Below are 44,449 nucleotides of genomic sequence, written 5' to 3' on the forward strand. Positions count from 1 at the left end.
TACCTTTATGATAAAGCACTAAGGCATCATCTCCATTAAATGCTAAATTCGCGACTTGATGAACTGCATCGCCTAATGCTGTTTTGAGATTATTATGCCCCACCAAATATTTTGCTTGAGTGGGTAACTGTCCTGATAGCTTGATCGTAAGATTAGGTGAAGTGCTTTTATTGGCAAACTGACGAATTTCATACTCTGCCAAATTTACCGTATTCGAATCTGGATTATAGATTTCTAAACCTTTTTTATTGTCATTACCATCAATATATTGGCTGAATAAAAGCGCTGCTTGTGAAGTCGTGAAGATCGTGCTTCCACCTATCAATGCGATGCAAAGACTGACGCTTTTGAGCTTTAAATAATTCGATGTTGAGTTAGATTTTTGAAGTTTATTTAATTTCATTTTTTAATTCTGAATATTCATTATTGAGCTTAAATTATCCATCCCACATGACAATTTCATGATCAAAATATGACTGATCGCATTAAATTACACATTAAAACAATTCTGATTTCTTCAATGCCAACAAATTAAAATTACCTTAAAACCATTTATTGGCATTCAAAACATAAAAATAAGATGAATTCGCTGAAAAAATTTGACTTGATATCCTGAGCACTTAAAATACCGCATTCATTTTTCTCTTTTGCCTAGGTTATGTCGAACGATCAATTAGACCCACAAGTTGTAGAATTGGACAACTTGAATGAGCATCGCGAAATTGTGACATTTATGCGTCGTTCTTCACCGCTAAATACGTCTCAACGTACTGCACTTGAACAATATGCTCACCTAATTCTGGAATACCCTGTTGGCGATTTACGTCAGCATTTTGAGCATCCTGAACGACCGCTCACAGTGGAAATTGGTTTCGGCATGGGTCGTTCACTGGTATTGATGGCGAAAGCAAACCCTGAACGTAACTTCGTAGGAATCGAAGTACACGTACCGGGTATCGCGCAGTGCGTCTATGAAGCAGGCATGGCAGGTTTAAGCAACTTACGTTTACTTGATGCAGATGCGATTCAAGTGCTACGTGAAATGCCTGATAACAGCATCAATGCGATTCAGCTGTATTTCCCTGATCCATGGCAGAAGAAGCGTCATTTTAAACGTCGTTTTGTTTCACATGATCGCATGCCATTGGTTGAGCAAAAACTAGAAATGGGTGGCACATTCCATTCGGCGACAGATTGGGAACCATATGCAGAGTGGATGTTAGATGTCTTAGATAATCGTCCAAATCTTGAAAACTTGGCCGGTAAAGGCAATAGCTACCCACGCCCTGACTGGCGTCCTCAGACTAAATTTGAACGTCGTGGTCTAGAAGAAGGTCACAAGATCAACGATTTTTATTTCAAGAAAATTAATTAATCACAACTGATTCATTGTCATATAAAAAAAGGGCTTCGATTGAAGCTCTTTTTTATGATGGTTGTCTTTTCAAAATCTGCTCACTCATCAACTGATAGATGTGCTGTAAATCCTCACGCCCTGTATCCACTAACATTTGTTGATGCTTATTCAAAATATTGTGATCACCCCGCATTGCAGGTCCCGTCTGTACAGCCCTTGGATCATGTTGGGTTGCTTTATTGGCTGTTTCTAAAATTAAAGGATAAAGCAAATTAAAATCCACCTGCTGAGCATCGACCACTTGCTTCGCCATGTCATAGCAATAATTACTAAAATTACAAGCAAACACCGCAGCCAAATGCAAACTGAGTCGTTGCTCAGAACTATACTGATAAACACGCTGACTGATTTGACTTGCCAAGGTATTTAATAATTCTGAGTCCGGTTTTAAGCTTGCCTCAACAAATAAAGGCGTTTCAGACCAATTTATTTCTTTCTCAAAACTAAAGGTTTGCAAGGGATAAAAAACACCTGATCGCGCATGATATTGAGTCATCAGCTTTAGATGCGTACTGCCCGAAGTCTGCACAATCAAAGTCTCTGGAAAATGTTCATTTAAAGCATGAATTACTTCCGCAATGGATTGGTCACTTACCGCAATAATGATCAGATCAACTGGCTCACTCAGTGTTTCGAAAGTTGAACAAGCTTGAGCATTGACCTGTTGTGCCAGTGCTTTTGCTTTGTCTAAATTCCGGCTAAAAATATTCACGATTTGATGTTGTCTCGACAATACCTTTGCCAAATGCGTTGCAACTCGCCCTGCCCCGATTAAACTAATGCGCATATGACCTTATCCCTTAGCTGAACTAAATCATGTAATGAAACTGATCTTAAACTGATTCCAAAACTATATTCAAAACTATATTCAAAACTTAAAGAAAAAGGACGGTAAACCGTCCTTTCACTGTACACATAATTTTAAATCATCATAGATCAATTAAAAACGTTATTTAAATAAACAATACGTTCATTGGTTCTTTGATTGAAACATTGGTCATATTGCATCTGTTGATTGGTTTCTCGCATCGCTTCATCCCAATATTGATGATGCTTTTGATATGTTTCCAAATCGCTCTCTTTCATGTCATAGACAGGTTTTTGTGCCAGAACTTTACAATCCACATCACGCTTTTCAAACCAATCTGCTTGATCTTGTTTTAATTGTGTTTTTTGCTCATCACTAAAACGATCCCAAGTCATATTTAAGCGTTCAACTACTTTTTGTTTGTCCTGTTCAATTTCTTTCTTTCGAATATCCATCGCTTTTTGTGCAAGTGCCATTTGTTCAGTACGTTGTTGATCATAACGCTCCGAAGACTGTGCTAATTCTGCATTCTCTTTAATATAAGCTTCATACTGCACAGCCAGTTGAGTAACACGAACCACTGCATTGATGACTTCATTTTGAGCATTAATACTGAGATTTATGCCTTCTTTATCGGTCTTAAGAACATCGTATTGAATATTACCTTTTAATGAATCACTTTGAAGTACGAGAGGAAATTCACCTGCTTCCAATTCATCTTTAAGTAGCTCGTAATCACACTCATCACAAGATTTACGTTGCTCAAGAAAAGCATTTTCAGCACGTACTTGTAGCCCTTTTGGAAATTTTACATTGAGTTGAGCTTCACACTCTAACGCAGAAGTATTGGATTTATCTTGTGTGATGGTTCTGATACTCTTAAGCTCAAACTTTAAGCCATCATTGATTGTTTTGAGTAAGCTCTGATCTGCTTCATAATGATGAGTACTTCTCAAGCGTTTTTCGATTTCCTTAAGATATTCTTGTTTTAAATGTTCTTGTAAACCTTGAATATGACTTTGTTCTGTACAACTAAATTCTGTACTTTGTGATTGAGCACTCTCTTGCTGCTTAGGTTTGAATTTATCACAGCCAACCAAAGCCATTGAGCCAATCAAAAGGCTAAGCATCATTTTTTTATTGATCATTATTGTATTCATTTTGAGACCTAATTCTCATTATTTTCCGCACATTAAATCAAATAATCAGTTCAATTACGATAAAAACCTCACGAATGAGGTTTTTATTTTTGTATTGAAAATCTTTCTTAATTTTTAACTTCTACACTTTCACCCGTGACTTCACGTTGTACACCTGTTTCAGTATTGGTTACTTCAAATTCGATACGGCGGTTTTTAAACTTACCTTCATCCGTCGCATTATCCGCAATCGGATTTTCTTGGCCGTATCCAATCGCATTCAATTTGCTCGGATCAACGCCTTTTGACACCAAATAATCAACGACAGATTGCGCACGTGCTTTAGACAATGCTTTATTCTGATTGGCATCACCTGTTGCGTCTGTAAAACCTTTAACGGTAAGTTCTACATTTGGAACACGATTGATTAAGGCAGCTGCTTGATCTAATACAGATTTATTGGCGTCAGGAATGTCATTAGAGCCCGTTGCAAAGTTAATAATTTGCAAATTCAATGCCGTTGCGATATCTAAGGGTTTAATTTGATCTGGGTTTAGACTTGCTAAAGCTTTTTCTGCATCACTGATACTGGTGTTGACCGCTTGACTGACATCAATCCCTTGCTGTGTTTTAACTGTTAAATTTGGTGTGATGGCTTTAATTTGATCTGCCAGACTTTGGATTGAACTTGGATCTGAGCCTTGGAGTGCAATCTCATTCCCTGTCCAAGTCAGCGTTGTATTTGGAGCACCTTTGAGTAGTTTAATCACACTCGATAATGCATTTTGATCAATCAATTCAGCATGATACTGCTGGCTCGAATCAATACCACAACCCATCGGATGATTAAACAGTTGCTTCACTTCTTTTTGAATATTTTCCACAAAAGTAGGATTACCAATTCTGGCTTGGCAAGTCACTAACTCACCCGCTGCATTTGTGTTTAATTGGAAAAATGCTGGCTGTGCATTTGAATTGATCATCGTAGATTGATCATTATCTGCTGCTGTTTGATCTTTATTATTGCAATAGCGTAAAAATAGACTAACCAGTAAACCTAAAATAATCAGAGCGATTAATGGTAATAGCCAACTTGATTTTTCTTTCTCTGGCGGGTGAGCAGATGTTGGCGTTGAATTAGACACATAATTGGGTGCCTCATGCGATGCAACATGCGGTGTGGCTGTTGTGTGAGGTGTAGAATGCGCCAAAGAACCAATCCCAAACCCTCCAAGTAGAGATGTTGCCCAGAGTGGTAAAGAAGATCTAATCGAATCTAAGTTTTGATCTAGATAGTGCAAAATCGCATTTTGATCTGAACTTCCTGCTAAATCAGACACTGCTCCCAATGTTGGCGCAATGGTTTGATTCAATAATGACTCTGTTTCAGCAGATGATGAGCTCTGATTAAATGCTTCTACAAAATGATTTTTAGTGAGTTGATCATGTCCAAAAATATCCGAAAGACGAGGATTCAAACTATTTTGAAGCGTATTAATCAATTCAGGTTTGGCTTTAAATATGGATAATAATATTGGAATAAATGTTGCGACAGCCGTGCTTTTTTCTTGATATAAACTAGGATCCTGTTGGTTATTATCTTGATTTAACACAATAGGGACAATTCGATCTTTGAGTAATTGAATTAAATCCATTTCTCGCTCCTTATTCATCTTATTTTAAAGTTATACTTCAGAATACTAATCTTTATTGTGCATAATATTTATTATAATTATGTATTTTATTTGATCACAACTTCATTTAACAAAATCATGATTGTTTTAAGCATGTCATAAAAAAGCCAGCCGAAGCTGACTTTAAATTATGCATATTTTGAAATTAAAATTTTCAAATCAACCTTTCAAAAATTTAGAAATTAAACAACAAAAACTTGTTCAGTTTTTCCAACCAGTGTCTGCCCCAATAATGGTGTGTTCTTCCCTTGAGACAAGATCGTGTCCTTTGTAACAACCCATTCAACTTTTGGATCAATCAGCACCCAACCAGATTCGGCTTTCCAACGCTCTAACATGTTGGCTACTCTTGCCGCCGCAACTGTTACTTTTTCAACCCATTCCAAAGGCTCAAACAAACCTTCGTTAATCAGTTGAATACCAAATGGCACATACGTATCAAATGCGGTCATCCCGGGTAAAGTTTCTGCAAATGGTGCTAATTTTGCTGAGCTACTTAAAGGTTCATGATGGGTACAAATCGTATCGATCACACCCTCTTTTAGACCTTGACGTAACAGTTGTTTATCACTTTCGGAACGCAACGGTGGACGAACATGAGCCAATGAATTAAAACCATCGATGAGTTGTTCAGTTAAATGCAATTGATGCATTGCTACGTCACAAGTCACATTCAAGCCTTTATCTTTGGCAATTTTGATCAGCTCAACCGATGCGCCACATGACAATAGTCCGAAATGTGCACGTACGCCTGTTGCTTCAATCATCAATAGATATTTAGCAATCGCAATGGTCTCAGCCAATGCTGGAATCATCGGTAGGCCTTGACGAGATGCAATAAAGCCTTGATGCACACAACCATCTTTTGCGACCTGCGGTTCTTCCGCGTAAAATACAACAGTCATACCCAAACCAGCAGCATATTCCATGGTACGCAGTACCACATCATCATCAGCAAAAGCTGCTGAAGCATTGGATACCGCAGTACAGCCACCTTTTTTGAGTGCAGCCATATTGGCAGGTTGATTCCCCTTTAAGCCCTGCGTTTGTGCACCAATGACTTCAAGGTAGATACCGCCATCCAACATCGCTTTTTCGACCAAGCCATGAATCAGCGCACCATTGTCTTGCACAATCGGCTGTGAATCAGGTGGTGTGAACACATGCAAAATTCCATTTTCACGTGCAGCACGACCTTCAGATTTCAGCGTACCATGTTGTTGTTGACCTGGTTCACGTAAACGTGCACATAGGTCAACCATGGTCGGCATTAGCCATTTACCTTGCCCATCGATCGTTTCAGTTACATTTTGCGACTCAGCAACCAATTTGCCATTTTCAATATAAACAGTTTCAACTTGATCTGTTTTTTTGATCGGGTCTAAGACACGGACATTTTCAATTTTTACAATAGTCATGACTGATTCCTTAAACCGTAATCGCTTCGATTAAACCGTTTTCTGATAAACCCTGTTCCTGTAACTGACCTTGCATCGACAATGCAAGTACCGCCATACGTACCGCGATCCCATTAGTCACTTGATTCAAAATCACCGCTTGCGGGCCATCAGCAATACTCGAGTCAATTTCAACACCGCGGTTCATTGGACCCGGATGCATCACGATGCAGTCTGGTTTTGCCATGGCTAAACGTTCTTTATTTAGGCCGTACATTTTGTAGAATTCAGCTTGAGAAGCTAAAGCAGGTGAATCAATACGTTCATTTTGAATACGTAAGGTAATGATCACATCACAGTCTTTAATCCCTGCTTCCATGTCATTAAATAGACGAACACCTTCTCCATATTCTTCAAAACCAAACGGCAATAGAGTATTCGGTGCAATCACGCGAATATCTTTACAGCCTAAAGTTTGAAGCGCTGCCACATCAGAACGAGCGACACGAGAGTGTTTAATATCGCCAATAATGGCAATGCTAATATCTTCGAAGTTCTTTTTGGTCTCACGGCGGATGGTCAGCATATCAAGCATCGCTTGCGTCGGATGTGCATGACGACCATCCCCTGCATTGATGATGGCAACGTTTGGGCAAACCGTTTGGGCAATAAAATGTGCCGCACCAGAAGATGAATGACGCACTACGAAAATATCCGCTGCCATCGCTTCAAGGTTCCACAGCGTATCTCTGAGCGTTTCACCTTTTGATGTGCTTGAACGTGCAATGTCAATATTTAAGACATTGGCAGATAGACGCTTTGCAGCAGCTTCAAAGGTGGTACGAGTACGTGTAGAATTTTCAAAGAAAAGATTCATCACAGTACGCCCTTCAAGCAACGGCGTGGTGATTAGTTGGTTTTGTTCATTAAAAAAAGAATTCGCTGTATCTAATATTTTTGTAAGCGTTTCTTTGGAGAGACCTTCGATGGTGAGGAAATGTTTTAAATGTCCATCTTGGTTCAGCTGAATCTGACTCGGGGTATGTAACGACGCCAAGTGCATGAGAGATTCCTTATACGTTAAGTCAACGTATTATACAGACATTGCTGTGAATTGGCAGTCTTCAACCTCATTGATTGATGCTATATCAATCACAGTAAAATCACTATTAATTATACTTTTTATTGATTTTCAATCATTTAAATTGAACAAATTTTAGTAATTGATTTGCAAACTATTGGCTATGATCAGAGCCAATAGACTATCGCCAAAGAACCTTCGCATCAGGATCTATCAGTACCCACTCGATTACGGTCTTTCTTTTACCATTTTTCCATGCTCGTGTTTGGATATTAATTTGAAATTTATCATCATCACGAACAATCCACTCCGTAGGCTTAGACTCAACACGATCATAATAATCAAGACTATGCCGTCCTAACTTACCCAGATTCATTCCTTCTACACCTTAGATTAAACAAACCTCACCATTTAGTCTCAACACAAAACTATTGATGTTTTTATTAAAGTTTAGGAAGCTATTTAATCGTAACTCAACAGCAATGATGCAAACCGATTAATCAAGCATATTAGCTAAACATAAAAATGTGACCAACTCATTTGTAATGCAATAAACATTAACAGCACGCCCATAGCCATGTTAAACAGTCTCATACGAGAACCTTGGTTTAAAAATACCGCAAGCTTTTGACCTGCATATCCCCAAATCAATAAAGATAAATAACAAACCACAAAGTAAATGAGAATAAACAAAACTAAATAAAATGCATTATGCGATGCAGAAAATAACGCTGTCCCTGAGACTGCTGCTATCCATGCTTTAGGGTTCAACCATTGCAACAACGCACCTTGCATAAATGTTGGGGCTTTGGGTAATGCAAGCTGATCCGTCTGAATTGATTCGCCTTGGGCTCTTGAGATATTCCATCCCATCCACACCAATAAAGCCGTACCAAGCACAGTAATGATATTGAGTAAGATTGGATAAATTGCAATGACTTGGTATAAACCAAAACAGACAGCTGCCAATAATGCAGTAAAGCCAATCGTCGCACCTGAAATAAATGCAAAAGTCTGCTTTAGACCATAATTCATACTACTGCTGAGAATCGTAATATTTACAGGTCCAGGCGATATCGACATGGATAAAGAAAAAGTAAACATTGAAAAAATTAAACTGAACATCATTATAGCCTTGAATATTGTTATATCTTTTAATCATCATTTTTCTTACATAATGACCTATTGTAGTTTTTTAAGGATATAACAATGTGAAAGCGATGTAACTCAGCATCATACATTGCTAAGGCAAAACTCATCACACCTCCAATATAGGTCATTATTCTCTGTTAAAAATAAATACCATCAATCACACGACTTAATCGCGCATATAAAACATATAAAAGTATGGCTGTATAAAATTTATCCTTTATTGTTGGATCGTCCTATTTCATCATATATTAATCTTATCCTATTGTTTTTATTAAATAAAAAAACCAATCTATTTCCAAAATATTCGTAACATTTAGCATCAAAAATTGAATGAAGAATAAATAATGATACTTAAAGGGTCGCTTTGTTCTAATTTCAAAAGCTTTGATCGTTAAAATACGTTAAAATACGCGATTGCTAAAATTGTCTTTGGAAAATGTTCATGAATTCGAAACCACGTCTTTCTACATATTGGGTCACCTGTGCAGATGGGCTAGAAACCTTACTTCAAGAAGAAATTGAGGGTTTAGGGGTTCAAAACATTGAACGACTTCCAGGACGTCTAGTCTTTAAAGGTACACTTGAAGATGCATACCGCGTATGTATGTGGTCGCGTTTAGCTTCACGTGTACTCACCCCAATTCATACACATGAAATTGAATTTAGCCATGATGCCCGCGATGTGGCAGAAGAGCTTTATGAAGGTGCAAACAGCTTCGATTGGTCGCTTATTTTTGCACCACAATCGACCTTTGCTGTCCGTCTCCATATCGAACGTGAAATCAAAGTTAACAGCCAGTTCGCAACGTTACGCGTGAAAGATGGTGTGGTCGACTCATTCATGGAAGCTGTGGGTAAGCGTCCAAGTATTGATATTAAGCAACCAGAAATCACACTTTATGTGCTTGCAGGTAAGACAGAACATACGTTCTGCCTAGATTTATCAGGTGACTCTCTACATAAACGTGGTTACCGCTTATACATGACAGATGCACCGATCAAAGAAAACTTGGCGGCAGCGATTCTACGTCGTGCAAAACTTCACGAACAAAACCCAGATATTTTCCTTGACCCAATGTGTGGTTCAGGGACATTTATTATTGAAGCACTCATGATGCTGACTGATCGTGCACCTGGCTTAGTTCGTCGTTTCGGCTTTAATGGTTGGAATGGTCATAACCATGAACTATGGATGTCGATTAAAGGTGAAGCCGCTGAACGTCATAAAATTGCTTTAGAAAAGCCACTACCAAAATTTTATGCTTTCGATGCAGATTGGGAAGCGGTTAAAGCAACCAAACAAAATATTCGTGCAGCTGGTTTTGAATCATTGCTGGACCAAATCCAAATTGAAGAACGTACTTTAGCTGATTGGCCCGATTTCCAAACGGAAGGCAAAACGTCATTTATCGTGACCAACCCTCCTTACGGTGAGCGTCTAGGTGATCGTGGTTCAAGCCGTTCATTCTACTTGGGCTTATCTGCACTTTTACAAAAGCATTTCCCAAATCAAATGACTGCAATTATTGCAGCTCAAATCGAACAAGCAGACGTATTGGCGATTCAAGAACCACAAACATTGCGTTTAATGAATGGTAAATTGCCGATTTATATCCGTTCAGGTTTAATTAAACCAGCAACTGTTTCAAAACCATTTTTAGAAACGTGGCAGCCTCAGCAATTCGAAAAAATCGAGGGTGCTGAAGATTTTACCAACCGTTTGCAAAAGAACATGCAAAACTTAAAGAAATGGGCAGTGAAAGAAAATATTTATTGCTTACGTATTTATGATGCCGATCTACCTGACTTTAACGTTGCAGTAGATTTATATGGTGATCGTTTGCACGTTCAAGAATATGCACCGCCAAAAATCATTGATCCTGAAAAAGCGAAAAAACGTTTTAACTTAGCACTGGCTTCAATTCGTGCAGTAACCGGTTTGGGTCGTGATGCGATCTTCATCAAAACACGTGCTCGTCAAGAAGGTAAAACACAGTACACCAAACAAAGTACGGCGTCTAAGCGTTTTATCGTGCAGGAAGGCAAAGCGAAAATCTTGGTGAACTTAACCGATTATCTTGATACTGGTTTGTTCTTAGATCACCGTCAAATGCGTCTGCGTATTGCTGCTGAAGCAAAAGGTAAACACTTCCTTAACCTTTATAGCTACACCTCTACTGCAAGCTTACATGCTGCTTTGAATGGTGCTGCGAGTACAACCAGTGTCGATCTTTCCAATACCTATTTAAATTGGTCTAAAGAAAACTTTGTATTGAACGGTCTAACGGTTGATCATGCAGATGAACAACACCAGTTCTTCGCGAGTGATTGTTTTGAGTGGTTGAAAGAAGGTCATGAACAATATGACTTAATCTTTATTGATCCACCAACCTTCTCAAATTCGAAGAAATTCCACGGAACTTTCGATATTCAACGTGACCACCTTTCACTCTTGAAACGTGCGATGAACCGCTTAACGACAGGTGGTACGCTTTACTTCTCAAATAACTATCGTGGTTTTGAGTTAGATGATGAAATTAAAGCGTTCTATGACATTGAAGAACTGACCAATGAAACCATTGGCCTCGACTTCAAACGAAATACGAGGATTCACCGTTCATGGAAAATTCAGCACTTACCTTCTTAATGTGCTTTAACAGTCGTTTAAATTTAATGTCATAAAAATAAAAAGAGTTTGAAGATTCTTCTTCAAACTCTTTTTATACACTCAAATTGTAAAAATTAATATTTATTCGATTTTACTGTGGCTGTCCCCGAACCTTTGACATTCCCATCACTATTGAATCTTAGACTACTCTCATAAACGATATTTTCCGTGTTTAATGAATCATATGGAATATAGACTTTTCGTTCATTGTTTAAAAGTTGACTATTATCCGTTTTTTTCTTTATTTCATAGTCAGATGCGGCTGTAGATTCAAGATTTTCCTTACTCATTTGATCTGCCTGCTCTTTGGCTAAATGTTGATGTTTATTTAATTGTTGCTCTAATGGAATATGTGCATCATGCTGAACCAAACTCATCATTTCAGGACTGACTTTATGATCCCCTGCACTTTGCTCGGAAAGGACATGATCATCAATAATTTGAGCATATGAAATTAGGGGGATTGTAGAAATTAGAGTCGTCAATAGAATTATTTTCTTCGAAAAGACACCATTATGCTGATCCATATTCAACATCCATTTTATTTTTATATTCTTTTTAATATAGTTTTTCTAATAAAAGTTGCAAGTGATTCTTTAATATTCCGATAAGCTACTTTTCCCTCTTTTTTTCTTCAACATCATTTATAGCGTATTAAAGACGCCCAACTTCAAAATAAGATATTTTAGAGCGGTCAAATTCACCCATCGGTGTATTTTTGAAACTATGTAAAGCATGAATCGCATGCATTTTATGAGAGCGTGTTTTTTGAGCAGCACTATAGCGGGGATCATCCTGACTCAGCGTTATACAAAAGGATGATTTCCCTTTTTTCTGGGTTTCACTATTCAATTGATACAGTTGATATGCGAACACGTCCAAACGCTTAGGATGACTTAATACGCTATGCGCCATTAAATAATCGAAACAATCCCCTACTTTAGGTAATTTCATCTGATGAGTCATCGATGCATAGACATTATAAAAAGGTCTTAAATAGTGAAGCGTTGTAGAATATTCAACGACCTTGGTTTGTTTGAGCTGTTTTTGATTCCAAAGTCCCATAATACCAACCACTTGCTGATTTAAATCAAAAACCAATTTAAAGTCTTTTAATCGCAAACCTTGCCAAAGTGGATGGTCTCCCCGATTTAAATCATTAAAATTATACACAGGTAAAAAGTTAAAAAACTCTCGCATATCAGCGACAAACTGGTTTGCGATATGAATCAAATCTTCCGTAAGTTCATGCATTGAAAATTGTTTAAATTGACTTAAACTCGGTACCTTAGAAATATTAAAAGTCGTCATTTGATCCAAAATATAAGGTTCTGGAAAATGAGGACGACTTCGGTGCAACATATGCTTTGCTTTGTGATTATCTTCTAACACAACACTTTGTAAAAAATCATCTACAGGAATTTGGCTATACAAATAATCCATGAGGACTTCAATCACTTTTCGACCTCGAAAAGCTGGATCAATGCGCAGATCAGACACATAACGAATTTTATTCGTCTGCGCATTGATATAGCAATTTTTAAAGCCAATATTCATCATGCCAATAATCACATCAGGTTGGTCTTTTTTAACCACAACTTTAATATCGGGCTGATGATACTGAACATATGCTGCTTTGAAATAATCATTTCCTCGCTCAAATGACAAAGTCATGCCATTACTCGGCATCGTTTCTGCAACCAGCTTTAACAACTGAGCGTTATCCTGGAAATTTGCATCACGGATCATGAGCTGATCATTTTTGTCCGACTGGAAATATTTATTTCCAATATCCATATTCATCCACCATGATTTTTATTCTCTTCAGCGGTTCAGGCTTGATATTTCCTTCAATCATTCCATTATGCATGGCTAAATTTTTATAATAATCCCAAGCATTTTCGACATGTATCACACCCGGTTCATCAAGCTGACCTAAATTCCTTGCCAACTCATAATGAAAATTCTTTTTTAATAATTGATCCAAAACGGATACATCTGCAATAGCTTCCGAACTCCCTTCACTTAACAACACATAATGTGGTTTTTTATGATTGGATTGCTCAATACCCAATAAACTCATCGGTAGATAATCTTTTTGCTTAAAATGAGCAATAATATTTAAAGCTGTCGATTGATCGATTTTTTCACCGACCAAATCCACGGTCATTTTGCGCCCTAGAAATTTAAAACAGGGGACATTTTGATAGAACTCAGTTACGACCAACTCATCATCAATAATATATCGTGTCAAACCTGAACTTGTGGTAATAATCGGACTCACCCGTTGTCCTATTTTCAACTGCCAAGCTGGGTAAACATTTTGATGGTCTAGATCTAAAAACTCATAAAAATGAGCTTGATACATGAGCGGATAATGACCATCGAGTGGTATTGTGACAACGCCTTCCGTTGCCCAAAGCCCTTTACCTTCAAATGACACGTCTGATACTTTTTCTCCTAAAATTTTAGCCCAATGTTCTGCACTGGCAGTATCCCAACTTGAAATCAAAGTCAGTTTTGACCAAAGAATTTTCCAAGATTGAGCATTTTCTAGGTTCAAATGACTTAACTTACAACTCTGATGCTTAGAATACGGTGCTTTTAAAAAGTTGAGGGATGCTCTTTGCCACTCACCTGTTTGCAACGTGGTGATAATTTCGTCTTGGTAAAGTTGAATAATCTCCAAGAGCTGCAATGCAAAGGTTGGACTCCAAACTGAAATCATGCCTAAATTTTTATCTGCGACTAAATAAGTCGCAGTCGCAAACATCGCATCCTCTGGACTTTCAGCCATCGCTATTTCAGTCGGTACAGACTGGGTCACCTTAGTCAGTATTCGCTTACTCAAACTTAATAAAGCACGATCATCATTTAAGTTTTGATTATAGGTCAGTTTTCGCTGACTCTCTGGCAACCATGAAACTGACCAATAATGTGTGGTATTTTTTAACTCAGGATAATGCTGGTACAGACTCCGAAGCCATAATCCAATCGCTTGATCCAACTCATCCAAAAATCCTTGTGTATAAGGAATAAATTTGAGCGCCTCACTTGAGCCGCTGGTTGGCTGAAATCGAATCAATTTTTGGTTGTTCAATAAGTTACTAGAAGTTTCTCTCGATTGTTCAATTTGAGATTTCCAGTCCGCATATCGTGTGATTGGATATTGGGCAATAAAATCTTGGTAGCTCAGATGAGGTTGCTCAACGATCTGCTTTAATTTTTGTCTTTGAACATGCTCTAACCGCGATGAATCTTGGTAAAACTTTGTAGATGCTTGTTGACATGCGAATGACAGGATTTGATGTGAACTATATAAAATGAATCCCACGATCAAGCCACCTTTGAAGATTCAGTAGCAGCGATTTCATTTTGATTTATTTTTGCTTGATGATGATCCTGCCCCTTACTCGCAGGCTTAGTTAAAAAACGCTGTACATAGCGATACAAATCTGACCAATGAATCTCACCAATGCAGGGCAATTCTGTACCCACACTCCATGTTGGATTTTTTTCTTCAAAAAAGGCTATTTTTTTACTTTTTTTCCGCATCTCATCTGTAATGGGAGCAATCTCAGGATCGAGTGCTTGGTATGCATCACCAAAATTCAATAATTTTTTATTTTTATCGTAATATTCTGCAAAATATTGGTTACAGTACGCTTCAACGAATTGTTCAAGTCGTTGATGTTTATGATCACAATGCGGGTAGTAGGTAAAATAGTTGTTGGCTAATAACAAATAGGTTTTAAAACCTTTACTGATCAACATCCAGTAAATTGGTTTGGTTGGGTATTTCAACTTAAAGAAAATAATATACCGATACATCGCTCGTTGAAGGGCGCGATTGCCCCAATAAGCTTGTTCTATAATCGTGTCACCACTAAAAAAGGCATGTCGTACAATGCCATTGACTTCAAAATCACGCTCTACCACCGTAGAAAAACCCACGATCAAATCGTTCTTTGGTTCACGAATAATGAAGATACCCGTTTTTTCCATCAAATCTTTTTTAAAAATCTGAAACGTCGTATTGAGATAATATTTTTCAAAAATACCATACATGCTTTTCATATCAAGCAAAGTGATTTTTTCAACAGGCTTGTATTCGCTATAAGGTTCATTTTTGAACTTACGTAATAATTTTAATTCCAACATATTGATCAATCCATTGAGCACGCATACCTCGCGACTTTTATTATTTTTGATTCATTCCTGAGTTTCAGTCTTGAATCTTCGCCTTTCCCTGACCCGCAAATATTAATCAGATCAACTTAACAATGGCAAACCTATATCTCAAATCATTACAAAAAAGTAGCTTAAATAACAAAAAAACCCAACCGAGGTTGGGTTTTCTGATGAGTGAACGTTTAAATCTTAAGCTGATCTTCAATGAAGACAAGACAATGGATTAGCTCAATTTGACTTTCTCAAAGATGAGTTTGCCATCTTCGCTTTTAATCACAATCGTATCCCCAGGTACAAAGTCACCTGACAGTATTTTCTGAGCCAAGCTATTTTCAACTTGTTGTTGAATCGCACGTTTGAGTGGACGAGCCCCGTACACTGGATCAAATCCAGCATCAATCAATTGATCAAAAGCAGTGTCGTCTACAGCCAAACTCAACTCACGATCCGCCAAACGATCACGTAATCGATTCAATTGAATATCTGCAATTCCACGAATTTGAGCTTTCTTCAAACTATGGAAAATCACCAACTCATCAATACGGTTAATGAACTCTGGACGGAAATGTTCAGACACAGCGCTCATCACCACTGAGCGTACATCCGCTTCTGATGCATTTTCACCTAATTCTCGTACATCATTTGAGCCTAAGTTTGACGTCATCACAATAACCGTGTTTTTGAAATCAATCACACGACCTTGTGAATCCGTTAAACGCCCATCATCGAGCACTTGAAGTAGGATATTAAAGACATCTGGATGTGCTTTTTCTACTTCATCAAATAACACAACGCTATAAGGTTTACGACGCACAGCTTCTGTTAAAACACCGCCTTCCTCATAGCCAACATATCCTGGAGGCGCACCAACCAAACGGCTGACAGAATGCTTCTCCATAAATTCAGACATATCAATACGAATGATGGCATCATCACTATCAAACAAGAAGTTACCCAGCGCTTTGGTTAACTCTGTCTTACCGACACCAGTTGGTCCAAGGAATAAGAATGAACCACTTGGGCGGTTTGGATCAGATAAGCCTGCACGTGAACGACGCACCGCATTCGATACCGCAACCACTGCTTCATGTTGACCCACGACACGGTTATGTAAGAAGTCTTCCATGTGCAATAGTTTTTCACGTTCACCTTGCAACATTTTCGACACTGGAATGCCTGTCGCAGCGCTCACCACTTCAGCAATTTCATTTTCAGTGACTTTGGTACGAATCAGTTTCGGCTCTTCATTGACTTCCAATACTTCTTCTTCATTCAAGCGCTTTTGCAACTCAGGAATGACGCCGTATTGCAAACGACTTGCTTCAGCTAAATCACCTTCACGTTGTGCTTTATCAAAAGCAGTACGCGCCTTATCTAACTCAACTTGCGCTTGATTTGTACCCTCAACCAAGGTTTTTTCAGCACGCCACACTTCTTCCAAATCGTTATATTCTTTCTGAACCTCAGCAATTTGTTTCTCCAGATGGCTAACTTCAGCTTTACTGACTGAATCTGCATCTTTTTTGACGGCTTCAAGTTGCATTTTCAATTGGATCAAACGACGATCTAAACGGTCTAATGGCTCAGGTTTTGAGTCAATTTCCATTTTGATACGGGATGCAGCCTCATCAATCAAGTCAATCGCTTTATCTGGCAACTGACGATCGGTGATGTAACGATGAGACATTTTTGCTGCCGCAATAATCGCTGAGTCCAAAATCTGCACACCATGGTGCGTTGCATATTTCTCTTTTAAACCACGGAGAATCGCAATCGTGTCTTCTACACTCGGTTCATCGACCAACACTTTTTGGAAACGGCGTTCAAGTGCTGCATCTTTTTCAATGAATTGACGATATTCATCTAAAGTTGTCGCGCCCACACAGCGTAATTCACCACGTGCCAAGGCAGGTTTAAGCATATTCCCTGCATCCATCGCCCCATCACCTTTACCTGCGCCAACAAGGGTATGTAACTCATCGATGAATAAAATGATTTCGCCATCATATTTCGCAAGGTCTTTGAGTACGGCTTTTAGTCGTTCCTCAAACTCACCACGATATTTCGCCCCTGCGAGCAAGGAACCTAAGTCTAATGATAAAACACGTTTACCTTTCAGGCTTTCAGGGACTTCACCATTGACAATGCGTTGTGCTAAGCCTTCCACAATCGCAGTTTTACCGACACCAGGCTCACCAATCAATACCGGGTTGTTTTTGGTACGACGTGACAAGACCTGAATAGTACGGCGAATCTCTTCATCACGACCAATAACAGGATCTAACTTACCCACCATTGCACGTTCGGTTAAATCAATGGTGTATTTATTCAGTGAATCACGTTGATCTTCATGATTATTTGCCATGACTTTATCGCCACCTCGAATATTTTCAATTGCTTTACGTAATTTGTCTGATGTCACACCAATATTGGTGAGTAAAGATTTTGTGGCACCTGTTTCAGCTAAAGCCAAAATCACCCAATCGGTTGATAGAAACTCATCACCCGCCTTTTGTGCATAGCTATCTGCCAAATTTAGTGCACGAACAGCCTCGGGGTTTAAATTAATATCACCTGTAGGATTAGAGAGCGTTGCAGCATCATTTAACGCTTGTTGAAGTTTGGTCTGTAAATCTCTGAGATTTGCACCAGCCTGTTGGAGCAAACTAACATTGGCAGGTTCTTCCAATAATGCAGATAAAATATGTATACCTTCAATCGCGGTATGATCTTTACCCATTGCCAATGACTGTGCATCAGATAACGCTTGCTGTAGGCGGTTTGTAAATTTTTCAAAACGCATTCTTATTTTCCTCACAACAAATTTTGTACTTGGAACATAAATGGGTGCGATAAAATCAATTTCAAGTATTTGTATTCAATTTATTCATTTTTAATTATTTATTTTTCAAAAGCTTACCAAAATACTCAGGTTAAATCCTAGTATTAATATTTGTGCCAATCTGATCATTTTCAAGCGTATTAACATAAAACATTTCAATCAATAGCGTCGTTTCCAATTGTTTTCTATAAGAATAAAACGACGCCGAAAAAGCCATTCTGAAGAAGAATTATATTTGGTTTTATGCGTACCTATGTTCATGGGATTATAAGCATGTTGTCGTGTTCAATATGCGATGGTTTATATTCTCAAGGGTATTCACATCCAAATCTTTGCTTTGGGATACTAATCGACCTGAGTTTTCATCACAGAACTCTGTGATACTGCACTAAAAGGCGCGACACTCTGGGTAATCCAAACATTCCCACCAATAATTGCCCCTTTACCAATCGTGATTCGACCCAATATGGTTGCTCCTGCGTAGATCACCACATTATCTTCAACAATTGGATGGCGCGCATATTCTTTTTGTAAGTTTCCTTCTTCATCTATCTCAAAACGTTTTGCACCAAGCGTTACGGCCTGATAAATTCGAACATTTTGACCAATCACACAAGTCTCACCAATAACAACCCCTGTTCCATGATCTATGAAACACCCTTGACCGATTTGTGCTCCTGGGTGGATATCAATTCCTGTTTTTGAATGAGAAATCTCAGCAATGATTCTCGCCAAAAGACACAATTCTCTTTTATAAAATTCATGTGCAATTCGGTGATAAGTCATCGCGACAATACCCGGATAGCACAGTAGCACCTCATCCACACTTCGAGCAGCAGGATCACCTTGATATGCAGCAATCACATCTGTATCTAGAATTCTACGAATAGATGACAATTGCTCTGCAAATTCATGAACTATTTTTTCAGCTCGAATCGTGATCTCGGCTTGATCGGCATACTCTTTTTTAGATTTTAAATCATAAGATAAGTTAAGTTTTACTTGCTCCAATAAAGCATACAACGTTTTCTCTAAAGTATAAGCGATATAGAAGTTTTCACTTTTCTGGCGCAGATCATGTGGTCCTAAACGCATCGGAAAAAGAATGCCACACAAATCATTCATTATTTTTTTGATTTCGGTACGTGATGGTAACTCACGTCCACCATCGTCTTTTAGACTATTTTGCTGAACTCTCCATTCGTGTCTTAAATTTTGAAGGTCATCAACAATTTTATGAATATTCCAACCCATTCACATCACCCTGTTTTTATCGTTATAAATAATTAAAATGTGTTTTATCTCTTATAATTTAAGCATTTTATATGGGCATCATTGTTTAGCATATGTATTAATCAGCACAACTATCTTTAACAAACTCAAACTTATTTTCATTTATGCCTCTAAAATTAATTTCTTAAATTAACCATCTCACTATTCAGATCATCAGTTCTCAAGTTAGACTCATATACGATCTAAATAATGACCCAAGCGCACCTTAAATTTTATGTGATTCAACTTAATCAGGATAAAAGAATTTTCTATATGGGTATTCATTTTTCAAATATTCCTCTATTTTCAAAATAAGAATATACAAGTGAATTTTTATTCGTTTTTAGAATAAATAAAATGGATATATTATTAATAATGAATCAGCATATTTTTTACACAAATGCTTCAATAAATACTTCAAATCAAATGTTCGCTCTGTGAATCATTAGAGTAATCAAACTTCTAATTGGGTTATCCCTATGAATATTGATTTAAATGGTGTGAAGGTAAAAATTACGCTCTCAAGTAAATATATAACTTTGAAGGTTTGACCATGAACATTGCAGTGAATCAAGCTCAAGTGACGACTGACCAATTAAACGAGATTTTAAGCCAAGCAAAAAAATTGGCTGAAGACCATTACTTAGAGTTTGCTGGCACAGTCACGCCTCACAATGCATGGCTGCTGTTTCAATCTAAGCAAGCAGTCATTGTTGATGTCAGAACTCTAGAAGAACGGAAATTCGTTGGTCATATTGAAAATACCATTCATATTCCATGGGCGACAGGCATTTCTTTAAATCGAAATCCACACTTTGCTGAAGAACTCGAAAACCAAGTCGGTAAGGCCAAAGTCATTCTTCTGTTATGCCGGAGTGGTAAGCGTTCAGCCGCTGCTGCAAATGTCGCTTTCAACGCGGGTTTTGAATCTGTATACAACATTGATCAAGGCTTTGAAGGTGATTTAGACCAATACAATCAACGAGGAAGATTTAATGGATGGCGTTTCCATCAACTGCCTTGGGCTCAAGAATAAAGAATCAACTCAATTTTGAAAACGTTTTGTGATTATTTCCTTTGTGAGGCTTTTATGCTTCACCATCAAACCCAATAGAATACTCATATCTTATTTGGTTTAAGTGTTCGGTTTAAAACATTAAAAGGAATGCAAAACTGCTATTTGTATGTATGTTTAGACTTTATGTTTTTTAAAAAATCAGATTAATAAGACTATACAAATATTTGTACGCCTTAAATTTTTTATTATAAAAAAGGCAACTTATGTTGCCTTTTAACTACACTATTCAACTAATTTTTATTGAGCTTCAATAATTTCAAAGTCATGGCTAATGATCACACCACCGTCTGAAAGCATTTTACTTGCTGAACAATATTTCTCGGCAGACAATTCAACTGCTTTTGCCACTTGTTTTTCTTTTACTGCTTTACCTGTGACAACAAAGTGCAAATGAATCTTGGTAAAAACAGCCGGAATTGTGTCAGCACGATCAGCTTTTAGTTCACATACAACACCCGTCACATCTTGGCGTGATTTCTTTAAAATAGTCACAATATCAAAGGAAGCACAACCACCAAGTCCCATTAATATCAACTCCATGGGACGTGGACCACGGTTTTCTCCACCGTATGCTTCCGCACCATCCATGACAATTTGGTGACCACTCTCAGATTTTGCTTCAAAAGCAACATTCTCTAACCAATGTACGCTAGTATGCATTGCAACTACCTAAAAAAAGCTATAAATTTACCTAGTACTGTACACTAGCATAATTTGGGTTGAGAAGGAATTTCACCTTATTGCTTAATGTGGAAAGTTCAGCTCAGATCTAGATCTAGTAATTATCAAATTCGGAATTTAAAAAGCATGACTTCTAATTTTTCACAACTTAGTACAGATGCTTTGTCACCAGGTCAGCTTCCTGAATCTGTCAAAGCTTTACTCAAGCGTGCGCATATCAATCGCTTTCCTAAGCGTACTGCAATTATTGATGCGGGCACTGAGTCAAAATCTCTGTATCTAATTTTAAAAGGGTCAGTTTCAATTATTTTACGTGAAGATGATGACCGTGAAATTGTTGTTGCATATTTGAACCCAGGGGACTTTTTCGGGGAAATGGGTTTATTTGAAACAAACCCTCAACGTACAGCGGAAGTTCGCACTCGTGATGTTTGCGAGATTGCAGAAATTTCTTATGCTAATTTCCATGAAGTAAGTAAACAATATCCAGACCTAAGCTATGCCGTATTTGCACAGCTTGTACGTCGCTTAAAGAATACTACGCGTAAAGTAACTGACCTTGCATTTATCGATGTTTCAGGTCGTATTGCACGCTGCCTAATCGACCTTTCAAGTCAACCAGAAGCAATGATCCTCCACAATGGTCGTCAGATCCGTATTACGCGTCAAGAAATTGGACGTATTGTGGGCTGTTCACGTGAAATGGTAGGGCGCGTTCTTAAAACGCTTGAAGAACAAGGCATGATCGAGACTGATGGTAAAGCCATTTTAATCTTTGATGCTTCTTTAGAGGCTGTAAATACCACTGAAGAAAACCTCGATGATGCTGATGTTGAATAATTGTTAAAATCTTTGTATCAAAGCAAATCTTCGGATTTGCTTTTTTATTTCCTAAAATAAACATTATTTTGCTTTTAATCTATGTTCATATTATTTTCATTAATGAGATTAGGGTAATTTGAGAATCTAGCTGAAATAGCCTTACCGATCATTACTCATATAATTTGGGCTCTTGTTTATAAATACCTTAGATATTTAGGATAATTAACCATGCAATTCAAGCCACTTGGACATACTGGAATTTTAGTCCCTGAAATTTGTTTAGGTACGATGACCTACGGTGAGCAAAATACCCAAGCTGAAGCATTTCAACAGTTAGATTATGCACTGGATCGTGGTTTAAACTTTTGGGATACAGCCGAAATGTACCCTGTCCCACCCAAACCTGAAACTCAAGGTGCGACAGAACAAATTATTGGCAATTGGATTGCTGAACGTGGTGGAAGAGACAAACTTATTCTTGCATCAAAAATTGCAGGCCCTTCTCAAGGCGGTAGTCACATCCGTGATGGAAATACACGATTCAACAAGTCAGATATTGAAACTGCTCTTGATGGCAACTTAAAACGCTTGCAAACTGATTATATTGATCTCTACCAATTACACTGGCCACAAAGACCAACCAATTTTTTTGGTAAACTTGGCTACGGCAATCAAGAATCAACCCTTACAAGCGATATCACGCCACTTGAAGAAACACTTTTAGCTTTAAAGGATGAAATTGATAAAGGTCGAATCCGTTATATTGGTTTATCGAATGAGACCCCATGGGGAACCATGAAGTTTCTACAGTTAGCTGAAAAGCTAGGTATGGAAAAGTTGGTGAGCGTTCAAAATCCCTATAATTTATTAAACCGAACTTATGAAATCGGTATGTCTGAAATTGCGCATTATGAAGGTGTGGGCTTACTTGCATACTCCCCACTGGCATTTGGCTATCTAACTGGTAAATTTAGAAATGGCGCTCGCCCAGCCAATGCCCGTATTACGCTTTACTCACGTTTTAGTCGTTATAGCAACCCAGAAAGCTTGTGGGCAACAGAACAGTACGCTCAGCTCGCAGAACAGCATGGTCTGACCTTGACTCAACTTGCACTGGCATTTATTAAACAACAGTTCTTTGTAACATCAACCATTATTGGCGCAACCAATCTAAATCAATTGAAAGAAAACATCGATGCTTTTGATATCACACTTTCAGATGAAGTTTTAAAAGGTATAGAAGATATCCATAAACAACAGCCGAATCCAGCGCCATAAATATATTTCATCCTCTTACATTGGAAGAGGATGAAAGGATGAACAATAAAAAAGGATGCCTTTGCATCCTTTTTTAATGATAGAAAATTAACGCTGTCTATATACGGCTTGAGCAGCAGGTAAGTTTTTACGCATAGCTTCAATACGTTGTGAATTGGATGGATGCGTTGATAAGAATGCCGACTTACCGCCTCCTGATTCAGCATTCATTTTTTGCCAAAGTGTAATAGCGGCTTGTGGATCATAGCCACCTTTCGCCATCAGCATCAAACCACCTTGGTCAGCTTTACTTTCTAGGCTACGTGAGTACGGTAAACCAATACCAATTTGGCTACCCAATTGAGCTGCTGCAGTACCTAACTGTCCTACGTTATTACCAGCAGCACTTAGACCAATATTTAGAGCTAAATTCGTTAACGCTTGCGCTCCAATTTTTTGCTTAGCATGCTCTTCCAATGCGTGTACCATTTCATGGCCCATAATCGCAGCAATTTCAGCATCTGTTAAGTTAAGCTTATTCACAATACCCGTATAGAACACAACCTTACCACCTGGAGCAACATAGGCATTGACTGTATCTGCTTTTAGTACCGCAAGTTGCCAGTCAAAACGCGTACCCGTTTGATTCATCTGATCAGCAAATGGCTTCAAACGGTTAAACACGGTATTGATGCGCTTATATGTCGTAGATGAGGTGTCTAATGTTCCTTTTGAACGTGCTTCAGCAACAGTTTTGTTAAAACCATCTGTTGCTACAACGTTAAGAGATGCCGTATCAGCCCCAGCCATATCAGCAACAGTGGCACAACCACTAAACGTCATTACACTCGCTGCACATAATGTGAGTAATGCCTTATTTTTCATTATTTTACTCCAACTCAAATTAGTCAAAATCTATTTTATTGGATTATATTGCATTGATTTATGACTTGAAATCTGTAAATCATTTTTTTCATATGAATTATGTAATTAGCTAAATTGAATAATCAACCAGTACACCAAACATAAAACATTCAATCCCAGATAAAAATGCGCCACAGGTTGAATCTTTTGTTCGATCTCTACACTCTTACGTTTAATAATCAAATACGTATTTTGAATCAATACTATAGGCACTAAAATACACGCGATAATAACCGATAGACCGATTAAGGCTTGAAATACAATTTCTGGATTTGTTGGCTGAGCATTGATAATCATCATCGCAATTGTCGGCGCCCCACCCATAGCAAATAATAGTGAATAAAATATGGTATTCGCGATATTTTTTTGCATTCAATGCTCTTTATATTTAGTCTTCATTTTTATTTTAACAAGCACTACACATTTGCACAGTGCTTATTCATGCAACTTTAGTATTTATAACGATTATTTAGGCTATTTCTTATAAAGAGCCATCGCTTCCGGCATTAGTTTTTGTAAGTTTACAATACGATCTTCATTGGATGGATGCGTTGACATAAACTTAGCTAAAGCATTATTGCCACTGCTGTTATTTTTATTCATTTTTTGCCATAGAGTCACAGCTGCATTGGGATCATAGCCAGCTTTAGCCATCAACATGATTCCACCTTTATCTGCACGGCTTTCTAAATTACGAGAAAATGGCAGTCCAACACCAAACTTACTCCCCATATCTAAAAGTAAACCACCATAGCCCCCTACAGATTGACCTACGTATTGAGATCCAATATTCACAGCCAAATCTGTTAAAACTTGAGCACCCATTTTATTCTTTGCATGTTCTTCCAACGCGTGCACCATTTCATGCCCCATGATGGCAGCGACTTCACTGTCTGTAAGCTTAAGCGTGTCCACAATTCCTGTATAAAAGACCACCTTCCCACCAGGCGCAACATAAGCATTCACTTCTTTAGACTTGATCACCGCAACTTGCCATTCAAACTTATGTCCCGTCTGATTCAGCTCATCCGCATAAGGCTTCATTTTGTGAAATACACGATTTACTTTTTTATAGGTCGCTGAAGTCGTGTCTAAAACCTTTTTGCTCTTTGCTTCATTCAACATTTGATTATAACTTTGCGTTGCATTCAAATTTAATGTCGCTGAATCTGCTCCGACGAAGTCTGCTACTGTTGTGCAACCAGTTAGACTGATTACAACAACACCCCCAATTAAATTTTTATATTTCATGACCTTCTCTCGTTGATTAAGGTCAGAATATATTAATTTGCAAAACTTTTAAGACAATAACATTATGTGACATTTCAATAAAAAACCCTGTGAAATCACAGGGTTTTTTTGAATCAATCAAAAATATTAAGCATCAAATGGATGACGTAATACGATTGTTTCATCACGATCTGGACCCGTTGATACGATATCAATTGGACATTCGATCAATTGTTCAATGCGCTTCACATAGTTAATTGCCGCTTGTGGCAATTGATCCATTGATTTCGCACCAAAAGTTGACTCAGACCAACCTGGCATTGTTTCGTAGATTGGTTTTAAAGTTTCAAATGCAAGCGCATCAGAAGAACCTACACAACCTGAATCAGCAGCTTCATAACCTACACAGATTTTCACTTCTTCTAAACCATCAAGAACATCAAGTTTAGTTAAGCAAATACCTGAAAGTGAGTTCACTTCTACAGAACGGCGTAGAATTTCAGCATCAAACCAACCACAACGGCGTTGACGGCCAGTCGACGCACCAAACTCATTACCGATTGTACCCAAGTGTTTACCAATCGCATCACCAACATCATTGGCAGCATCGTAAACAAGCTCAGTTGGGAATGGACCTGCACCGACACGTGTCGTGTACGCTTTAGTAATACCCAATACATAGTCAAGGTGCAATGGACCCAAACCTGAACCTGAGCTTACGCCACCAGCAGTCGTGTTTGAAGAAGTTACATACGGATATGTACCATGGTCAACGTCAAGGAGTGAGCCTTGCGCACCTTCAAACATGATTTTTTCGCCAGCTTTGCGATATTTATGCAATTCACCAGTCACATCAATAACCAGTGGTGCAACCACTTCACGCCATTGGTCACATAGTGCAAGTACATCTTCTAATTTAACTGCTTCTACGCCGTAGAATTGAGTCAATTGGAAGTTATGGTATTCAAGAAGTTCAGTTAACTGAGCTTTCAAATGTTCGCCACCACGTACCAAGTCAGCAACACGAATTGCGCGACGAGCAACTTTATCTTCATATGCTGGACCGATACCACGACCCGTTGTACCAATTTTCGCATTACCACGTTTGATTTCACGTGCTTGGTCAAGTGCGATGTGGTTCGGAAGAATCAGTGGACAGTTTGGCGAGATACGTAAACGCTCTTTAACAGGAACGCCTTCTTTTTCAAGAATATCCATCTCTTTGATGAGTGCTTCTGGTGAAAGAACCACACCGTTACCGATCAAGCACAATACGTTTTCACGTAAAATACCAGATGGAATGAGGTGTAATACAGTTTTCTTACCACCAACCACGAGTGTATGACCCGCGTTGTGTCCGCCTTGGTAACGAACGACCGCAGCCGCTTGATCTGTGAGCAGGTCGACGATTTTACCTTTACCTTCGTCGCCCCATTGGGTACCAAGTACCACAACATTCTTGCCCATAATAGCCTCATTGCATCATGCTGTTAAAATTAGAAAACTTTGCGGCAATAGTGTTAAAAACCCATTACCGAAAAGAGATTAAATTTGTTTCACTGTCCATTCACCTGATGCATTCACCAACTGGTGAGTCGCATTTGGAACAGAGTTAATCGTGTCATTGCCAAGAAGTTGAATCACACTGAAACCAAGTTCGCGTGTCTGTTCAATCGCTTGTAGTAAATCCCGTTGTGTACCCTTTGGTGCCACAACCACAGTCACTGCTTCAAAGCGACCTGAGCTTAATGCATACAAGTCACATGAGAAGCCGGTTGCTGGACGTGCACGCCCAAAGTGTTCACCAATACCGTCATAACGACCACCTTGAGCTAAAGGTGCTGCACGATTTGGCGCATAAACGGCGTACATTAAACCTGTATGGTAGTGATATGAACGCAATTCTACGATATCAATACCAATGTGCAGGTTTGGCCAACGTGCTTGAATTTCAATTTTTGTCGTTTTAACGGCATCAAGCGCTAATTTAAAAGCGTCATCCGCTAAAACATCTGCACTTAAATGATTTTGCAAAGCCTCTAAATCACTTGCAAAACGACCTAATGCATAAAAGTCTGAACCAAAATTTAAGTCTTGAGTGAAGACTGCAAGTTCTGGCAATGCTTTACGTTGGTACAGATCAGAAAGGTGACTCTCGATCGCCTTATTTAAACCTGCCAATTTAACCAAGCTACGGAACAAGCCCACATGACCTAAGTCTAGGTGGATACCCTCATCGTATTGGGTTGTTTTTAACAAGTTAAGCATGACATCGATCATTTCGACATCAGCATCGATACTGTCTGAACCAAATAGCTCTGCACCTAACTGAAGGGGTGCACGGGTGGTATTAAACCCTTGAGGTTTAGTATGTAAAACTGTTCCTGCATAGCAGTAACGAGCCACACCTTCTACTGGATATACATGCGCATCTATACGAGCCACTTGTGGTGTCATATCGGCACGCACACCAAGTAAACGACCTGATAATTGATCGATGACTTTAAAAGTGGCTAAGTCTAAATCTTGATTCGATTCTGAAAGAGAAGATAGAGATTCGATGTATTCAATAAATGGCGTATACACCAATTGATAACCTCGAGATGCAAGGAAATCTAAGGCTTCACGACGCATAGTTTCGATAACTTGCGCTTGCTCTGGTAATACATCAGCTACACCATCAGGTAATAACCATGTCTCTGAAATGGGCATGTTGTAAACCTAAATCCTGTCAGTGCGGAACGAATCCGCATAAAAAAATCGGGAACACACCCGATTTCTCCTAGTCTACCACGATAGTTTTAGCTGTGCATTAGACTTTTTTATAAAAAATTATCAAATTTTAGAGCAACTACAAAAAAGTTAATTTGTCTCATCATCTATGAGCTGAACAGAACTTTAACTTATACTTTAATGAGTCACTGTATCCGTCGATTTTATCTTTTGTTCAAAATATCAGAGCAAGTTATTCACTTTTGGATTCGTTTAAAGACCTTGCTCTATAAATGAAGCTCTTCAATCAAGCTCACAATCTGCTAGCAAGGGAGTCAATAAATTATTCGAAAAAATACTGTCAATACCAATAAATCAAACAACATCTAGATTCGATCTCTGGCAAGCAACATTAAGCCTTAAGATTTTGGATTTACAACTTGAGCCAGTATTGAGACCAATTCAACATTTTGAGTTTCAACTAGTTTTAATTTCTGTGCATTGATATCAAGTACTTCTTGCTGAACATTCATTTTCTTCGCCAAGTCTTGCATAATTTCTAAAGTTTTCTGCAAATTAAGCTCTAGAGATTGCACTTTATTTTCTAGTTGCTGAATTACCAAATCATCCACATTTTGATGTTGCTGTTTTTTCATCAACATCCAAAACATCACCGTGACCGCAACAACCAATACAATCATTACCAACCAAATCATAATCATCAAAATCCCCCACAACCCATATTTGAATAAGCATTGTAATTTGAGTTAAAAAACACATTAATCTCTAAATGTAAAAATAACGATCAATGCTTAAAATCTAAAATGCCTGACAATTTACTTTCAGAACTTGATAACCTGTATTAAACATAGCATTTACGCTTGAAAAGACTCACACAGATCCAGTAAGCGATTGGCATATCCCCACTCATTATCATACCAAGCAAATACTTTAGCTTGATGACCGACTACCATGGTCTGACTTAAATCGACAATTAAAGAATATGGAGAGTGGTTAAAATCACTAGATACCAAAGGCTCATTGGTCACATCCATGATGCATGCATAATCTGATCGTGCAGCGTTGCTGAGCACCTCATTCAAGCTATGCGATGTAATCAGTGATTGTGAAGTAAACGTGAGGTCAATTGCAGCCACATTAATGGTTGGAACACGAATAGAATACCCATCGATACGCCCTTCCATTTTCGGCATCACATTTTTAAGTGCGCCAAGTGCCGATGAAGTCGTTGGAATAATATTTTGACCTGATGCTCTGGCACGACGTAAATCACGATGTGCATGATCAAGTACAGACTGATCCGCAGTCACTGCATGGATTTCAGTCATCAGTGCTGTATCTATTCCGAAAGCATCGTCAATGATTTTAACCAAAGGTACGAGCGCCTGCGTGGTACATGAAACACTCGAGATAATTTGATCTGTTGCTTTCACATCAAGGTGATTAACGCCATAAACAATCGCAGCATCAACAGTATCAAAAGGCGCAGCACCGATGATCACCCGTTTAGCACCTGCTTGTAGATGCTTACCCGCTGCAACACGTGAGCGAAACAATCCCGTACATTCTAGCACCACATCGATTGCTAAATGCCGCCAAGGTAAACGTTCTGGATCAGCTTGGCTATGCACTTGGACTTTCAGTTCAGATTGACCACAGTTGATATTTAAGTAAGGTTGAACACCCTCATAGCTCAGTTCAACTTCGCCATGAAAACGACCATGCGTCGTATCATATTTAAATAAATGAATCAGGGTATCTACATCTGCGACATCATTAATTGCGACGATCTCAAAATTAAAATGTTTTGGATTTTCAAACCATGCACGCAATACATTACGCCCGATTCGACCAAATCCATTTATCGCCACTTGTTGCATCAGAAACCCTTATTCAATCAATTCAAAAGTACCACTGCTCTATATTAATAGATTTAAAGCAAATACAGATATAAATTCTCGCTTTATCTTTATTCAGTAAAAATGATGAATCATGCCCTCATTAAGGCGTTAAAGCATCCAGTCAATGAACCTTAAAAGGTATTAAAAATCAGAGATAAAGCACAGTCAATCCTATTGAGATGTTTTTAATTGATGCTTTTAAAAATATAACAATGGCTTAGATAAATTTTAAAACCTAGATCAATTCTCTACTTTAAATCAAGCTGAATGCAAATTGTCATCAAAAGACTTTAAAATCGTTGGTGCATCATACATTTTCCGTTATAATTTGGCGTTTTTTAAAAATAAGCCTGTGTTCCAGCAAAGAAGCTTAATTCTTGTCAGACTGTAACGCGTTTGCAAATCAGAAATTATGGAGTGACTTGGTTGTGAGTACTCGTTTTATGACATCAGCTGAAATTCGTGAAGCATTTTTGCGTTACTTTGAATCGCAAGGGCATACACGTGTCGCGTCGAGTTCACTCGTACCTGCCAACGACCCAACTTTACTGTTCACCAATGCGGGCATGAACCAGTTTAAAGATTGTTTCCTAGGTCTAGAAAAACGTGATTATGTACGCGCAGTATCATCGCAAAAATGCGTTCGTGCAGGCGGTAAACATAACGATTTAGATAATGTCGGTTATACAGCACGTCACCATACTTTCTTTGAAATGTTAGGTAACTTCTCGTTTGGTGATTATTTCAAACGTGATGCCATCAAATTCGCTTGGGATTTCTTAACCAATGAACAATGGTTAGGTCTTCCAAAAGACAAGCTCTATGCCACTGTTTATCACACTGATGATGAAGCTTTTGACATCTGGAACAAAGATATTGGTTTAGATGCAAGCCGAATCATTCGCATCGGTGACAACAAAGGCGGTCAATACGCATCAGATAACTTCTGGGCAATGGGTGACACAGGTCCTTGTGGTCCATGTTCTGAAATCTTCTTTGACCATGGCGATCACATTTGGGGTGGTTTACCAGGTAGCCCTGAAGAAGATGGTGACCGTTTCATCGAAATTTGGAACAACGTATTCATGCAGTTCAATCGTACTGCTGATGGCGTGCTCCACCCGCTTCCTGCGCCTTCTGTCGATACAGGTATGGGCTTGGAACGTATTTCTGCAGTTTTACAACATGTAAACTCAAACTATGAAATCGACTTATTCCAACACCTACTCAAAGGTGCTGCAGAAGTCATCGGTTTAGATACAGCCGAACTTGAAGCAAAAGCACAAGCTGAAGCTAAGCCAGTTAACTATCCTGCATCTTTAAAAGTTGTTGCTGACCATGCACGCTCATGTTCATTCTTGATTGCTGATGGCGTTAATCCTTCTAATGAAGGTCGTGGTTATGTCCTACGTCGTATCATCCGTCGTGCTGTACGTCATGGTAATAAATTGGGTGCAACAGGTTCATTCTTCCACAAAATGTTAAAGCCTTTAATCGAAGTGATGGGCGATGCATATCCTGAACTTGCTGCTCAACAAGCACGTATCGAAGCACAACTTTTAAAAGAAGAAGAGCAATTCGCTAAAACTTTAGAGCAAGGTTTGAAATTGCTTGAAGGCGAACTTGCAAATTTAAAAGGTTCTGTCATTCCTGGTGAAGTTGTTTTCAAACTGTATGACACGTATGGTTTCCCAACGGACTTAACCGCTGACATCGCACGTGAACGTGAGTTAACCATCGATGAAGCTGGTTTTGAAGTTGAAATGGCGGCTCAACGTCAACGTGCACGTGATGCGGGTAAATTTGCAATCGACTACAACAGCGTTGTTAAAGTTGAAGGCGAAACTCAATTTGATGGTTATGATACAACTGCTGGTCAAGGTCAAATTGTCGCTATCTATAAAGATGGCGAGCAAGTGGACGAAGTCGTTGAAGGTGATGAAGCTTTAATCGTATTGAATCAAACCCCTTTCTATGCTGAAAGCGGTGGTCAAATCGGTGATACAGGACTCTTCAAAAACGATACGGGTATTTTCGAAGTTCAAGATACTAAGAAATCTGGTGGAGCGTTTGTACACCAAGGTATCGTGACCATGGGGAGCCTAAAAGCAACTCAATCTGTTGAAACAACTGTAAAAGCAGACATTCGCGCGGCAACCGCACGTAACCACTCTGCGACTCACCTTCTACATGCTGCACTTCGCCAAATTTTAGGTGGTCACGTTCAGCAAAAAGGTTCATTGGTTGCATCAGATGTATTACGTTTCGACTTTGCCAATGATCAACCTGTAACATTTGAACAGCTACAAGAAATTGAACGCTTAGTCAATGCAGAAGTGATTGCCAACACTGCTGTTTCAACTGAACTTCTTGATATCGAATCTGCCAAAGCCAAAGGCGCGATGATGTTATTTGGTGAAAAATACGGTGATGAAGTTCGTGTGCTGTCTATGGGTTCAGTGATTGAAGATAAAAACTTCTCAATCGAACTGTGTGGTGGTATTCACGTCAAGCGTACAGGCGACATTGGTCTTTTTAAAATCACTTCTGAAGCTGGTGTAGCTGCTGGTGTTCGTCGTATCGAAGCAATAACAGGCACAAAAGCGATTGAAGTTGCTCAAAAAGCGGATCGTGATATTTACACCATCAATGGCTTACTTAAAGCTCAAAAAGATCAAACTTTAGAAAAAGTTGAAGCGATTGTAGATACAGCTTCAAGTTTGCAAAAGCAAATTGATCAACTGAATCAAAAATTGGCGAACTTCCAAGCATCTGAACTTTTAAGTCAAGTTCAACAGATTGCTGGTCGTACAACGCTAATCACGACTGTTCAAAATATGGATGCGAAATCATTACGCAACCTACACGACGGTGTGAAATCAAAATTAGAAAATGCAGTCATTGTTCTTGCAGGTGTTGAGGGTGACAAGGTTAGCTTGATCGCATCTGTAGCAAAAGACTTTACTGCTTCTATTAAAGCGGGTGACATCATCAAACACTTGGCAACTGAGCTGGGTGGTAAAGGTGGTGGTAAACCTGACTTGGCACAAGGTGGCGCGCCACTTAACGAGAAGTTTGCAACAGTGATGGCAGAATTAACTGCTTGGCTTGAAGCTAAATAATACTTCACCTTTTGTGTAACTGACCCTGATAGGTAGTTCAGGGTCATGGTTTATATGGAACAACTATGGCATTAATCGTTCAAAAATATGGCGGTACCTCTATGGGTACTCCCGAGCGCATTTTAAATGTTGCTCGTCGTGTAAAGCGTTGGCATGATCATGGTCACAAGGTGGTCGTGGTTGTATCTGCTATGAGTGGCGAAACCAATCGTCTACTTGCTTTAGCGAAAGCCATTACCGAAACCCCTGATCCTCGTGAATTAGACCAAATGGTGTCTACCGGTGAACAGGTTACGATTTCTATGTTAGCGATGGCGTTGAACTCTATTGGAGTAGAAGCAAAATCATTAACAGGTCGCCAAGTTGGCATGAAAACTGACAGCTCATTTAATAAAGCACGAATCGAATCAATCGACACTCAAGTGTTAAATGACAACCTAGACGCAGGTCGTGTTTTGGTTGTTGCTGGTTTCCAAGGTTTTGATGAGTTTGGCAATACAACCACGCTTGGTCGTGGTGGTTCTGATACTTCTGGTGTTGCGATTGCTGCAGCACTTAAAGCAGATGAATGCCAAATTTACACAGATGTTGATGGCGTATATACCACTGACCCACGTGTAGCACCTAAAGCGAAAAAAGTTGATCGTATTTCATTTGAAGAAATGCTTGAAATGGCATCACTTGGTTCTAAAGTCTTACAAATTCGTTCAGTTGAATTTGCAGGCAAATACCAAGTGCCTTTACGCGTATTATCAAGTTTTGATAATGACGATGATGGCGCATTCGACGAAGATTTTAAACAAAATGTCGGGACACTAATCACCACTGAAGCGGAAGACAACATGGAACAACCAATTATCTCAGGTATCGCGTTTAACCGTGACGAAGCAAAATTAACTATTCTTGGCGTTCCAGATGAGCCAGGTATTGCGTCTAAAATTTTGTGCCCGATCGGTGATGCAAACGTTGAAGTGGATATGATCATCCAAAACGTTGAAGAAGATGGTACGACTGATTTTACATTTACAGTGAACCGTGGTGAACTTTCAAAAGCAAAATCAATTCTTGAAACAACAGCTCAAGAAATTGGCGCTCGTGAAGTGTCTACTCGTGATGACATCGTAAAAGTGTCAATCGTTGGTGTGGGTATGCGTTCACATGCAGGTGTTGCAAGTAAAATGTTTACAGCATTGGCGAAAGAAGGCATCAATATTTTAATGATTTCAACATCTGAAATTAAAATTTCAGTGATTATTGATGAAAAATATTTAGAACTTGCTGTTCGTTCACTTCACACTGCTTTCGGTCTTGATCGTGAATCTGGTGAATCGAGTGTTCGCGCATAATAGTTTACTAATAACATTTGTTCACTTATAACAATTCTTGTTATTAAGTGAAATAAATAATCAGAGCCACTATAGTTTTTCCTATAGTGGCTCTGTTATATTAAGCCTGCCGGATCATCGGAATATTTTAATAGTGTGCTAGAAAACGCTTATTTCGTCACATTTTTCTGTTAAAATTTTCACATAATCCTGAGTTGTTGCTTTTCATTTTTTTTGAATATAACTATCGCAGGTTTAGCGTTTAAGCAAGGAGATAAACATGCTGATTCTTACCCGTCGTGTCGGGGAAACTTTAATGATTGGGGATCAAGTCAGTGTTACTGTACTTGGTGTCAAAGGTAACCAAGTACGCATTGGTGTTAATGCTCCGAAAGAAGTATCTGTACACCGTGAAGAAATCTATCAACGTATTCAACATGAACGTGCAATGCACGAGCATTTGCAACACATTGATCAAGATTATCAACAACCTACATTTGAACAGCCTTCATTTGAACAACCTTCATTTGAAGATGATAATTTTAAACAAAACGATTTTAATCGCTAAGACTAAAACGTTTTAAATTCATAAAGCGGCTAAATAGCCGCTTTAAATTTATCTGTACAATTTGATTCTATTCAACCTAATCAATCAGACCTAAAGCCTTCTTTACAGGTCCATAACTTCTACGGTGCTCATCAATCACCCCATGCACCGCAATCGCCTCGAAATGTGCTTTAGTCGGATATCCTTTATGTTTTGCAAAACCATATTGTGGATACTTCATATCCAATTCAACCATTTCACGATCACGTGTCACTTTAGCCAATATACTGGCCGCAGATATCTCCTCATGTAAAGCATCCCCACCAATCACGGCTTCACATGCCATTGTCAAACCCTGTGGAACCTTATTCCCATCGACTCGAACCAGTTCAGGTTGAATAGATAAAGCTTCGACCGCTCTACGCATTGCCAATAAAGAGGCTTGTAAAATATTAATCTCATCAATTTCTTGATGCGTTGCTTCAGCAATTGCCCATGCCAATGCCTTTTCTTGAATTTCTATGAAAAGTTTTTCACGTTTCTTTTCCGTTAATTTCTTAGAATCATTTAATCCTACAATCGGATTATTTGGATCCAATATCACCGCAGCAGCGACAACCGAACCCACCAGTGGTCCACGCCCTGCTTCATCCGCACCAGCTATTAACATTCTTCATCATTTCCCAAAAAAAGAGGCTGAACAAGTCAGCCTGTTTTCAATAATTCAAACTTAGTTCACAGCTTCCGCAACGCAAGCATTGATTGTTTTCGTAACCACATTTGAAACAATAGTAGCACGCGCAGCAGGATCAATTGCCGCAGCAGCCAAATCCACAGCCGTTACACTTTGAGGCGCTTTTTCGCTAACACAACCACAAATTTCAGTTTGAATATTGGTTTTTTGTTCAGTTGTCATCAGCTTTGTTGCCGTTTGCCAAGCAGGTAGATTATTCAACTCAGTTGTACATTTGGCATTGATACCGATTTTCAAAGCAGCCACACCCAATTGTTGAGTCGTTGTACCTGCTGTTGAAGATGTACCAGTCGTTCCTGTAGCACAAGCAGACAAGACTAAAGCCAATGGTGCAAATACTGTGATTAATTTTTTCACTTAAACATCCTGATGTTTATAAAAATAATAGCGATATTCTGCCTAATTTGAATATATTTAGAAATATTTAAATTGTACATCACAGTCATCTGTCTAAATTGAGAACAAATGCGCTTGTTCTCAATTTTTTACGATTGTTCTATTCATTCAACACTATGTTCTAGATCTGAGCTATAACAATCTGATGCTTTCAACTATGATACACAAACCAAAAAATCGAATTGAATCATGAATAACTCAAAACAATACTACACTCGCACTGCTCAAATCATTCATTGGCTCATGGCGATCATCTTTATTCTCGCTTGGATTGTTGGTTTTTATAGCGGTAATTTTTTAAGCTACGATATTGATGGAAGCTTCAAAGGTGATGTGATTAGTTTTCACAAAAACATTGCAACAACGATCATTTTTCTCGTAGTTATACGGATCTTTTGGCGTTATACCCACCCTGCGCCAAAGCTGCCTGACACAATGTCACCGACCATGAAAATGCTTGCTCATTTAGGGCACATTGGGCTTTATTTCATGTTATTAGCATTACCAATTACTGGCTGTCTGTATAGCTGGAGTGTTGGCTATCCCGCACCTGTGCTTTACTTGTTTGACTTACCTGCGTTGATTGGTGAAAATCCTGCCGTCACTGCTGTTGTTAAACCTCTACACATTTGGATTTCTTGGGCAGCAGGATTATTGTTAGTCGGTCATATTGCGGCCGCGCTGAAACATCATTTCATCGATAAAGACAATGTATTAAACAGCATGACACGTCAGCCTAAAGACTGATGCACTTAAACGCCTAATTCACTAAATAGAAGCACATAAGGTGCTTCTATGATTTCAAAGCTTGCTGAGTACAACCAATCAAACTGTTCTTTATTGATAAGTTTTTCTTTTTCAGCATCATTGAAGGACGCTTTTAATCAAACTGGTGCATTCATATTATCCATTGCATGGTCACTGACACACTCACAAATGCCTTTTTGATTAACGAGGTTTTGCTGTTCATTCATCAAAAATGCCGTTTCCTTCCAAATTCTCGAGTCAGAAAGTGCTTGATTACATTTTATTAGACTGGCGGGCTTAAGTAGTTTTTGACTTAAACGCTCTGTTCGGTCAGCAAAAGTAATTCGACATCCCTATTGCCATACCCATACAATCAGCATGCAATACTTCAGCATGTTTTGATTGTTCAAGAAATCTCATTTGAATTTCAATGCTATAAAAATAATAAAGCTGTGAACGATCACAGCTTTATCTTAAACATCTATGCGCTGTTCAGCTTATGCATGCTAAAGCTTATGCAATCGCATTAATTTTCGCTGTCCAATTTTGTTTTTCTTGATCAGAAATAAATGAAGCCTCAAAAGAATTAATGGCGAGTTGCTTCAACTCTTCATGACTTAAATCTAAAGATTCAGCAATGGCAATGAAGTTATCATTCATATAACCACCAAAATAAGATGGATCATCAGAATTGACTGTTACATGCACGCCCTGTTGTAATAAACGACGGATATTGTGCTCTGCCATATCATCTACCACACGAAGCTTTAAGTTTGATAATGGACAAACCGTGAGTGGCATTTTTTCAGCAATCAAACGCGCCATTAACTTTGGATCTTCTTCTGAGCGAACACCGTGATCGATACGATTGACTTTAAGCAAATCTAAAGCTTCCCACACATATTCAGCAGGGCCTTCTTCACCCGCATGTGCAACAATCAAGAAACCTTCCTCGCGTGCTTTTGCAAATACACGTTCGAATTTTGAAGGTGGATGCCCAACTTCACTTGAATCTAAACCAACGCCAACAATTTGATCTTTATAGGGCAATGCTTGTTCAAGTGTTTTGAATGCGGCCTCTTCACTCAAGTGACGTAAGAAGCACATAATTAAGTGTGACGTAATACCCAACTTAGATTGCGCATCATCACAAGCACGTTGTAATCCATTCAATACCACTTCAAATGCAATACCACGATCTGTATGTGTTTGTGGGTCAAAGAACATTTCAGTATGAACCACATTGTCTTCTGCACATTTTTCAAAGTAAGCCCATGCAAGATCATAAAAATCTTGTTCATGAATCAACACATTTGCGCCAGCGTAATAAATATCTAAGAAGGATTGAAGATTATGGAAGTTATACGCTTGTTTCACTTCTTCAACACTTTTATATGGAATATCAATTTGATTGCGTTGCGCAATTGAGAACATGAGCTCGGGCTCAAATGTCCCTTCGATATGGACGTGTAATTCTGCTTTAGGTAAAGCACGAATGAGCTCTAATTGGTTCATGTGAATGACCTCAAAATATAAAAAATCAGAAAAATATCAATATAAAAAAAAGGGTGCAAACTGAGTTTACACCCTTTTTGTAATGGACGTGTTAACCACCAAATGCAACAAACTTAATCACCCACAGTACCGCAATGATCCATACCATGTACGGAACTGTTTTTGCTTTACCTGTAAATAACTTAATCAATGCATAGCTGATAAAGCCCATGGCGATACCATCTGCGATTGAATAAGTGAAAGGCATGAACACAATAGTCAAGAATGCAGGTACAGCTTCAGTGATATCATCCCAATCAATATTGGTGATACCCTGAATCATCAACACACCGACAAATAACAATGCAGGTGCTGTTGCAAAACCAGGTACCGATTGAGCAAGCGGCGCTAAGAATAAGCACAATACAAATAGAATACCAACGACCACAGCGGTTAGACCTGTACGACCACCCGCAGCGACGCCCGCAGATGACTCGATATAAGGCGTGGTTGAAGACGTACCCAATGCAGCACCTGCAACAATTGCAGAAGAGTCAGCAAATAAAGCTTTCTTTAAGCGTGGCAATTTACCATCTTTCAACAAGCCTGCACGGTGAGATACACCGACCAATGTTCCTGTAGAATCGAATAAATCAACCAAGAAGAATACGAAAATCACACCGATCAAACTTGCGGTAAATAGACCCTCAAAGTCCATTTGCATGAATGTAGGCGCCATCGAAGGAATTGTACCTACAACACCTTTAAATTCGTTATAACCTAATGCAGTAGCGATTGCAGTCACAACCAAAATACTGATAATAATGGCGCCACGCACTTTAAAATGATGCATAACGACAACCATTAAGAAACCTAACAATGCCAGCATGACAGAAGGTTGCTTAAGATCCCCTAAGCCCACCAATGTTGCAGGATTATCAACAATAACTCCTGCATTTTTCAATGCTACAAGCGCAAGGAACAAACCAATACCGCCACCAATCGCAAACTTCAATGACATTGGAATCGCGTTCACAATCGCTTCACGGATTTTGAACATACTGATCGCAATAAAGACCAAGCCAGATACAAATACAGCTGCTAATGCAGTCTGCCAAGGCACACCCATTCCGATACATACTGAATAAGTAAAGTAGGCATTAAGTCCCATACCTGGTGCTAATGCGATTGGATAGTTTGCTACGATTCCCATAACCAAACAACCAATTGCTGCAGCTAAACAGGTAGCCACAAATACAGCACCATGGTCCATTCCTGTTTCAGAAAGAATCAATGGGTTGACGATAATGATGTAACACATGGTTAAAAATGTCGTTACACCTGCAAGGACTTCTGTTCTGAAGGTGGTTTTGTTTTCACTTAATTTGAATAAGCGTTCAAGCAAACCCACTGAAGGATTGGGATTTGTCATTGGTGAGCCCCTGTTTAAGATTGAGCTATGTGTTAAGTAAGTTTAGATCATTTATAAAATGAATTACTGGTGTATTTTGCATCAATAATACATTCAAAAAACGTACCCAAATGACAGTTCCGATCAATAAAATAGAATTAAAAAAGCTGCATCTATGCAGCCCTCTTATAACAATTCAGTTTCATTCGCCAAACACGAAGAACAATTCATTTCGCGATTAGTACATCGGAATTATTTTACAAATTATAACATACAGTTTATTCAATATAAGTAAATCCAATATGATCTCATCAGTTCAAAGCATGCATCAATGCTAAAATATCCCTAATAAACCTAACTTTACGATATAAATTATAAAGTTAATTTTACCCCAATTATTCTTAATTGATTAAATTTTAAGCCATATAAATTGGTATTTCTAGAGAACCATATAAAAATTAAGCCAATCAATTATCTGAAAAATTAGATAAATACATTAAAAATATTTCTATCAAATGGGAAGAAAAACAGAAATTTCAATTCTGTTTACATCGGTTTAAGAGTTTAATCATTGAAATCAAAAAGACCGATGCCTAAGCATCGGTCTTTTCTTTAAACTAGTATGAAATCACACCATCATGAGCGACTTCAAACTTATATATTAAAGGCTAGCAAGAGCTGCGTTAAGCGTAGCACTTGGACGCATTACAGCATTTACTTTGTCTTGATCAAGTGCGTAGTAACCACCGATATCAGCAGCTTTACCTTGTACTGCTGCAAGTTCAGCAACGATTTTGTCTTCATTTTCAGCTAAAGTTTTCGCGAGTGGCGCAAACTTCGCTTTTAATTCAGCATTTTCGTCTTGAGCAGCAAGTTCTTCAGCCCAGAATTTAGCAAGGTAGAAATGACTACCACGGTTATCCAACTCACCTGTACGGCGTGAAGGAGACTTATCGTTATCGAGAAGTTTACCCGTTGCTTGGTCTAAAGTTTTAGCAAGTAACTTGATGTCAGCATTGTTTTCTTTAATGCCCATTTCTTCTAGCGATACAGCTAGCGCCATGAACTCACCCAGTGAATCCCAACGTAAGTGGTTTTCTTCAACAAGCTGTTGTACGTGTTTAGGTGCTGAACCGCCTGCACCAGTTTCGTACATGCCACCACCCGCCATTAACGGAACGATAGACAACATTTTCGCAGAAGTACCCAATTCCATAATTGGGAACAAGTCTGTGAGGTAATCACGCAGGATGTTACCTGTTACAGAAATCGTATCTAAACCACGCGCAACACGCTCAAGTGTATAACGCATTGCACGAACTTGAGACATGATTTGAATGTCTAGACCCGTTGTATCGTGATCTTTCAAGTAAGTTTGTACTTTCTTGATAAGCTCATTTTCGTGTGGACGGTATGGGTCAAGCCAGAAAATAGCAGGCATGCCTGAGTTACGTGCACGAGTTACAGCCAATTTCACCCAGTCACGGATCGGTGCATCTTTCACCTGACACATGCGCCAGATATCGCCTTCTTCCACGTTTTGAGACATCAACACTTCACCAGTTTCGATGTCAGTGATGTTTGCTACGCCAGCTTGAGCGATTTCAAAAGTTTTATCGTGCGAACCGTATTCTTCTGCTTTTTGCGCCATCAAGCCCACGTTCGGTACAGTACCCATTGTACGTGGATCGAAGTTACCATTCCATTTACAGAAATTGATCATTTCTTGGTAAATACGCGCAAATGTAGATTCAGGCATTACTGCTTTACAGTCGTAAGGTTTGCCATCAGCGCCCCACATTTTACCGCCACCACGGATCATTGCAGGCATTGAAGCATCTACAATCACGTCGTTCGGTGAATGGAAGTTTGTGATGCCTTTTGCAGAATCAACCATTGCAAGTGCTGGACGGTGTTCTTGGCAAGCATGTAAATCAGCAATGATTTCTTCACGTACAGAGGTTGGTAAAGTTTCGATCTTTTCGTAAAGACCAGCCATACCGTTATTGACGTTAACACCAAGCTCATCAAACAATTTTGCATGTTTTTCAAAAGCTTCTTTGTAGTAAATTTTCACACAGTGACCAAATACGATCGGGTGTGAAACTTTCATCATGGTTGCTTTTACGTGTAAAGAGAACAAAATACCTGCTTCTTTACAATCATCTAATTCTTTTTCATAGAAATCGCAAAGCGCTTTCTTGCTCATGAACATCGAATCAATGATTTCGCCGTCTTGAAGTGCAACTTTTTCTTTAAGAACAACAGTTTCACCACTGTTCGTCACAAGTTCCATTTTTACGTTACGTGCACGGTCAAGCGTCATTGATTTTTCGCCATGGTAGAAGTCGCCTTCATCCATGTGAGAAACGTGAGTTTGTGACCACTGTTTCCACTCTGTCATAGAGTGTGGGTGCTTTTTGACGTAGTTCTTAACAGCAGCAGGTGCACGACGGTCAGAGTTACCTTCACGTAATACTGGGTTTACAGCAGAACCTAAACATTTGCTGTAACGTACTTTGATCGACTTTTCTTCTTCAGTTACCGGATTTTCTGGGTAATCTGGAATTGCGTAACCCTTCGATTGAAGTTCTTTAATGCACGCTGTCAATTGACCTACAGAAGCACTAATATTTGGGAGTTTGATAATATTGGTGTCTGGGTCTTGTGTAAGACGACCTAACTCAGCAAGTGTATCTGGCACTTTTTGCTCTTCAGTGAGGTAATCTGCGAATTCTGCGAGTACACGTACCGCTACAGAGATGTCACTTTTGACAATCTCAACGCCAGCAGGCTTAGTAAAGGTCTCAATGATCGGCAGTAGAGAGTAAGTCGCCAACAATGGCGCCTCGTCGGTCAGTGTGTAAATGATTGTTGACTTTCCACCAGCCATATATAGCCCCTTGCTTTAGATTGAGTATGTGAGTACCGAACTTTTGATCCAGCCTCATCGAACCGATTTGCTTAAATAAAAACATTGAGAGTATCGTTCTTCATTGCAATTCAGTCAACGAAATATCATTTTGGCTCGCTATTTTGATGAAATATTGTCCAAAAAAGTATTATTCTTTAGTTGCAGAGCACTGTACTAATTTCATTCTATCTGAACTTAGAAAGAACTCCCTCTCTTTAGCCACAATAACTCTTCAAAAATTTCATCAATACATGAACATTGATTTAATCAGAATAGAATAATTATAGACTATTCAATATAACACTTTGATGGCAATTCATTTCATTGCGTTTTATTTTATGATGTATTTTAAAGGTCTGAATCATTTACACAAAATTCTGATACTAATACTTCTGCCCACCGTTGTCATTCAAAACGATCATTTAGGCAACCTATCCTGCCTAAGTTTGTAAATTTAGAGTAAAGCTATAAAAAAGCATCAATATAAACTCAACAGACACATAATCCCAAATAAGCTGACTGACTCTATCCATTCGATCGTTGCACCCATGGTATCACCTGTAATTCCACCGATCCGCTGGATAAATTTAGCTCTTAAATACCATATAATGATTAAGCTCAAAACCACAAGTATGAAGCCCCACAGTCCAACGATACCGCAGAGCCCCAAGACTCCAACAATAATCATATAACTGAGTTTTTGAGGAATATACTGACTCATGGCTGTGCCTAAACCCTGATCTCTGACATAAGGTGTCGTTAGAAATAAGATCAATGGACTTAATCGTGCAAGCATCGGAACGAAGAGAAGTAACCATAGCTGTTGCTGTTCTAATAACACATATAATGCAGACCATTTTAAAGCACAGACAATCAGTAAACTCAGAACACCGATAGGTCCGCTCCTTGGGTCTTTCATAATACTTAAGGTTCTTTCGGCATCACCAAAACCACCGACCCACGCATCTGCTGTATCTGCAAGACCATCTAGATGTAAACCACCCGTGATCCAGATCCACACCACCAACAAGAATGTCGAAAGCAGAACAATCGGGAGTTTGACTAAAACTACAGCGATGACAAAAAGTACAAGCCCAATCAGGAGTCCAATCAAAGGATAAAACAACAGCGACTGTGCATTCTGTTGAGATGATGGCATCTGTTTTATAGCTAAAAATCCAATATGAGCTACAATAGAAAAAACACTAAGATTTAGGATCATGCCAAAAACATATTCTGTCGATTTACGCGAAAAAGTCATGCAGTTTTATAAAGAATCACAGCATAAATCCAAAACGTGTGAACTGTTTAATATTGCAAGAACCACCCTAGATGATTGGATCCTACTCGAACAGCAGACTGGTCAGCTCAAACAGCCTAAACCTCAAAATGCAGGACGCCCTTCGAGGATTCGAGATCTTCAAGCCTTTGAGCACTTCGTAAAAAATACAC

37 protein-coding genes (1 of these 37 only partly in view) are annotated in these 44,449 nt (G+C 38.8%); 10 read left to right on the forward strand and 27 right to left on the reverse strand.

Going from position 1 to position 44,449, the window contains the following annotated elements:
* Positions 1-403: the start of an ExeM/NucH family extracellular endonuclease gene (locus AC5YCE_RS01455; RefSeq protein ID WP_496170616.1), read on the reverse strand. 2,099 nt of this gene lie to the left of the window's left edge; 403 of the gene's 2,502 nt are visible here — the first part of the coding sequence; its start codon is at positions 401-403; the stop codon falls past the left edge of the window.
* A gap of 255 nt (positions 404-658) precedes the next feature.
* Here AC5YCE_RS01455 and trmB point away from each other — a divergent pair, with 255 nt between their 5' ends.
* Complete coding sequence (gene trmB, locus AC5YCE_RS01460; protein ID WP_496125678.1) at positions 659-1,375, forward strand: tRNA (guanosine(46)-N7)-methyltransferase TrmB; 717 nt, start codon at positions 659-661, stop codon at positions 1,373-1,375.
* 52 nt (positions 1,376-1,427) lie between these two features.
* Here trmB and AC5YCE_RS01465 read toward each other — a convergent pair whose 3' ends face one another.
* The 6 genes from AC5YCE_RS01465 to AC5YCE_RS01490 all read right to left on the reverse strand — a co-directional run bounded on the left by AC5YCE_RS01465 (position 1,428) and on the right by AC5YCE_RS01490 (position 8,619).
* Positions 1,428-2,204 carry a Rossmann-like and DUF2520 domain-containing protein gene (locus tag AC5YCE_RS01465; protein WP_496170618.1) on the reverse strand — a complete coding sequence of 259 codons (777 nt, stop codon included), beginning with the start codon at positions 2,202-2,204 and terminating at the stop codon, positions 1,428-1,430.
* A 149-nt stretch (positions 2,205-2,353) separates the two neighbouring features.
* Positions 2,354-3,370: a DUF1311 domain-containing protein gene (locus tag AC5YCE_RS01470; RefSeq protein WP_496125723.1), complete on the reverse strand. Its 1,017-nt coding sequence runs from the start codon at positions 3,368-3,370 to the stop codon at positions 2,354-2,356.
* A 122-nt stretch (positions 3,371-3,492) separates the two neighbouring features.
* Positions 3,493-5,019, reverse strand: coding sequence for an OmpA family protein (locus AC5YCE_RS01475; RefSeq protein ID WP_496170620.1), 1,527 nt, complete (start codon positions 5,017-5,019; stop codon positions 3,493-3,495).
* 221 nt (positions 5,020-5,240) lie between these two features.
* A complete protein-coding gene (locus tag AC5YCE_RS01480; protein ID WP_496170622.1) occupies positions 5,241-6,476 on the reverse strand; it encodes a dihydroorotase in 1,236 nt (411 codons plus the stop codon).
* Between the two features lie 10 nt (positions 6,477-6,486).
* Positions 6,487-7,518: an aspartate carbamoyltransferase catalytic subunit gene (locus AC5YCE_RS01485; protein ID WP_496125672.1), complete on the reverse strand. Its 1,032-nt coding sequence runs from the start codon at positions 7,516-7,518 to the stop codon at positions 6,487-6,489.
* 531 nt (positions 7,519-8,049) lie between these two features.
* A complete protein-coding gene (locus AC5YCE_RS01490) occupies positions 8,050-8,619 on the reverse strand; it encodes a LysE family translocator (RefSeq protein WP_496170624.1) in 570 nt (189 codons plus the stop codon).
* A gap of 511 nt (positions 8,620-9,130) precedes the next feature.
* Between AC5YCE_RS01490 and rlmKL the strand changes: the two genes are divergently transcribed.
* Positions 9,131-11,335 carry a bifunctional 23S rRNA (guanine(2069)-N(7))-methyltransferase RlmK/23S rRNA (guanine(2445)-N(2))-methyltransferase RlmL gene (gene rlmKL / locus AC5YCE_RS01495; RefSeq protein WP_496125669.1) on the forward strand — a complete coding sequence of 735 codons (2,205 nt, stop codon included), beginning with the start codon at positions 9,131-9,133 and terminating at the stop codon, positions 11,333-11,335.
* Positions 11,336-11,430: 95 nt separating this feature from the next.
* On the opposite strand, the gene AC5YCE_RS01500 is transcribed toward rlmKL, so the two are convergent.
* From AC5YCE_RS01500 to epsC, 6 genes are all read right to left on the reverse strand, one after another.
* Complete coding sequence (locus AC5YCE_RS01500) at positions 11,431-11,883, reverse strand: hypothetical protein (RefSeq protein ID WP_496170626.1); 453 nt, start codon at positions 11,881-11,883, stop codon at positions 11,431-11,433.
* A gap of 127 nt (positions 11,884-12,010) precedes the next feature.
* Positions 12,011-13,153, reverse strand: coding sequence for a GNAT family N-acetyltransferase (locus tag AC5YCE_RS01505; protein WP_496170628.1), 1,143 nt, complete (start codon positions 13,151-13,153; stop codon positions 12,011-12,013).
* The gene (locus AC5YCE_RS01510; RefSeq protein ID WP_496170630.1) at positions 13,137-14,690 is read right to left on the reverse strand and encodes a GH3 family acyl-acid amido synthetase; all 1,554 of its coding nucleotides are present in this window, start codon (positions 14,688-14,690) and stop codon (positions 13,137-13,139) included. Before AC5YCE_RS01510 ends, AC5YCE_RS01505 begins: the two co-directional genes overlap by 17 nt.
* A gap of 2 nt (positions 14,691-14,692) precedes the next feature.
* Positions 14,693-15,517 (reverse strand): hypothetical protein, encoded by an 825-nt coding sequence (locus tag AC5YCE_RS01515; RefSeq protein WP_496125665.1) that lies wholly within the window; start codon positions 15,515-15,517, stop codon positions 14,693-14,695.
* 253 nt (positions 15,518-15,770) lie between these two features.
* Complete coding sequence (gene clpB / locus AC5YCE_RS01520; protein ID WP_496170632.1) at positions 15,771-18,350, reverse strand: ATP-dependent chaperone ClpB; 2,580 nt, start codon at positions 18,348-18,350, stop codon at positions 15,771-15,773.
* Positions 18,351-18,734: 384 nt separating this feature from the next.
* The gene (gene epsC / locus AC5YCE_RS01525) at positions 18,735-19,643 is read right to left on the reverse strand and encodes a serine O-acetyltransferase EpsC (RefSeq protein ID WP_496170634.1); all 909 of its coding nucleotides are present in this window, start codon (positions 19,641-19,643) and stop codon (positions 18,735-18,737) included.
* 571 nt (positions 19,644-20,214) lie between these two features.
* Here epsC and AC5YCE_RS01530 point away from each other — a divergent pair.
* The gene (locus AC5YCE_RS01530) at positions 20,215-20,697 is read left to right on the forward strand and encodes a rhodanese-like domain-containing protein (protein WP_496125662.1); all 483 of its coding nucleotides are present in this window, start codon (positions 20,215-20,217) and stop codon (positions 20,695-20,697) included.
* Between the two features lie 279 nt (positions 20,698-20,976).
* On the opposite strand, the gene AC5YCE_RS01535 is transcribed toward AC5YCE_RS01530, so the two are convergent.
* Entirely contained in the window at positions 20,977-21,399 is a 423-nt protein-coding gene (locus tag AC5YCE_RS01535; RefSeq protein ID WP_496125661.1) for an OsmC family protein, read from the reverse strand.
* Between the two features lie 147 nt (positions 21,400-21,546).
* Here AC5YCE_RS01535 and crp point away from each other — a divergent pair, with 147 nt between their 5' ends.
* Positions 21,547-22,260 carry a cAMP-activated global transcriptional regulator CRP gene (crp, locus tag AC5YCE_RS01540; protein ID WP_496125660.1) on the forward strand — a complete coding sequence of 238 codons (714 nt, stop codon included), beginning with the start codon at positions 21,547-21,549 and terminating at the stop codon, positions 22,258-22,260.
* Between the two features lie 210 nt (positions 22,261-22,470).
* A complete protein-coding gene (locus AC5YCE_RS01545; RefSeq protein ID WP_496170636.1) occupies positions 22,471-23,520 on the forward strand; it encodes an NADP(H)-dependent aldo-keto reductase in 1,050 nt (349 codons plus the stop codon).
* A gap of 87 nt (positions 23,521-23,607) precedes the next feature.
* On the opposite strand, the gene AC5YCE_RS01550 is transcribed toward AC5YCE_RS01545, so the two are convergent.
* From AC5YCE_RS01550 to AC5YCE_RS01580, 7 genes are all read right to left on the reverse strand, one after another.
* Positions 23,608-24,384, reverse strand: a complete 777-nt coding sequence (locus AC5YCE_RS01550; RefSeq protein ID WP_496170638.1) for a M48 family metallopeptidase — start codon at positions 24,382-24,384, stop codon at positions 23,608-23,610.
* 105 nt (positions 24,385-24,489) lie between these two features.
* The gene (locus AC5YCE_RS01555) at positions 24,490-24,795 is read right to left on the reverse strand and encodes a hypothetical protein (RefSeq protein WP_496125657.1); all 306 of its coding nucleotides are present in this window, start codon (positions 24,793-24,795) and stop codon (positions 24,490-24,492) included.
* Positions 24,796-24,897: 102 nt separating this feature from the next.
* A complete protein-coding gene (locus tag AC5YCE_RS01560) occupies positions 24,898-25,674 on the reverse strand; it encodes a M48 family metallopeptidase (RefSeq protein ID WP_496170641.1) in 777 nt (258 codons plus the stop codon).
* A gap of 126 nt (positions 25,675-25,800) precedes the next feature.
* Entirely contained in the window at positions 25,801-27,120 is a 1,320-nt protein-coding gene (locus AC5YCE_RS01565) for an adenylosuccinate synthase (RefSeq protein WP_496125655.1), read from the reverse strand.
* A 78-nt stretch (positions 27,121-27,198) separates the two neighbouring features.
* Entirely contained in the window at positions 27,199-28,365 is a 1,167-nt protein-coding gene (locus AC5YCE_RS01570) for an ATP phosphoribosyltransferase regulatory subunit (protein WP_496170643.1), read from the reverse strand.
* Between the two features lie 419 nt (positions 28,366-28,784).
* Positions 28,785-29,087, reverse strand: a complete 303-nt coding sequence (locus AC5YCE_RS01575) for a hypothetical protein (protein WP_496170645.1) — start codon at positions 29,085-29,087, stop codon at positions 28,785-28,787.
* A 153-nt stretch (positions 29,088-29,240) separates the two neighbouring features.
* Positions 29,241-30,266, reverse strand: coding sequence for a type I glyceraldehyde-3-phosphate dehydrogenase (locus AC5YCE_RS01580; RefSeq protein WP_496170647.1), 1,026 nt, complete (start codon positions 30,264-30,266; stop codon positions 29,241-29,243).
* A gap of 449 nt (positions 30,267-30,715) precedes the next feature.
* Here AC5YCE_RS01580 and alaS point away from each other — a divergent pair, with 449 nt between their 5' ends.
* The 3 genes from alaS (at position 30,716) to csrA (ending at position 35,302) form a co-directional block, all read left to right on the forward strand.
* Positions 30,716-33,409, forward strand: coding sequence for an alanine--tRNA ligase (alaS, locus tag AC5YCE_RS01585; RefSeq protein WP_496170649.1), 2,694 nt, complete (start codon positions 30,716-30,718; stop codon positions 33,407-33,409).
* Positions 33,410-33,474: 65 nt separating this feature from the next.
* Positions 33,475-34,755: an aspartate kinase gene (locus tag AC5YCE_RS01590; RefSeq protein WP_496125650.1), complete on the forward strand. Its 1,281-nt coding sequence runs from the start codon at positions 33,475-33,477 to the stop codon at positions 34,753-34,755.
* Between the two features lie 259 nt (positions 34,756-35,014).
* Entirely contained in the window at positions 35,015-35,302 is a 288-nt protein-coding gene (csrA, locus tag AC5YCE_RS01595; protein WP_496125649.1) for a carbon storage regulator CsrA, read from the forward strand.
* Between the two features lie 76 nt (positions 35,303-35,378).
* On the opposite strand, the gene rnhB is transcribed toward csrA, so the two are convergent.
* Complete coding sequence (gene rnhB / locus AC5YCE_RS01600; RefSeq protein ID WP_496170651.1) at positions 35,379-35,951, reverse strand: ribonuclease HII; 573 nt, start codon at positions 35,949-35,951, stop codon at positions 35,379-35,381.
* 60 nt (positions 35,952-36,011) lie between these two features.
* Positions 36,012-36,392: a hypothetical protein gene (locus AC5YCE_RS01605; RefSeq protein WP_496170653.1), complete on the reverse strand. Its 381-nt coding sequence runs from the start codon at positions 36,390-36,392 to the stop codon at positions 36,012-36,014.
* A gap of 228 nt (positions 36,393-36,620) precedes the next feature.
* Between AC5YCE_RS01605 and AC5YCE_RS01610 the strand changes: the two genes are divergently transcribed.
* Positions 36,621-37,178: a cytochrome b gene (locus AC5YCE_RS01610; protein ID WP_496170655.1), complete on the forward strand. Its 558-nt coding sequence runs from the start codon at positions 36,621-36,623 to the stop codon at positions 37,176-37,178.
* A 513-nt stretch (positions 37,179-37,691) separates the two neighbouring features.
* Here the strand turns inward: AC5YCE_RS01610 and AC5YCE_RS01615 are convergent.
* From AC5YCE_RS01615 to AC5YCE_RS01630, 4 genes are all read right to left on the reverse strand, one after another.
* On the reverse strand, positions 37,692-38,693 hold the full coding sequence (locus tag AC5YCE_RS01615) for an adenosine deaminase (RefSeq protein ID WP_496126118.1): 1,002 nt from the start codon (positions 38,691-38,693) through the stop codon (positions 37,692-37,694).
* Positions 38,694-38,784: 91 nt separating this feature from the next.
* Positions 38,785-40,104, reverse strand: coding sequence for an NCS2 family permease (locus AC5YCE_RS01620; protein ID WP_496126119.1), 1,320 nt, complete (start codon positions 40,102-40,104; stop codon positions 38,785-38,787).
* A 640-nt stretch (positions 40,105-40,744) separates the two neighbouring features.
* Positions 40,745-42,976 carry an NADP-dependent isocitrate dehydrogenase gene (locus AC5YCE_RS01625; RefSeq protein ID WP_496126120.1) on the reverse strand — a complete coding sequence of 744 codons (2,232 nt, stop codon included), beginning with the start codon at positions 42,974-42,976 and terminating at the stop codon, positions 40,745-40,747.
* 499 nt (positions 42,977-43,475) lie between these two features.
* Complete coding sequence (locus AC5YCE_RS01630; RefSeq protein WP_496170657.1) at positions 43,476-44,219, reverse strand: adenosylcobinamide-GDP ribazoletransferase; 744 nt, start codon at positions 44,217-44,219, stop codon at positions 43,476-43,478.
* Here AC5YCE_RS01630 and AC5YCE_RS01635 point away from each other — a divergent pair.
* The coding region (locus AC5YCE_RS01635; protein WP_496170659.1) for a helix-turn-helix domain-containing protein at positions 44,218-44,449 on the forward strand (232 nt) is incomplete at its 3' end. The genes AC5YCE_RS01630 and AC5YCE_RS01635 overlap by 2 nt on opposite strands.

The organism is Acinetobacter sp. CY79 (assembly GCF_059515845.1).

What these genes read in the sequence shown, in the direction of transcription:
- AC5YCE_RS01530 (WP_496125662.1), top strand. Translation starts at nt 20,215, where the DNA reads ATGAACATTGCAGTGAATCAAGCTCAAGTGACGACTGACCAATTAAAC.
- AC5YCE_RS01465 (WP_496170618.1), bottom strand. Translation starts at nt 2,204, where the DNA reads ATGCGCATTAGTTTAATCGGGGCAGGGCGAGTTGCAACGCATTTGGCA.
- AC5YCE_RS01625 (WP_496126120.1), bottom strand. Translation starts at nt 42,976, where the DNA reads ATGGCTGGTGGAAAGTCAACAATCATTTACACACTGACCGACGAGGCG.
- AC5YCE_RS01610 (WP_496170655.1), top strand. Translation starts at nt 36,621, where the DNA reads ATGAATAACTCAAAACAATACTACACTCGCACTGCTCAAATCATTCAT.
- crp (WP_496125660.1), top strand. Translation starts at nt 21,547, where the DNA reads ATGACTTCTAATTTTTCACAACTTAGTACAGATGCTTTGTCACCAGGT.
- AC5YCE_RS01560 (WP_496170641.1), bottom strand. Translation starts at nt 25,674, where the DNA reads ATGAAATATAAAAATTTAATTGGGGGTGTTGTTGTAATCAGTCTAACT.
- AC5YCE_RS01490 (WP_496170624.1), bottom strand. Translation starts at nt 8,619, where the DNA reads ATGTCGATATCGCCTGGACCTGTAAATATTACGATTCTCAGCAGTAGT.
- AC5YCE_RS01480 (WP_496170622.1), bottom strand. Translation starts at nt 6,476, where the DNA reads ATGACTATTGTAAAAATTGAAAATGTCCGTGTCTTAGACCCGATCAAA.
- AC5YCE_RS01630 (WP_496170657.1), bottom strand. Translation starts at nt 44,219, where the DNA reads ATGATCCTAAATCTTAGTGTTTTTTCTATTGTAGCTCATATTGGATTT.
- AC5YCE_RS01580 (WP_496170647.1), bottom strand. Translation starts at nt 30,266, where the DNA reads ATGCAACAAGTGGCGATAAATGGATTTGGTCGAATCGGGCGTAATGTA.
- trmB (WP_496125678.1), top strand. Translation starts at nt 659, where the DNA reads ATGTCGAACGATCAATTAGACCCACAAGTTGTAGAATTGGACAACTTG.
- AC5YCE_RS01545 (WP_496170636.1), top strand. Translation starts at nt 22,471, where the DNA reads ATGCAATTCAAGCCACTTGGACATACTGGAATTTTAGTCCCTGAAATT.
- clpB (WP_496170632.1), bottom strand. Translation starts at nt 18,350, where the DNA reads ATGCGTTTTGAAAAATTTACAAACCGCCTACAGCAAGCGTTATCTGAT.
- rnhB (WP_496170651.1), bottom strand. Translation starts at nt 35,951, where the DNA reads ATGTTAATAGCTGGTGCGGATGAAGCAGGGCGTGGACCACTGGTGGGT.
- epsC (WP_496170634.1), bottom strand. Translation starts at nt 19,643, where the DNA reads ATGGGTTGGAATATTCATAAAATTGTTGATGACCTTCAAAATTTAAGA.
- AC5YCE_RS01620 (WP_496126119.1), bottom strand. Translation starts at nt 40,104, where the DNA reads ATGACAAATCCCAATCCTTCAGTGGGTTTGCTTGAACGCTTATTCAAA.
- csrA (WP_496125649.1), top strand. Translation starts at nt 35,015, where the DNA reads ATGCTGATTCTTACCCGTCGTGTCGGGGAAACTTTAATGATTGGGGAT.
- AC5YCE_RS01505 (WP_496170628.1), bottom strand. Translation starts at nt 13,153, where the DNA reads ATGGATATTGGAAATAAATATTTCCAGTCGGACAAAAATGATCAGCTC.
- AC5YCE_RS01565 (WP_496125655.1), bottom strand. Translation starts at nt 27,120, where the DNA reads ATGGGCAAGAATGTTGTGGTACTTGGTACCCAATGGGGCGACGAAGGT.
- AC5YCE_RS01485 (WP_496125672.1), bottom strand. Translation starts at nt 7,518, where the DNA reads ATGCACTTGGCGTCGTTACATACCCCGAGTCAGATTCAGCTGAACCAA.
- AC5YCE_RS01535 (WP_496125661.1), bottom strand. Translation starts at nt 21,399, where the DNA reads ATGCATACTAGCGTACATTGGTTAGAGAATGTTGCTTTTGAAGCAAAA.
- AC5YCE_RS01500 (WP_496170626.1), bottom strand. Translation starts at nt 11,883, where the DNA reads ATGGATCAGCATAATGGTGTCTTTTCGAAGAAAATAATTCTATTGACG.
- AC5YCE_RS01575 (WP_496170645.1), bottom strand. Translation starts at nt 29,087, where the DNA reads ATGATTATGATTTGGTTGGTAATGATTGTATTGGTTGTTGCGGTCACG.
- AC5YCE_RS01475 (WP_496170620.1), bottom strand. Translation starts at nt 5,019, where the DNA reads ATGGATTTAATTCAATTACTCAAAGATCGAATTGTCCCTATTGTGTTA.
- rlmKL (WP_496125669.1), top strand. Translation starts at nt 9,131, where the DNA reads ATGAATTCGAAACCACGTCTTTCTACATATTGGGTCACCTGTGCAGAT.
- AC5YCE_RS01615 (WP_496126118.1), bottom strand. Translation starts at nt 38,693, where the DNA reads ATGAACCAATTAGAGCTCATTCGTGCTTTACCTAAAGCAGAATTACAC.
- AC5YCE_RS01550 (WP_496170638.1), bottom strand. Translation starts at nt 24,384, where the DNA reads ATGAAAAATAAGGCATTACTCACATTATGTGCAGCGAGTGTAATGACG.
- AC5YCE_RS01590 (WP_496125650.1), top strand. Translation starts at nt 33,475, where the DNA reads ATGGCATTAATCGTTCAAAAATATGGCGGTACCTCTATGGGTACTCCC.
- AC5YCE_RS01515 (WP_496125665.1), bottom strand. Translation starts at nt 15,517, where the DNA reads ATGTTGGAATTAAAATTATTACGTAAGTTCAAAAATGAACCTTATAGC.
- AC5YCE_RS01555 (WP_496125657.1), bottom strand. Translation starts at nt 24,795, where the DNA reads ATGCAAAAAAATATCGCGAATACCATATTTTATTCACTATTATTTGCT.
- AC5YCE_RS01570 (WP_496170643.1), bottom strand. Translation starts at nt 28,365, where the DNA reads ATGCCCATTTCAGAGACATGGTTATTACCTGATGGTGTAGCTGATGTA.